Raw genomic sequence first — 56,976 nt, forward strand, 5'->3', positions numbered from 1 at the left:
CGGCCGCGCCCGCGCCGGCGCCCCCGGCGGCTCCGCGCACCCCCGTCCAGCAGCAGGCCCCGGCTCCGCAGCCGGCTCCCGCCCAGACTCAGGCGCCGACTCAACAGGCCCCGGCGCCGCGGCCGGCCCCCGCCCCGGCGCCCGACGACGACGACGACGATGACGACGACTTCGACGACGACTTCGATGACGACGACGACGGGGGTGACGACGATGACGACTGACACCGCACCCCGCATCATCGTTCCCGCCCGCTGGCGCATCGTCGGCTGGATCATGTTGACCGTCGTGGTCGTGCTGGTCGCGATGATCGCGCTGACCCGCAACCTGCTCTTGGTCGATGTCGACCGCACCGCCAATCTCAACGTCGCCCAGGAGATCGAGGAGTTCCGCACCTTCGCCGCCAACGGCGTCGACCCGACAACCTCGCAGCCGTTCACCTCGGTGGAGCGGATGCTCGAGATCTTCATCGACCGCCAACAGCCCGGCGAGAGCGAGCAACTGCTGGCGATCGTCGGCCAGCGCACCCACCGCGCGGTCGGGGAGATGTCCGACGGGGCCGCGGCGCAGGGCACCGTTCTGCCCGACAATGTCGAACTGCTCGACCGCATCCTGTCCTCGCCCAACAACTCCGGCATCGAGGACGTCGCCGGCGGCAAACTGCGCTGGGGCCGGGTCGAGGTGGTCGCCGGCGAGGGCGAGTCCGGCAACCTGCTGGTCGCCAATTACACCGCCGCCGGCCGGGAACGCGTCGGCGAGACGATCCGCACCATCGGCACGGTCGCCCTGATCGGCCTGGCGCTCACGGCCCTGATCGGCTGGTTGGTCTCCGGTCGGATCCTCGCCCCGATCCGCCAGGTACGGATGGTGGCCGAGGGGATCGGCGATAACGACCTGACCAGCCGGGTTCCCGCCCGCGGGCGCGACGATGTCGCCGCGCTGGCCCGCACGTTCAACGCGATGCTCGACCGCCTGGAGAACACCTGGGAGGTGCAGCGCCGCTTCGTCGACGACGCCGGTCACGAACTGCGCACCCCGATCACGGTGATCCGCGGCCACTTCGACCTGCTGAACCTCGGTGCGGTCGACGAGTCCGAGCGGGCCGACACGATGCGGCTGATCGACGACGAATTGAGCCGCATGGGCCGCATCGTCAACGACCTGCTGATCCTGGCCAAGGCGGAGCAGCCGAACTTCGTGCAGCCCACACCCGCCGACGTGCCGGCCCTGACCCTCGACATCGAGAGCAAGGCCCAGATGCTCGGCGACCGGGAATGGCAGCTGATGGAGGTCGCCGAGGGCACCGCCGAGGTCGACACCCAGCGGGTCACCCAGGCGGTCCTGCAGCTGGCCACCAATGCGGTCACCCACACCCAACCCGGCGACACCATCCAGCTCGGATCGTCCTATGTCGATACCGGCGGGCGCCGCATGCTGCGACTGTGGGTGCGCGATACCGGCCCCGGCGTCGCACCGGAGGACATCGAGCAGATCTTCGAGCGGTTCAACCGCGGCCACCACGTCGCGACCGAGAACCGCCCGGACCGGCCCGGCGCCGGATTGGGACTGTCGATCGTGCGGGCGATCGCCGACGCCCACCACGGCTCGGCGTGGGTGACCAGCGCATTCGGCGACGGTGCCACCTTCGGCATCGACCTGCCCGTCATCGGCCCGGCGGAAACGACACGAAGGGACGAATCACAATGAGTCGCATCCTGATTGCCGAAGACGATCCCGGCGTGACGTCCTTCCTCGAGAAGGGTCTGCGGTCGGTCGGCTACGCCACGGTGCACGCCTCGGACGGCGATACCGCGCTGATGTTGGCCCGCACCGGCGAATTCGAATTGGTGATCCTGGACATCGGGCTCCCCGGCATCGACGGATTCGAGGTGCTCTCTCGGCTGCGCGGTGAGGGCTCGCGGACCCCGGTGATCGTGCTGACCGCACGGGACGGCGTGCAGGACACCGTCGCCGGGCTCGAGGGCGGTGCCAACGACTACGTCTCGAAGCCATTCCACTTCGCCGAACTCCTCGCCCGGGTGCGGCTGCGCATCGGCGACGGGAGCACCTCCTCCTCCGAACCGTCCGTGGTCCTGCGCGAACGCGACCTCGAACTCGACCTGCGCACCCGCGCGGTGAAGGTCGACGGCAGGACGATCGACCTGACCGCGCGCGAGTTCGCCCTGCTCGAGGTCTTCATGCGCCACCCCGGCCACGTCCTGAGCCGCGAACAGATCCTCGGGCACGTCTGGGGGCTCGACTTCGACCCCGCGTCGAACGTCGTCGACGTCTACGTCCGCTCGCTGCGCGGCAAGGTCGGCGCCGAGCGCGTGGAAACCGTACGGGGAGCGGGGTATCGATTGCGATGACCACCATTCCTCTCGAGGCGGACACCGTACCGATACCGGTGGTGCCCGCGCACTACGCGACCACCCCGCCGCGCCGACGAGTTCCGCACCCGCCGACGCCGAGCAGACGCTGGCGGCCCAGCCGTCGCCGGCGGATCGACCTCGCCGTGCTCGCTCTGTTTCTGCTCGGCCTGATCATCGCCGCCATCGTCGACGACGGTCTGACCGCCGCCGGCGCGACCACCCTGGCGGTCTTCGCGCTCGCCGCATGGGCGTGGATGCGCAGCGACCTCGACGACACCTACGTGGCGCTGGCCGCCGCGGTCGCCCTGGTTCCGCTGGGCGGGCTGACCGCGGAGGCCTTCTACGCCGGCCTGGGCGAGGGATTGGTGTGGCTGCTGATCGCCGCGTTCATCCTCGCCGCCGTGATCACCGCCTCCGGCCTGGTCACCCGCTGCGCCGCCGTCGTCGTCGCCCGGGCGCGGACACCCCGCGGACTGGTCCATCTGATCACCGCCGCGCTGATCGCGACCGCCTTCGCGGTGCCGTCGACGTCGGGGCGCGCGGCGCTGGCCGTGCCGATCTTCGTGGTGCTCGCCCGGGCGCTGGCCGACCGGCCGCAGCTGGTTCGTGTTCTCGCGCTGCTGTTCCCGACGGTGATCCTGCTGTCGGCGGTCGCCTCGCTGCTCGGGGCGGGCGCCCATCTGATCACCTCCGCCGTGGTGGCCGAGGCCACCGGCAGCGGCTTCGGATTTGCCGGCTGGGCCGTGCTGGGCGTCCCCCTGGCGGTGCTGACCTCACATCTGGCCGCCGAACTGGTGCTGTGGCTGTTCGCCGATCGGGCCGAGCGCGACCGGCCGCTGCGGGTCGAACGCTCCGACTTCGGCGGCGCCGTCGACACCCCGGTGAGCGGACCGCTGTCGGCTCTCGAAAAGCGTTGTGTCCTGCTGCTTCTGGTGGTGATCGCGCTGTGGTGCACCGAGAGTCTGCACGGCGTCGACGCCGCGGTGGTCGCGGTCGGTGCGGCGCTGGTGGCCACCGCGCCCCGATTCGGCCCCACCAGATTGCGCACCGCGCTGGCAACGGTGCCGTGGTCGCTGCTGGTCTTCATGGCCGCAACCCTGGCCCTCGGACACGCCCTGGTCACCACCGGAGCCGCACAGTGGTTGGCGCACAAGACCTTCCTTCCGGTCTCCGCGCTCGGCGCCGCCGCCGGACCGGTCTTCGTCGTCCTCGCGATCGCGGTGTCCGCGGCCGCCCACCTGGTGATCCAGTCCCGCTCCGCCCGCTCGGCCGTGCTGATCCCGATCCTGGTGGCCCTGGCGCCCACCATGGGCGTCAACCCCGCCGCCGTGGCCTTCGCCTCCACCGCCGCTGCCGGATTCTGCCATACCCTGACCAGTTCGGCGAAGCCGGTGGCGATGTTCTCGACCCTCGATGACGTCGAGACCTACAGTCGCCGAGACCTTCTCCGGCTGTCCGCCTACCTCGGACCACCGTTCGTGCTGATCGTGGTGGTCTTCTCCCGGGGCGTCTGGCCCCTGCTGGGCCTGGACCTGTTCCTGCCCTGATCCGTTCCACCGCACCCCCGACGACCGTGGGTGAGCCGCCGCATGCCCGAAATCCCTCGGCCGGCGGGTAACTACGAAGATGGGAGAATGTGATGTCCGTTCGAGTTCCGCAACGAATTCTGGTCGCCCCCAGCGGGTTCAAGGAGAGCCTCGACGCGACCACCGTCGCCGAGGCGATCGCCTGCGGGGTCCGCCGCGAACTGCCCGGAGTGATCGTCGACGCCGTCCCGATCCCCGACGGGGGAGAGGGCACCGCGCAGATTCTGGCCGAGGCGACCGGTGGAGTCCTCGAGCCCGCCACCGTGACCGGACCGGTCGGCGAACCCGTCGAATCCCATTGGGCGCGTTTGGGTGACGAGATGGACGGTACCGCGGTGATCGAGATGGCCGCCGCGGCCGGTCTGTCGTTGGTGCCCCGGGATCGGCGCGATCCGGGAGCGACGACCACCCGCGGCGTCGGCGAGCTGATCGCGCTGGCCCTCGACCGGGGGATCCGGCGCATCATCGTCGGCTGCGGCGACTCCGGCACCTCCGACGGCGGCGCCGGTGCACTGGCCGCACTCGGCGCGCGCATCCTGGACGCCGACGGCAACCCGGTGCCCGACGGTGGCGCGAACCTCGCGCTGGTGGACCGCATCGATCTGTCCGGGCTGCATCCGGCGCTCGCCGAGACCCACATCGTGCTCGCCTGCAATATGTCGAACGTGCTGTGCGGTTCGCGGGGCGTCGCGCGGGTCTTCGGGCCGCAGAAGGGCGCCGACGAGCAGCAGGTCGAACAGTTGTCGCGGGCATTGGACACCTGGGCGCGGGTGCTGCGCCGCGACGGTGTGGCCCCGGATCTCGACGTGCGCCGCGGCCCGGGTACCGGGGCCTCCGGTGGTCTCGGCGCGGGGCTGGCCGCCGGTCTCGGCGCGCGGCTCGCCTCGCGCTTCGAGGTGCTGCTGGATCGGCGCTATACGGGCGTCGACCTCGACGGTCTGATCGACGTCGCGGACCTGGTGATCACCGCGGAGGGCAGCATCGACCGCCAGACGCCGCACGGCAAGGTCCCGGCGGAGATCGCCCGACGCGCCTCGCACGTCGGCGTGCCGGTACTGGCGCTGGCCGGGTCGCTCGGCAAGGGCGCCCCCGAGGTGCACGACATCGGCATCGGCGCGATGGCCTCGATCATCCCGATTCCGATGGAATTGTCCGAGGCGGTCGCCGACGGCCGGCGCCTGCTCGTCGAGGCCGCGTCGCGCACCATGCGCCTGGTCCTCCTCGGCGCCGCGGTCTCCGGCCGCAAGCGTGGGCGCAAGCGTGCCATCCACGCCGCCTGACCCTTCGATCGGTCAATCTGCCGCTTTCTATGACCGAAGCTAGAGTTCCGCAGATCTCCATGTGTTCGGCAACGATGCAGGTCACCGACGTGACCACCCGGGCGGGCCCGCCTATCGGCAAAATATTTTGAAATCTACAGCCACGTCTAGAAAGATGAATAGATAGCTAACAAGCGGTAGCCGTCAGGCTTGTATCGGGAGTATCCGAAACTGTTGGATAAACGCTAGATTCGGATAGATCTCCTGATAGGCGGCCGCGTCACGGGGATGCCGATGGCCAGAAGGGGTCGCTCAGCCAGTCGTCGGGGATTCCCATTCCCGCGAGCGGCACCGTTGGATGCTCCCGGAGAAGGTCTTCGACGCGCAGCGCCCATCGTGACGTCGGAGCTATCGTGTGGAGCATCGTTTGAAGCGAGACGAGCACCGGGAAGAGTCGTCGGCGCCGCCAACCGTCGCGGTGGAACAGGCTCCGATCATCCAGCCATCGAATAGCCGACGAGCGGGGAGTGGCGGGATAGACCCCGAGGCCGCGATTCCAGAGTCGTCCGTGGTGCGCGCAGATGTTTCGTACGCGCCGGTAGGTGAGGAGCCACGATTCAAGGATCGGGGCGCGCGTTCCCAGGCTCTCCGCGATCGCGTTCTTCGCCGCGGGGTCGGCGAGGGCGGCGTAGACGTTCCGGACAGTGCCGAGGTTGACCTCTTCGAACGCCGGCCAGCAGGGTGGACGCTCGGGAGTTCCGTATCGGGTGACGTAGTGCTCGAGCGCGGAGACGAACGTCTCCCGATCGGTTGGCTCGTGCGGCCGCCGACGTTGTTCGCCGACGAGCCGATCGATGTCGTTCAGTAGCCGCTCGTGGACCCGCGGTACGCGGAAGCGTTCGGGATCCTCGTACCAGTGTGGACCTGCTGTTAGTGACATCCGGTCGCAGATCGCCGCTCGCACGGCGATTTCGACACGTTCGAGCGGGTCGAGAACGGTCAGCCGCAGTTTGCGGTCGAAGATGTACAGACCGAGGACGTCGTCGAAGGATGTTCCCGGTCGCATCTGGTCACGTGTTCCGGCTTCGAAGCTGCGGACATACGCCGAGAGGCGGTAGTAGCCGATATGTCTGAGGTACCGGGCCGCTCGCTCTCGGTCTCCGAGGACGAGTCCCCGTTCGACCCAGCGATCCAAGAACTCGTGCTCGGGGAGTGCGGGCTTGGAGTAGATCTCCGTGCCCCGAGCCGGAGCCGATTGGTACTTGGGCAAAGAAAATCCCCCGGTTGCGCGTCGTTGAGAGGCTCGGGGGATGTGGTAACAAAAGGTTACCACGGGTAGGTCGAGCGATCCCCGGAGCCTTTCGCTATTCGTTCGTCTGGTTGCGCAGGTACTTGCCGAAGTGCGGGACGGTGAAACCGATCGAGCCGCGCTCGGCCGAGTAGATCAGCCCCTTCTTGATCAACCCGTCGCGGGCGGGGGAGAGGGATGCGGGCTTGCGGCCCAACTCGGCGGCGATCTTGCTGGTCTGGACCGGCCCCTCGTCCCCGGCGAGGTCGGCCATCGCTCGCATGTACTCGCGCTCGGCCGGCGTCGCCCGCTCGTAGCGGGACCCGAAGAACCCCACCGCCAACTCCTCCTCGGCGGTCGGCGCGGCCCGCAGCGCGTCCTCCCCGGTGATCGGCGACCCGGCGGCGAGATCCCAGGTGGCCTTGCCGTAGGCCTGCACGAAGTAGGGATAGCCGTCGGCCAGCCGGAAGAGGGTGTCGAGCGCTTCCTCGGTGAACTCGACGTCCTCGCGCTCGGCCGGGGCGATCAGCGCCCGGTCGGCGGATTCGCGGTCGAGCCGGTCGATGCGGTGATACCCGAAGAGTCGCTCCGAGTAGCTCTTCGACGCCGACAGCACCGCCGGCAGATGCGGCAGCCCGGCGCCGACGACGATCAGCGGCGCCGCGTCCTGGCTCAACTCGTGGCAGGCACCGCAGATCGCGGAGATATCGGGAGCGGACAGGTCCTGCATCTCGTCGATGAACAGGGCGATCCCGACGCCGACGTCGCGGGCCAATGATGCCGCGTCGACCAGCAATTCGACCAGATCGATCTCGATGTCACCGGAGTCGGCGCGGCCCTTGGCCGCGGGGGCGTCGATCCCGGGCTGCCACCGCTCGCGCATCCCCTTGTCGGCGGTCGCCCGCAGCGCAAAGGCTTTGAGCACGCCGAGGAAGTCCTCGACCCGGTCGGGATCCCGGTGGGTGGCGGCGATCTCGCGGACCGCCATGTGCAGCGCCGACGACAGCGGCCGGCGCAGATCCTGCTCCGGTCGCGCCTCGATCTTGCCGGTACCCCAACGCCGTCCGATCGCGGCCGAGCGGAGATGGTTGAGCAGCACCGTCTTGCCGACGCCGCGCAGACCGGTCAGCATGACGCTGCGCTCCGGGCGGCCGCGGGCGATGCGCTCGAGGACGACGTCGAAAGCGGTCAGTTGCTTGTCGCGGCCGGCCAGCTCGGGTGGACGCTGACCGGCACCGGGGGCGTACGGATTGCGCACGGGGTCCATCGGACGACGCTACCAAGATCGTTAGGTAATTCTGCGCTCATCTAGCGCGTGTCCTAGAACCCGCTCGACGTTCCTCGACGAAGGCCGCCGAGGAACGTCGATGCGGATGGGGCGGGTCGGCCTACCAGCGACCCGGCACGGTCGCCGAGATGATCGTGCCGTCGGCGCGCATGGTGCCGGCCGGATTGCGCGGCTTGCCCTCGAGCAGCGGGCCCTGATCCTTCAGCGCGACGGACACCGGCGAGTTCGGACCGACGGTGACCTTCTCACCGCGAACGGTGAAGGTGAGCGCCTGGTCGCCGTCCTCGACGGTGAACCTGATCGACGAACGCTCCAGGTCGACCCGCACCCGGGTGCCATGCAGTGTCACCCGGTAGGTCAACGCCTCCCACTCCTCGGGCAGACGCGGGTCGAACGACCACTGCTCGTCCCCGCGGTGGGTGCCGAAGTCGCGGAAGCCGCCGAAACCGGCCGCCAGCGCACTCCAACACGCGCCGACCGAGGCGACGTGCACCCCGTCGGCGGTATTGGCATGCCTATTGGCCAGGTCGACGTACACCGCCTCGCGGAAGTAGCTCAGCGCCAGATCCTGGTAGCCCACCTCGGCGGCGATGATCGACTGCGCGACCGCCGACAGCGACGAGTCACCGGTGGTGATCGGGTCGTAGTAGGAGAAATCGGCCAGCTTCTCCTCCAACGTGAACTCCTCGCCCTGCAGGAACAGCGCGAGCACCACGTCGGCCTGCTTGAGCACCTGGAACCGGTAGATCACCAGCGGGTGGTGGTGCAGCAGCAGCGGCCGCACGTCCAGCGGGGTGTGCTCGATGTCCCACATCTCGCGGTCGAGGAAGCGGGAATCCTGCGGATGGATGCCGACCTTCTCGTCGAACGGGATCGACATCCCCTCGGCGCAGGCCCGCCATTCGACGATCTCGTCGTCCTCGAGGCCGGTCCGGCGCACCAATTCGGCGTAGGCCTCGGGGTCCGCGGCGCGGGTCTCCTCGACCGCGTCGGCGGCTCGCCGCAGGTTGAACCGGGCCATCACGTTGGTGAACATATTGTCGTTGACGACGGTCGTGTACTCGTCGGGACCGGTGACCCCGTGAATATGGAAGGTGGAGTTGCCGTTCTGGCGCAGCCAGAAGCCCAGATCCGCCCACAGCCGCGCCGTCTCGACCAGGATATCGATGCCCTCGCGGTGGAGGAAATCGAGATCGCCTGTCGCGCCCACATATTGGCTCAGGCCGTAGGAGATGTCGGCGTCGATGTGGTACTGGGCGGTGCCGGCGGCGTAGTAGGCGGAGGCCTCGTTGCCGTCGATCGTCCGCCAGGGGAACAGGGCGCCGCGCTGGCTGAGCTCACCCGCGCGCTTGCGGGCGGCCGGCAGCAGCGAATGCCGGAAACGCAGCGCATTGCGTGCGAAATTGGGCGAGGTATACGTCAGGAACGGCAGGACGTAGATCTCGGTGTCCCAGAAGTAATGCCCGCTGTATCCCGAACCGGTGACACCCTTGGCCGGGATGCCCTGCTGCTCCGCGCGAGCCGCCGCCTGGATGATGGAGAACAGGTTCCAGCGGGTCGCCTGCTGGATATCGGGCGCGCCGCGCACCTCGACGTCCGACCGCTTCCAAAACTCCTCGAGCCATTCGATCTGCTCGTCGAACTGGTACTGGATGCCCTCCTCGTCGATCGCGCGGTCGAGGGTGCGCTCGCAGCGGTCGATCAATTCGCGTGCCGGCACCCGGGTGGCCGTGTGGAACGACGCGAGCTTCTCCAGGCGAATGGTCTGGCCGGCCTCCGCCTGCATGCGGAAGATGATCTTGCCCTCGTCGTCGGAGATGCTCGACTCCGTGACGATATCGGCGGGGCCCGAAATGTGGTGGTCGACAACCGTACCGATGGTCATCCGGCTCTCCGCCGCGCGGTAGCCGAGTCGGATGCGGCCCTTCTGCTCGTCGATCGAACTGACCTGGGGCACCAGAACCCGCCGGTGGAAGCCCTCCGCCTTGCGGGGGTCGGCGATGCCGCTCTCGGCCTGCACCTCCTCGGCCAACTCCCGGTCGCGATCCTGCCGATTGATCAGCTGGCTGGAGATCTGGACCGGGGCGCTGTCGTCGAGCAGGGTCACCTCGAGGGTCATCACCGCGAGATGCTTGTCCGCGAAGGACACCATCCGCTTGCTGACCACCCGCACCCGCTTGCCGCTCGGGGTGCGCCACAACAGATCCCGCGTGAGAACGCCGGTCTTGAAGTCGAGGCGGCGCTCGTACTCGAGCAGGTCGGCCGTCGACAGTTCGAGCGGCTCGTCGTCGACGTAGAGGCGAATCACCTTCGGATCCGGGACGTTCACGATGTTCTGTCCGACCCGCGCCAGGCCGTAGGCCTCCTCGGCATGCTGGATCGGCCAGATCTCGTGGAAGCCGTTGATGAACGTGCCGTCCTCGTAGGCGTCGCGGCTCTCCTCGTAATTGCCGCGCAGGCCCAGATAGCCGTTGCCGACGCTGAACAGCGTCTCGGTAACGCCGAGATCTTCCGGCTCGAAGCGCTTTTCAACCAGTGCCCAGTCATCGAGCGGGAAGCGGTTGCGGTCCAGGGGATCGCCGGCAATGGAGGTGAACGCGCTCACAGCAGCTCCTCGAGATCCGTGACGACCAGGCCCGCGCCGGCGTCGGTCAATGCATCGGCACCCACTCCGCGGTCGACCCCGATCACGAGGCCGAAACCGCCCGCGGCGCCCGCCTTCACACCGCTGATCGCGTCCTCGAGGACGACGGAGCCCTCGACGGGGACGCCCAGATCGGCTGCGGCGGCGATGAAGGTGTCCGGCGCCGGCTTACCCGGCAGGCCGCGCTTCTCGGCCAGCGCGCCGTGCATGATCACCGGGAAGAACTTGGTGACGCCCGCGGCGTCCAGAACGGCCGGAGCGTTGCGCGAGGACGAGACCACCGCCATGGGAATGCCTGCCTCGTGGAGCTTTTCGATCAAACGCAGCGAGCCGGGGTAGGCCTGCACCCCCTCCTCGGCGAGGACGCGGTTGAATGCGTCGTTCTTGCGGTTGCCCAACCCGGCGATCGTCGAGGCGTCGGCGGGATCGGACGTTTCGCCGCGCGGAAGTTCGATGCTGCGGGATTCCAGGAACGAGGCGACCCCGTCGTAGCGCGGCTTGCCGTCGACGTACGCGAAGTAGTCCTCGTCCGTATACGGAGCGGCGTCCGGATAGTCCTCGAGGAACTCGTTGAACATGACCGCCCACGCCCGCATGTGCACCTCGGCCGTCGGGGTGATCACCCCGTCCAGGTCGAACAGTGCCGCCGCATACTTATCCCAGTTCACATCAGGTGAGGATAGGGCGCGCGGATTGCCGGCGCATGACGTCGGGGAAAAGTGTCGACCCCCCTCATTGTTGTGATTGCCCGATAGTGCTAGCGTCTGCGCCATGCGCATCGCCCTTCTTGTAGTTCGCCGCCGTAGCGGGGTCTGATTCTCGGACCGACACCCCGCTCCGGGTTGTCGTACTACCTCGTCGGTCTCACCACCACCTCCTCGCAAGGAAGATCGACCGCATCCGATGAGCACCTTCACCTTTTCCCCTGCCCCCACCACCACCGGAACATCGCCGGAGCTGCCCCTGCCGCGCGGATTGCGCGCCGAGGCCGAGCAGATGACGATGACCGGCTTCTGGAACACCTACTCACCCACCTCCGGCCCGATCGAACTCGGTTCGTGGTCGGCGTCGGCCCCCCTGGCCGGTCGTCGGCGCTACGACTTCTCGGTCGACATCCGCGGTACCCGCCAGACCTCCACGGCACGCGCCTACGGACCGGTCGAAGCGATGACCGAGAGCCTGCACAAGGCGGGCCTGCCGATCGAGATCGGCGAGTTCCACCAGCAGCTCACCGAGGCCGGCTGGGCCTCCTACATCACCTGTCGCTACCACGACCGCACCGTCTGGGCGGCCGGCGTGGGCCGGGACGGCACCGAAGCCACCCTGCGCGCGATGATCGCGGGCGCCAACCGCCTGCACGGCAGCAGATTCTGACCCGACCCACCGTCCCATCCGGTGGCCACCGTCGGCCACCGCCGCATCACCCTTCGACCTCATGAACGGCCACCGCCGCGCGCATCGGCGGTGGCCGACGTCGTTGCGGGGCCGGTGACGCTATGGGGGGTCGGTGCGGTGCAGGGGTCGGTTCAGCCCAGGACGGTGAAGGCGATCCGTCGGGAGACCTCGATCGTGTGATCGCAGAATCGCTCGTGGAACCGCGAGAGCAGGGCCACATCGATCGCCTCCGGCACGGTCAGGCCGACCGACTCGTCCTTGACGATCTCGAGGACCCGGGCATGCAGCGCGTCGACACGGGCATCGGTGGCGATCAGTTCGTCGACGATGTCGATCTGCTGCTCGAGCGCCACGACCACCCGTCCGGACATCTCGATCGCCAGCCGCCCCATCTCGCGGAACAGCGGTGCGACCGGATCGGGAACGACCGGATCGGGGAAGCGGCGCCGGACCGATTCGGCCACGTGGATCGCCAGCTCGCCCATCCGAGCCAGCGCACCGGATATCCGCAGGGTGCTCACCTGGCGGCGCAGATCGGTCGCCACGGGCGCCTGCAGCGCGAGGATCAGGCCGGTGCGTCGATCGATCTCCGAGCGCAGCATGCCCAGTTCGTCCTCGAGGGTCATGACCTCCTCGGCGCGGATCACATCGCGGTCGGTCAGCGCCGATCCGGCGCCCTGCATGACGCGGCTGGACAATTCGGCGAGATCGACCAGCAGCCCGCTCAACTCGTCGACTTCCTGGCCGTAGGCGGTACGCATCGTGGCTCTCCCGTGGTTTCAGTCGACTCGCGTTGCTCTTTTCAACGTCGTTGGTGATCGGTCGATTCCGAAAACGGTACTCCTGCTCGAAAGTAGGGGGGACTATCGACGGTGTTGTTCACCTGCCGGACAGCGTCCGTACCGCTGGCCGACATTGCGATCCGGTCGAATGCAATTCTGGCCGTCCATGGGTCCTCGACCGCAGACTGGAACCCGTTGTCCGGGTCCGTCGAATCCCGGTTCGGCGCCGTCGAGCGCTGAACCCCATCGACTCTCGGTACAAACGAGGACTCTTCGGCGAAGGTAGGGAGGGATTGTCGTGACAGTGCTCGACGTCGAAACACGCTTCGGTGGCCGCACCGGAATCGATATCGCCGTGGGAATCCTGATGGTCCGTTGTGGACATGATCGTGGTGCCGCGTCGCGGGAGTTGATCCACCGCGCCCGAACGTCGTCGCGGGGCCTCGGCGCCACCGCCGCCGACATCATCGCCGAGGCGGAGCGCGCCGCCGTCGGCTGACGCGGCATGCTGGCCGGATGGGCGGACGGTCGGCGGGAATCGGCACGGTGTTGGCGATTCCGCTCGTCGCGGTCGCCGTCCTCGGCCTGGTCCTCGCCGGCCGCGGGGCACCGTTCCCGGTTGATCTGACGGTGCTCGACGCGGCGCTCGCCCGTCGCACCCCGGACCGGACGATCGTCGCGGAGCGGATCTCCGCGGTCTGCGGCTATCTCGGCATGACCGTGATCGCGCTGCTCGCCGGAGCCGTCGTATTCGTCCGCGATCGGAACCCGCGTACCGCGCTCGCACCGGTGGTGGCCCTCGTCGCCGCCATGGCGGTCACCGAGGTGGTCAAGATGCTCGTCGCCCGACCGCGCCCGCCGATCGCGAGCCGGTTGTCGCTGACCGAGCAGACCTTCTCCTACCCGTCCGGACACGCAGCGGGGGCGTCCGCCTGTCTGGTCGCCGTGGCGTTGGTGCTCACCCGGACCCGGCCGGCGCGGGTGGTGGCGGTGGCATGTGCCGCGGTCTGGGCGACGGTCGTGGCGGGAACCCGCGTCTACCTGGGGGTGCACTGGGCGAGCGATGTCGTCGCCGGGCTGGTCCTGGGATCGGCCCTGTCGGTGCTGGTGGTCACGCTGATGGTGCCGCGGCCCGGGCGGGTGCGGACGGCCGCCGTTTCGGATACCGCGTGCGGCCATCGGCAACCCGATCGGTAAGTATGTATGCCATGTCAGCTTCCGAGCCCGCCGCCGCGCCCCCGGTGGACCCGTCGGCGACCGTGCTGATCACCGGGGCGGGATCGGGCCTGGGCAACCGCCTGCTGACGACGGTGGCGGGCGACGGGCGCTGGGCGGTGATCGCCACCGCCCGCACCCCGGAGCGCGCGGAGGAACTCCGCGAGCAGATCGAGCGGTTCGGTCCGGTGGTCGCGGCGCGGATGCGCGTCGTGGTCTGCGATCAGGAGTCGCTGGTATCGGTGCGCGCCGCCGGTCGCGAGATCCTGCGGTTGCTCGACGGCCTGCCGCCGCTGCGATCGATCGTGCTCAACGCCGGCGCGCAGTTCATGTCGACCAACGAGACCTCGGTCGACGGCTTCGAGAAGACCTTCGCGGTCAACGTCATCGCCTCCCACGTGCTGGTTCGACTGCTCAGCGAACGCCTGACCGCCCCGGTCTCGGTCGTCCAGATCGGCTCGGGGACGCACTACGGCGACCTCAAGCACTCGTTCGGGCTGATCCCCGGACCCCGCTGGGACGATCCGCACGCGCTGGCGATGCCGCGCGAGGGCGACGGCGGCGTCGGTTACTCCACCAGCAAGCTCGCCGTCGTCTACTGGACCCACCATCTGGCCCGTCGGGCGCCGAGCGGGATCATCCCGATCTGTTTCGACCCCGGCATGATGCCCGGCACCGGCCTGGCCCGTGAGCGCAGTGCCTTCCAACGGTTCGGCTGGCGCTATCTGATGCCGGTGATGCGCAGCCTGCCCGGTGTCTCCGGACCGCGCCGCTCGGCGCGATACCTGTTCGAACTGATCAACGACGGTGGCCCGGTGCCGCTGTCCCAGGCTCGCGGTGGCTACGTGCTGGTCGATCGGTCGGAGTATTCGTCGTCGGAGTCCTACGACACCGTCCGCGAACGCAGCCTCGCCCACGCACTCGACGAGATGACCGGCCCGAACGACGAGGAGCAGGTCGCTTCCTGGTGGTGAGCGCCCGGTCGGGCCGTCGCGGTGGACGGCCCGACCGGTCAGCCGATCAGTAGTCGATGACGATCGGTCCGGGGGTATACCAACCCCACCGGTCCACCACGTCCACCCGCGGCTCGATCGAGTTCGCGGCCGTCGGGTCGATCGGGGTGAACCGCTGCAGGTCGCCCCAGTCGCGGTGCCAGTCGTCCTTCAGGAAGGTCGACATCGTGTCGACGCGCAGCAGCATGTCGGTCCAGCCGAGCGGGCCGCCGCCGAAGTGGTCCTGCCACGCATTGGTCGACCGGGCGCCGGGCCGGTCGGGCAGCACGCGATAGGCGGGCACCTCGGCGATCCCGTCGTGGTGGCCGAACGGCCGCTGGCAGGGGAAGTTCAACCCGACCGCCCAGTCGAGCAGGACCGGCTGGGTGCTGCCGACCAGCTCGTTGAGCGTCACGGTCTGCGGAATGCGCGGCGGGGTGACCGCCAACCAGTAGTCCGGGTCGACATTGCTGTCTTCGGCGACGATGCGCACCACATTGGCGCCCGCGGGCACCGAGGCGGCCGGGACCCGAACGTTCCGCCACGCCGGTCGCGGCCCGATGTCGATCGGAAGCACCGTGCCGAGCGATTCGACGGACGAGCCGGTATTGCGGCCGAACTCGAACTCCAGCGAGGTGCCGGGGGTGACCAGACCGTCCGAGTCGATCGACCGGATCCGGCCGGCGACCGCGGCGGTCACCAGGTCGTAGTCGGCCGGCAGCAGGTACCAGCCCGTGGTCAACGTCGCGGTGTCGGTCACACCGGTGGTGTAGGTGCCCAGGACGGGGGTGCGCAGTGGGTCGAGGCCATAGGGCAGCGCCACCGAGCTGCCGTTGATACCGGTGGAGCCCTCGCCGCTGGTCGTACCGACCGTCGCGCGCTGGTTGCCCGCGTCGTCGGTGTCGACGGTGTTCGCGGTGCCGGTCGCGGCCTCGGCGTTCTCGTCCGGGGTCAGGTCCCGGGCGACACCGTTGGGATCGAAGCCGACGTTGTTGGCGGCGAAGGTGCCCACGACGTTGCCGTTGAGCGGGGTCAACATGTCGTCGGTCGGATTCGGTTCGACCAGGACGTCGTTCGCCAGGCCACACGAATTGCCCATCAGCGCGTCGATATTCGATCGTCCGACCGAGTACGCCGGGTACTGCGAGACCATGCCCTTGGCCAACGAGGCGACCGCGAACAGCACGATCAGACCGGCGGCGACCGGCAGCGGCGGGATATTCCACACCCGCCGCATAGGGGTGCCCTTCTTCAGATAGGGCTCTCGCACATGCCAATAGGCGGCCAGCAACAGCGCCAGGATCGTCAGCGCCATCAGCACGGTCGCGCCCCTGAACCCGGAGATCGACGGCGGCTTGTCCCACCACGGCACACCGAAGACCGAGACGTACCACCAGCCGTTGCGCGAGTGGAAGCAGATCGTCAACAGGAACAGCACCGCGGCGGCGAACAATGCCCGATTGCGACGTGACCCGCGGGCGATGGTGACCGCGAGCGCGGCGGCCGCCAGTCCGGCGATCGCGCCGCCGATGCCCGCGTAGACGCCGAAGTGATGGGTCCACTTGGTCGGCGCGAACATCATCAGCAGCGGGGCGCCCATCACGGTGCCGATCAGCCGGCGCGGCGGTCCGAGCGAGGTGCCCGGGATGCGCCCGCCCTTGCGCAGCAGGACCAGCAGGCTCACACCGACCGACAGGAACATCGCGAACACCGCAAACTTGCGGGTCAGCGAGCCGTCGGGGGAGTCCATCATCAGGTACTGGTAGCGGATGTACTCGTTCCACCAGTCGACGTCGGGGCCGACGGAGTGCGCGTGCTGCATCGCCGGCAGCGACGCCAGCGGTTGATCGGCGAAGGCCAACAGCAGTGGGACGCTACCCGCCGCGAGGATCGGCAGCACCGAGGCCAGGATGCCGACGCCGCCGCGCCGGCGGACGATCTCCTGGATGACCGGCTTGGCGCCGGCGATCAGCGGGGCGAAGCAGATCAGTCCCAGCGGTGAGGCGTTCAGGGTGACGCCCGCGACCAGGACGGCGATCGCCGCCGGCAGCAGCCGGCGGGTGGCGATCGATCGTTCCATCGACGCCCAGGTCAGCAGGACGCCGACCGCGACGACCGGCTCCGGGCGCAGACCGTTGTTGAACACCAGCCAGAACGACAGGAACACCAGGCCGGAGGTCCACAGCACCACCGGCTCCCTGCGGACCCGTGCGCCGAGCCGCGGCAGGACCTCGCGGCTGATCACCCACCAGCAGATGATGCCGAGCAGTAGCGCCGGCAGTCGCATCCACACGCTGGCGGTCGAGACCTGGGTCATCACCCGCAGCAGGTCGTAGTAGGGGGCGCCGAAGGGGGCCTCGGTGACACCCCACCAGCGGAAGTAGTTCGACATATAGCCGGCCTGATCGGCGGTGCGGGCCATGCCGAGCAGGTAGCCGTCGTCGGCGGTGTTGGCGCCGATGATGTGCCAGAGGCCGAGCGTGCCGACGACGATCACGTCGTAGCGGGTGGGGCGCCACCATCCCGGCGGGAAGGTGCGTCGATCGCTGCGGCTGTCGCGTCGATCGAGGACGTGCAGAGCGCCCAGGGCGATGACCACCGAGGCGGCGCCGAGCAGCATGGCGACCAGCTTCAGCAGGCTCGGGCTGGAGGTGAAGCGCGCGTCGAGGTCGACCGTGACGCCGAAACCGGCCGGGGTGGGTCCGGTCAGTTGGGTGAACAGTCCGACGATCTGCGGGCGCTTGTCCTCGTCGAGGGTCTGCGTGATGTCGACGCCGGCGCCGGAGACGGTCGCGGTGGTCGCCTGGTCGTTCGAGGTCACCCGCAGCGAGCAGCCCGGGTTCAGGTCCGACAGCGGGGTCGACAGGATGAGATTGTCGCGCACCAGGACCTGGAGCGATCCCGGATCGAGCAGCTCACCGGTATCGGGGTCGGTCTGGGCTCCCTCGGTGCGCACGATCATTCCGTAGCGCTGCGCATTGGGGCCGCCGACCGGGGCGGTGGTGAACAGCGTGGTCCCCTGCGCGGAGTCGACAACTGCCGAGCACGGGATCGACACGTCGATGCTCAGCGGTGCGTACCCCACCAGCGGCATGTTGACCGACTGCAGGGTGCCGCCCTCGGGCCACGACACCGTCGGCTCGTCCATGCGGACCGGTAGGAAGGGGACCGACACGATCAACAGCAGTCCGGCGATGCCGGCGATGATCGCGATCAGCCGGGCCGTTCCGGTGCGGCGTTCGGGGGGAATGGGACCGCGGGTTGCCGCCGGAGGGGCCACGTCGGTGTCAAGCACTCCGGTACCCTACCGCCGGCCGGATGGCCGACTCGTCGGGCGGCTGCCGGTGGGCGGCGGACCCGGGAGTCGGCCGTGCGAGGGCCGGCAGCGTCGTCCGGTGTCGAACCGGGCGAACCCGCCGACCCTCGCGGGGGCGCGGTCGATCGATCAGGCGGCGAGCAGGTCGTCGATCTGGTTGATCGCCATCGAGGCGCCCTCGGTGACGCCCATGTCGAGGACCTGCTGCAGCCCCTCGGCCGTCTCGTAGGTCGCGATATAGGTGGCGATCGTGCTGTCGCCGTCCGCGGTGAAGGTGTAGACGTTGTGCGACACCGGCATGCCCTCCGCCGGGGTGAAGTCCTCGTTGGCGAAACCGTCGTCGAAGGCGAACGAGTGCGGCTCGTCGACCGCGGTGATCAGCCACCAGCCCGCGAACTTCTCGCCTTCGGGGCCGGTCATGTAGTAGAGCACCTTGGCGCCGACGGTCAACGAGTGTTCGACGACGGTCGCGGGGAAGGTCGGCGGGCCCCAGATCTTCTCGAGCTGCCGCGGATCGGCGTAGACCTGCCAGACGCGCTCGACGGGAGCGGCGAACTGCGCGGTGATCGTCAGGGTGCGGTTGTCCAGGTCGGGGGTGACGGTGGTGACCGGCATGGGTCAGCTCTCCTCGGGTTGTGGTGTGGCTGGGTGTGGTGTCGCTGGGGATGATCGGTGTGGCTTGGGGGATGTCGGGCCGGTGGGACCGGACGGCGGGTCGGCGGCGAGCAGCTCGTCGATACGGGAGATCCTTCCGCGCCAGATACTTTCGAGGTCCGAGAGCATCGACGCGACCGATCGGACCGCCGCGACGTCGCCGGTCGCCAGTTGCTCGCGACCACTGCGCCGTTTGGTGATCAACCCGGCCCGCTCCAGGACCGCGACGTGTTTCTGTACCGCCGCGAAGCTCATGTCGTAGTTGCGGGCCAGGGTCGATACCGAGTGTTCACCGGCCAGAACTCGGCGCAGGATGTCGCGCCGGGTGCGGTCGGCCAGGGCGTGAAAGAACGCGTCCGCTCGCGCTTCCGGATCCTTCGTTCCCATGGACCCAAACGTACAACCGATCGGTTGTACGTGCAAGAGGGGAGCGCCGAAAACCTCGAGCGCAAATTAGTTGAGCCATCAACAAGCGTGACCTAATCGTCAGTCCGCTCGGCAGGAAATCGGGACGTTGCAGGAGGAGAATGAAGGGGTACGGAATCTCGCAATGTAGGGAGAGGCAACGATGAAGGCATTGGTGTACCACGGTCCCGGCAAGAAGGCGTGGGAGGAGGTGCCCGACCCCGTCATCCTGCATCCGACCGACGCGATCGTGAAGATCGAGCAGACCACGATCTGTGGAACAGACCTGCACATCCTCAAGGGCGACGTCCCGGCGGTGACCGACGGCCGCATCCTCGGTCACGAGGGTGTTGGCGTCATCGCCGAAGTAGGTTCTGCGGTAACGGAACTCGCCGTCGGTGATCGCGTGATCATCTCCTGTGTGTCCGCGTGCGGCAAGTGTGTCTACTGCGTGCAGGGCATGTACTCGCATTGCCAGGCCGAAGAGGGTGCCCCCGGCATCGGCTGGATCCTCGGACATCTGATCGACGGCACCCAGGCCGAGTTCGTGCGGGTCCCCTACGCGGAGACCTCGCTGCATCCGCTTCCGGAGACCGTTCCGGCGGAGGAGGGTGTGCTGATCAGCGACATCCTGCCCACCGGTCACGAGATCGGCATCAAGTACGGCGCGGTCAAGGCCGGCGACGTCATCGCCGTGATCGGTACCGGCCCTGTGGGATTGGCGGCCATCGCGACCGCCGGCCTCTACGGCCCCAGCAAGGTGATCGCGGTCGATCTCGACCCGAACCGGGTGGAGCAGGCCAAGCGTTTCGGCGCCACCGACGGAGTGGTGTCCTCCGACGCGGACTGGAAGGAGCAGGTCCTCGCGCTGACCGACGGACTCGGCGTCGATGTGGCGATCGAGGCGGTCGGCATCCCCGCCACCTGGGATATGTCGCTCGAGGTCATCCGTCCCGGCGGCCACGTCGCGAACGTCGGCGTGCACGGCAAGTCGGTCGACTTCCCGCTGGACAAGCTCTGGATCGAAAACCTCACCATCACCACCGGTTTGGTCAATACCGATACCTCTCGCATGCTGATCAAGATGCTCGCCCAGCGCAAGCTGGATGTCGGCGGCTTCATCAGCCACCACTTCGACCTCGATGACATCGAGTCGGCCTACGACACCTTCGGCCGCGCCGCCGAGACCAAGGCGCTCAAGGTCATCATGACCGCGAGCTGACCTGCCATCGCGGGCCGCGCCGGCCCGCCGCACAGCGAAATGACCTACCCGGTAGGTGATTACGGGGGTCTACTCGATGCGTCGGCGGGTGGGCCGTCGGCCGGATGATGATAGGCGTTGACCCGGGGCCGCCCCGATGGATCCACATGATGTGGTGCGATCCATTGGGTGCGGCCTCCGGTATTTCTCCGGGTGCGCCACCGGCGGCCGTCGGTGCCGATCATGCGGTGATGGGTCGGGCAGACCAGCGTGAGGTTGTCGATATCGGTGGCTCCACCGTCGGACCATTCCCGAAGATGGTGGGTTTCACAGACGGTCGCGCCGGATGGGCAGCCCGGAAAGGTGCACCCGCGGTCGGCGGCGTGCAGGGCGATCCGCTGGTCGACGGACGCGAGCCGCCGGGCCCGCCCGAGGTGCAGGGGTCGCCCGCTGTGGTCGTCGAAGATCGCCAGATACGGCAGGCTGCGCCCGGCCAGCCGGATCAATTCGCGCATCGGTAGCAGCGAACCGCAGCCGGTGGTGGCGACCCCGGCATGGTCCTGTAGCTCGCGCACCGTCGCGGTCGCGATGACCGTCACCGGCAGGCCGCGATGCGAACCCAGTCGACCGGACGCGAGGGCGTCGCGGCACAGGACGGTCAGCGCGTCGTGTCGGCGTTGGCCGGGCGTGCGCGCGTCCCGGGAGACGGCATCCGGATCGGGAACGCCGGCGACGGTCGGTTCGGCGTCCTCCGGCAGGCACATGCCGGGCGCCGCGAGCGCAGCGAAGATCGTCTCCAGGTAGGCGCCGAGCTCCGGGTCGACGCAAAAGGAACCGGAGCGCATCATGTCGACGTCCTGCGGCTTCAGATGGAAGAACCGCTTGCGGGCGCGGTCTCGCTCGGAGAACGCGTCGTCGGGATTGAGGTGCGCGGCGATGCGCTGGGCGCAGCGCTTCACCTCGTCGGGGCGCATGCGGGTGGACAGGTCGACCAGGTGCTCCTCGGCCCGCGCCCGATCCGCCGGACCGACAGCGGCGGGTAGATGATGGGAGAAGTCGCGAATCACCTTCACGTGCCCGGGTCCGATATCGCCGCGCCGCTCGGCCGCCGCGGTATGCGGCAGGCGGATGGGCAGAGGTTCGCCGTTCAGCGCGGTCAGGGGCGTCAGATCGGCCGCCTCGTGCATGCGCCGGCCCGCGTCCGCGGGGGTGATGCGGAGGCGGTCGGCGAGGATCAGCCCGAGCCGCCCGCCCCCGAACGCCTCGGTGCCCAGCTCGCCGAGACGCGCGAGCGCCGCCCGCTCGGTCCCCGGCAGCAGCCGGGCGATGCGCGCGATCCCGGCGATCGTGTCGAGCAATTCCGGGGCAAGCATGGTGTCGACGGGCAGCTCGCCGAGCGCCGCGACCGCCGTTTCGGCTGCCGCGACCGCCTCTGCGATCCGCTCGCTGTTCATGGTCAAACCATAGCGGACACCACCGACATGTTCGATGAATAATGCTTTGCAGAAACGCAATTCGACGAGCTATTCCAAGAGGTCAGGCCAGGGAGCGCCGCGGTGGCCGCTTATCACATGATGTCCTCGGCGGTCTCACTGTAGAAACGTCCCAGTTCTGCGGCGACCTCGGCTGGAGTATCGATGTCCTGGCCCTCGCGGTAGAGAACCAGCCCGACGGCTCCGGCTGTCATGGAGGACATCTGGGTGATGTCTGCAGCGAACCCGATTGTTCGGGTAACGATGACCGGCCGAACCTCCCCGTGCCATATCAGTTGGAGATGCACCGGGAAGCCGAGGTCGACCTCCAAGGCATTTTTCGGTTGGTACATAGCTTCTCGCAACAACTCGAGATCGTCGCTGGGGAAGGCCTGCACTGCATGCGAATCGGCGCCGACCATGATGAGTAGCGGATCGTTCATCACGTAGCTGTGCATGTGATAGATCGTCGGCAGAACGATCAGAGTAGTTCCCTCGCGATTGAGGACGTCCAGATGGAGTGTTGGTGGTTCGACCCCGGATGCCCGGACGATGGTGTCCGCGAGAATGCGCCGGCCGGAATCCGACCAGCGCCGCACGGTACGAGTGGAGGGCGGTTCGGGGCCGCGCGGTCGTTGTTCGTGGTGTGCCGAGGCGAACGCATTGAGCCGATCTTCCGTATTGCCGGCGTAGCCGAACCCGCCCACATGGGCCAACGCCGCGGCAACATCCCGGCTCTCGTTCCGCCGCCGGATACCGTCCAGGACGAGGTATGCCTGCTCGGCGTCGCCGTGTGCGAGCAGCGCTGAGATGGTCGGGCAGTGCACCAAGTTATCTGCCGTGATGCCGCCCGGTCGGTCGATCAGCGTATCGAGTTCGTCGGCGACGTCTTCGACGATCCCCATCGGCCCCCCTGTGTCAATTCCGTGTCACGACTTCCCTCAGCGATCCCGGGAGCCTACGTGGTGCCGGATCGGATGCGAAGGAGTGGCGGGATGGGAAGACGGAAGAAAAAGGGGGCCCGCTCGGCTGGGGAAGGGCGTACGTCGTTCTGGGATGCGATCATTGCCGCGACTGCGGCGGGTTGGTCGGCGACGATGCGCCTACTTGTGTTGCTGACTGTGCTGTGTGCTGCGCTCGTTGTGATCGCTGTCCTCAACGCTCGATTCTTCACCGCATTTACGTATGTTCTTGGTCCCTGAGGGACTCGGGCGGCGAGGGTCAGCCGACGACAGGCCGCCCTGCCCGGTACACACTCCGCACCAATGGAACTCCGGGCCGGTACGCCAGGTGGATGTGGGTCGGCGCGTCCAGCACGATCGCGTCGGCGCGTAAGCCGGGGGAGAGCAACCCGACGTCGGTGCGGCGCAGCGCCTTCGCGCCGCCGGCGGTCGCCGCCCAGATCGCCTCGTCCGGGGTCATGTGCATCTCCCGCACCGCCAGGGCGATGCAGAACGGCAGATTGGTGGTGTAGCTGGTGCCGGGATTGCAGTCGGCGCCGAGGGCGACGGTCACGCCGGCGTCGATCAGCGCGCGGGCGTCCGGGAACGGATTGCGGGTACAGAAGTCCGCCCCCGGCAGCAGGGTCGCGACGGTATCACTGTCGGCCAGGGCGGCGATGTCGTCGGCGGTCACGTGGGTGACGTGATCGACCGAGGCGGCGCCCATCTCGACCGCGAGGGTGACGCCGGGACCCTCACCGAGCTGATTGCCGTGCACCCGCGGGATCAGCCCGTGGTCCACACCGGCGGCCAACACCGCGCGCGACTGCTCCCGGTTGAAAGCGCCCCGTTCGCAGAAGACGTCGATCCACCGCGCGTACGGTGCCGCCTCCGGGATCATCTTCTCGATCGCCATCGCCACGTACGCGTCGACATCGTCGGCGTACTCCGGCGGCGGCACGTGCGCGGCGAGCAGGGTCACCTCGTCGGTGAACTGCGCGGCGATCCGGGCGCTGCGCACCTCGTCGACGACGCTCTGTCCGTACCCGGTTTTGATCTCGACGGTGGTCGACCCCGAACGTGCCGACTCGTCGAGCAGCCGGCGCACATTGGCCGCCAGCTCGTCGTCGGACGCCGTGCGGGTCGCGGCGATCGTCGTACGAATTCCTCCGGCCGCGTACGGGGTTCCCGACATGCGCGCCGCGAACTCGAGCGCCCGGTCCCCGGCGAAGACCAGGTGCGAGTGACTCTCGACGAACCCCGGCAGCACCGCCCGTCCACCGACGTCGACGCCGGAGTCCGCGGCCGGCGCGGCCGCACTGCTACCGATCCACGCCACCGTCGGGCCGTCGAAGACCACGGCGGCATCGCGCAGCAGCCCGAGCGGACCCTCGCCGAGGTTCGGGTCATTGGTGACCAGGGTGCCGATATTGGTCAGTGCGGTCGTGCCCATCGCGGAGGTGCCCTTTCGGTCGGATGGATCGGTGGAGGGTGGTTCGGCGGAGCCGCCGGACCGATCAGGCCAGGATGCCGACGGCAGCCTGCGCCGCCCGCAGCAACGCCCCGGATTCGGCCAGTTCGACGGCCGCCTCGATGTCCGGGGCGAGGAAGCGGTCGGTACCGGGACCTTCGACCCGTTCCCGCAGCGCGGCGACGACCGCACCGGTTCCGGGTCCCGGCAACAAGGGTCCGCGCAGGTCGATACCGCGTGCGGCGGCCAGGATCTCGATCGCCACCACCCGGCGCAGCCCGTCGATCGCGCGTCGCAGCTTGCGCGCGGCCGACCAGCCCATCGAGACGTGGTCCTCCTGCATCGCCGACGACGGGATCGAGTCGACGCTCGCCGGATTGGCCAGCCGCTTGAGCTCGGAGACGATCGACGCCTGGGTGTACTGGGCGATCATCAGACCGCTGTCGACACCCGGGTCGTCCGCGAGGAATGGCGGCAGGCCGTGGTTGCGCGCCTTGTCGAGCAGCCGGTCGGTGCGCCGCTCGCTGATGCTTGCCACGTCGGCGACGACGATCGCGAGGAAGTCGAGGACGTAGGCGACCGGGGCGCCGTGGAAGTTGCCATTGGAGGCCACCCGGCCGTCCGGCGTCACCACCGGATTGTCGATGGCCGAGGCCAACTCCCGGCCGGCGATCAGCCGGGCATGGTCGACCGTATCGCGGGCGCCGCCGGCGACCTGCGGTGCGCAGCGCAGCGAGTACGCGTCCTGCACCTTGGTGTCCTCGGGACCGGCGTGACTGGCGACGATCGGCGAATCGGCCAGCATCCGAGCGATATTGGATGCCGACGCCGCCTGACCGAGCTGCGGCCGCAGGGCCTGCAGGTCGGCGGCGAAGACCGCATCGGTGCCCAGCAGCGCCTCGACGCTCATCGCCGCGGAGATATCGGCCAGGCGCAGCAATTCGTCGAGGTCGGTGATCGCCAGCGACAGCATGCCGAGCATGCCGTCGGTGCCGTTGATCAGCGCGAGGCCCTCCTTCTCCTCGAGGATCACCGGTGTCAGCCCGTGGGCGGCCATCGCCTCGGCGGCGGTGGACAGCGATCCGTCCGCGGTGCGCACCGGCCCCTCGCCGATCAGCGCCAACGCCGCGTGCGCGAGCGGGGCGAGGTCGCCGGAGCAGCCCAGGCTGCCGTATTCGTGGATCACCGGGGCGATGCCGGCGTTCAGCAGACCCGCGTAGGTGGTCGCCACCTCCGGGCGCACGCCGGTGCGGCCCGTCGCCAGGGTGGACAACCGCAGCAGCATCATCGCCCGCACCACCTCGCGTTCCACCTCCGGCCCGGAGCCGGCGGCGTGCGAACGGATCAAGCTGCGCTGCAACTGCACCCGCAGCTCGACCGGGATGTGGCGGGTAGCCAGGGCGCCGAATCCGGTCGAGACGCCGTAGACCGGGTTCGGGTCGGCCGCCAGGGCCTCGATCCGCGTGCGGGAGCGCGCGATCTCGGCCAGCGATTCGTCCGTCAGGCGGATGGCCCGCCCGTCGCGGGCCACCGCGACGACGTCGGCGATCGACACCGGGCCGATGCCGACCTCGACGGGGGATGTTTCGGTGGTTACGGTCACTGCTGCCCCGCCATCGGAATGCGCACTCCGCGTTCACGAGCGGTCTGCGCCGCATGCTCGTAGCCGGCGTCGACGTGCCGGATGACGCCCATGCCGGGGTCGTTGGTCAGCACCCGCTCGAGCTTCTGCGCGGCCAGGTCGGTGCCGTCGGCGATGCACACCTGTCCGGCGTGGATCGACCGGCCCATGCCGACGCCGCCGCCGTGGTGAATCGACACCCACGAGGCGCCGGAGGCGGTATTGACCAGGGCGTTGAGCAGCGGCCAGTCGGCGATCGCGTCGGAACCGTCGGCCATCGACTCGGTCTCCCGATACGGGGAGGCCACCGACCCGGAGTCGAGGTGGTCACGGCCGATCGCGAGCGGCGCCGAGAGCTCACCGCTGGCGACCATCTCGTTGAATTTCAGTCCGGCGCGGTGCCGTTCACCGTAGCCGAGCCAACAGATCCGGGCGGGCAGGCCCTCGAAGGCGACCTTCTCCCCGGCCATCGTGATCCAGCGGCGCAGGTGCTCGTTCTCGGGGAACAGTTCGAGGATCGCCTTGTCGGTCTTGGCGATGTCCTCCGGGTCGCCCGACAATGCGGCCCACCGGAACGGGCCGAGGCCCTCCTCGAACAATGGGCGGATGTAGGCGGGCACAAATCCCGGGAAGTCGAAGGCGCGGTCGTACCCGCCCTTGCGGGCCTCGTCGCGAATCGAGTTGCCGTAGTCGAAGACCTCGGCGCCGCGATCGAGGAAGCCGACCATCGCCTCGACGTGCTTGGCCATCGCCGCGCGGGCGTCCTCGGTGAACGTCGCGGGGTCCTTGTCGGCCAACGTCTTCATGTCCTCGATGGCGATACCGAGCGGCAGATAGCTCAACGGGTCGTGTGCGGAGGTCTGGTCGGTGACGATGTCGATCGGTGCGTTCATCTCCAGCAGCTTCGGAAAGAGCTCCGCCGCATTGCCTTCCACACCGATCGACAGGGGGCGCCGCGCATCGCGGGCCTCGATCGCCAACTCCAGGGCGTGATCGAGGCTGTCGGCCTGGGTATCCAGGTACTTGTGCGCGATGCGCCGCTCGATGCGGCTCGGATCGCAGTCGACGCAGATCGCGACGCCCTCGTTCATGGTGACGGCCAACGGCTGGGCGCCGCCCATGCCGCCGAGTCCGGCGGTCAGGGTGATCGTCCCGGCGAGCGTGCCGTTGAAGCGCTTGCGGGCGACCGCGCCGAAGGTCTCGTAGGTGCCCTGCAGGATGCCCTGGGTGCCGATGTAGATCCACGATCCGGCGGTCATCTGCCCGTACATGATCAGACCGAGCTGCTCGAGGCGGCGGAATTCCTCCCAATTCGCCCAGTCGCCCACCAGATTCGAGTTCGCGAGCAGGACGCGCGGGGCCCACACATTGGTGCGGAAGACGCCGACCGGCTTGCCGGACTGCACGAGCATCGTCTCGTCGTCGGCCAGGGTCTTCAGAGTCTCGACCATCGCGTCGAACGCCGCCCAGCTGCGCGCCGCGCGGCCGGTGCCGCCGTAGACCACCAGCTGGTCCGGGTACTCGGCGACCTCGGCGTCCAGGTTGTTCATCAACATCCGCAGGGCGCCCTCCTGCTGCCACCCGCGGGTATTGAGCTGGGTACCGCGGGGAGCGCGGACCGGGCGCGCCTCGTGACCGGGTGACGTGATGTCCATGAACTTCCTCCCTGCGTCGACTACCTGAACCTGCTTGTATGGTCCTGTATATACAGGTTGCTGTCAAGGCGAGAGCGGTGACTGTCCGGCGCCCCGACGAGCGGGAAGGCCAACCGGGCCGGGCGGGGGGGGGGATCGCGGCCCGGCGACTGCCGTCAGGACGTCGTTTCGCAGAAGCGCAGCACGTTCTGGAACGGATCGGTGATCGTCATCGTCGGTCCACCGGGTGCGGTGCGGTCGATGCCGGGTCGAAGATTGCCCACCGCATCCCGGCCGCGCAGTTCCCGATGCAGGTCGGTCAGGCCGGTCACGGCAATCCACACGACGCTGCCGGGTGTTCCGTCCCCGTGATGCTCGCTCAGATCGATCTCTATGTCACCGCGGGCGACACGCAGGTACAGCGGCAGGTCGGGCGCGAACCGGTGCTCGAACTGCACCTCGAAACCCAGGTAATCACAATAGAAATGCCGCGCGACAGACTCGTCGTAGCTGCGCAGGATCGGCACGGCCAGCAGTGGCCGAGGTGTCGTCAGCGTGGCGCTGTAGGTGTCCCAGTCGCGGTATCCGGCGGTATGGGGGAGCGTTTCGAGGGCTTGCTCATGCGTCGGATTCGCCAGGCCCGCACTCGACAACGATGCACGCAGGGCGCGGGCGGCTTGTTCGGCATCATCGACGGTCAGGGGAATCATGTCGGTCTCCTTCGTGGGAATGTCGAATCGCGCGGCCCGAGGCTCTCACGTGCGTGTGATGGTCAGTCCGCTTGCACCGGTGAGCGAACCGTCGACGGTGATCTGCGGGCCGCCGGGATACCGGGGCGGACCGGCCTTGTCCTTCAGACTCGACCACCGGCTGACGCGCAGCCCGTCGTATCGGATCCGCTGGTCCGCGCCCAGGCGCACCCTGACGGTGACCAGCCACACGTCGAGTTCGAGGTGAACACTCGGCGAGGTGAACGTGGCTTCGGCGAAGTCGAGGTCGATGCCACCCCCGACGCGGCCGGTGCACGTGATGTCGGCCGGTACCTGCCACTTGCCTCCGCGGCGAACAGCATTCCAGTCCGCGTCGAGTTCGAGACGTGGGGGAGTGGCGACGGCGGTGCCCGGAGAGGGCTGCGGCTGGTCGGGAAACAGCAGTGCGGCATTCGGCAGGTTGACCAACGTGCGGCGCAGTTCGCCTCGGTTGCGGGCGGCATACACCCGGCCGGAGCGCTCCTCGAACTCGGCGATCTGCAGGTAGCCGGTGGAGAGCGCGTCGTTGATCAACGCGATGGCCCGCTCTCGCTCGGGATTTCCCACCAGGATTTCGGCGTCGGGTTGATCCGCGGACATATCTGACACTCTAGGACAGTGGATGCAGGCCGATCGGCAGTGCTGATAGCCGCGGGGACCGTTGTCACCGGTTACGAAACGATCGACGGAGGCTGGGTCGATGTCGTCGACGGGCTGATCGCGGCGGTGGGATCCGGTCGGCCGGATCGACACGTCGATGTGGACCTCGGCGCCGATGCCGTCCTCGTCCCCGGGTTCGTCGACATGCACGTCCACGGCGGCGGCGGAGGTTCGTTTCCCGACGGCGCCGAAGCGGCCACCGCATCCGCGATCGACCTGCACCGCCGTCGCGGCACCACGACGATGGTGGCCTCGCTGGTGAGCGAAAGCAGCGAACGGTTGCGGACAACCATTGAATCACTCACCGGTACAGTTGAATCCGGCGAACTCGCCGGAGTTCACCTGGAGGGTCCTTGGCTGTCCGCCCAACGGTGCGGTGCCCACGACCCGCGGGCGCTGCGCGCGCCAACGGTCGAAGAGATCGACCGGATTCTGGAGTTCGACGCAGTTCGGATGGTAACGCTGGCGCCGGAAGTGCCGGGCGCACTCGAGGCGGTAGAGCGCCTGGTGGCAGCAGGTGTGGTGGTGGCGCTCGGTCACACCGATGCGACCTACGAGCAGACCCGTGCGGCGATCGACGCCGGAGCGACGGTGGGCACGCACTTGTTCAATGCGATGCGGCCGGTACACCACCGGGAGCCGGGGCCGGTGATCGCGCTGCTCGAGGATGACCGGGTCACCGTGGAGTTGATCGTCGACGGGGTACACCTGCACCCCGCGTTGTACCGCCACGTCACCCGCGTCGTCGGGCCGGATCGGGTTGCGCTGGTCACCGATGCGATGGCCGCGGCGGGGATGCCGGACGGTGACTACCAACTCGGTCCCCTCGACGTGACCGTCACCGGCGGCACCGCCCGCGTAGCCGGGCGTGGTAACACTGCCCGCCGCGCCGGGACCGACATCACCGCGCCGGTCGCCGGTACCGACGCGATCGCCGGCAGCACCGCGACGATGGACCGGGTCTTCCGCGCCGCGGTGAGCGGCAGCGGAATCCCGCGAGCGCAGGCCCTGCAGGTCGCGGTGCGGCAGACCTCGATGAATCCCGCACGGGCGCTCCGCTTGCCCGAACCCGCGCTTGTGCCCGGGGCAACAGCGGACCTGGTCGCGCTCGACGCGGATCTACGGGTGATCGGAGTGCTTCGTCGTGGACGGTGGATCGTGACACCGGGACTGTCGCCCCCGCGGAACTGAGGTCCCGCGCCGCCGGGAGCGGATCGGCGCTGCCCACAGCAGCGCCGGCCGGCCCGCACCCGGTCGGCGCGGCAGGCTGCGACGTATGGCTGAGACCACGGCATTGGCCGCCCAGAACTCCCTCGACCAGGACCTGCACCGGCGACTGTTCGAGCAGCGCACCATCTTCCTCGGTGAACCGCTCGAGGATCGCAACAGCAACCGGCTCTGCGCCGCGCTCATCTTGCTGTCGGCGGACGACCCGGACGCAGATATCCGCTTCCTGATCAACAGCCCGGGCGGATCGGTACCCGGCATGCTCGCGATCCGCGACTGCATCCGCACGATCCCCAACGATGTCAGCACGATCAACCTCGGCATGGCCTACAGCGCCGGCCAATTCCTATTGTCGTCCGGCACCCGAGGCAAGCGGTTCGCGATGCCCCAGTCCAAGGTGCTGCTGCACCAGGGATCCGCCGGGATCGGCGGAACGGCAATGGACATCGCCATACAGGCGGACGATCTGCGACATACCCGCGACGCGGTCCTCGGCTGCATCGCGCAGGATGTCGGCCGCAGCTACGACGAGGTGGAACGCGACTCGCGGCGCGATCGGTGGTTCACCGCCGCCGAAGCGCAACGGTACGGCTTCGTCGACGACATCATCACCTCCACCGAGCCGCTGATCGCGGCGCGCCGCCGCACCGGACTGGGAGAGAACCGTTGAGCACCTATACGATTCCGTACGTCACGACCAGGAATTCGCAGGGCGAGCGCACCGTCGACATCTACAGCCGGCTGCTCGACGACCGGGTGATCTATCTGGGCACGGGCATCGACGACGGTGTCGCGAACGCGGTGATCGCCCAGTTGCTGCACCTGCAGACCGATAGTGCGGACAGCCCGATTCAGCTCTATCTCAACTCACCGGGCGGGTCGATCACCGCCACCCTGGCGATCTACGACACGATGCAATACGTCAAGCCGCCGGTCCAGACCATCTGCGTCGGACAGGCATTGGCGTCGGCGACGATGCTGCTCGCGGGCGGCGCGAAGGGTAGCCGCATGATGCTGCCGCACGGCCGCATCGTGATTCACGCTCCCGCCGCCGAGGGGCGCGGCACGATCCCCGACCTCATCCTCGAGGCCGACGAGATCGAACGCGTTCGCGCCCTCCAGGAATCGATCCTCGCCGCGCATACCGGCCGATCCCCGGAGCAGGTGCGCACCGACACCGAGCGCGACCTGATCCTCACCGCCGAGCAGGCCGTCGACTACGGCATCGTCGATCTGATCGTGCGGTGATGCCGACCCTGTCGGTGAACGGCGGTCAGAACGGGTTGCCGGCCAGCAGGTTGACCAGACCGATGGCCAGGAAGGCGGCGACGTAGAGCGGACCGCGGATCGGGTCCCCCGCGCTCGCGCCCTCGTGCAGCCAGGTCAGCAGTTCGTAGGATCCCACCGATGCGCTCCTTTGCGATATGTGTTCGTGCAGTGGGGTGATCGGGATCCGCCGTGCCGGCGTTAACACGTCGGCACGGCGGGTCGGTCCGGATGTCGCTCCGGTGTGGGTTCAGACGAGCATGCCGCGAATGAATTCCGCCTGGCCGAGATGTTTGGCGCAGTCCTCGACCACGGAGACCAGGCGGACCCCTGCGGTGACCGGCGGCGTCCACCGTCGGTCGACCACCCGGTCGAAATCGTCGAGGGCGTCGATGACGCCGATCGTCATATCGGCGACCGCGTCCTGGTAGCCGATCAACAACTCCGGCTCCACCGGCGGGAAGGCTCCGACGTCGGCCGCGGACATCCCGTAGCCGGATGCGCGCGGTGAGTACGGCAACTTCAACCGGTCGACCCAACCGTCCTGCCAGACCGTCGTCAGGTTCCCGATCGCGGCGACCTGGTCGTCCTGTTGGCGACTGAGATGCCAAACGAGCCAAGCGATGTGGTTGGCCGACGGATCGGCACGCCAGAGAATCTGTTGCTCGGTCAGCCCGTCGAGCACCGCGGGGACCTCGGTGCGGATACGGCCGAAGCCGTCGCGCAGGAGGGCCTTCGCTTCCTCGAGCCCGGGCTGCGGGTCATCGGGTTCGCTCATGGTGACAGCATGCACGGTCGGATCGGCGGCCGACACCGGGCCGGCGTCGATCGAGGTCAGGCGGCCAGGCAGGTCGGTGTCGACGTCCCCGGGCGGAGTGTCGGCGCCGCGTGGACCACCCGATCGAGGCGGGACGCGGCGCGGCGGGCGAGGTCGACCGTGCGCAGGCCCAGCGCGCCGGCGACCGCCTCCATCACCTCGGACGAGGGGTCCTTGCGCCCGCGTTCGAGCTCGGAGAGGTACTGCGGCGAGATGCCCGCCCGGTCGGCGATGTCACTGATGCGCTCCCGGCGGTCCTGCCGCTCGCGGCGCATCTCACGGCCGACCGCCTCGCGCCACAACGGCACCCGGTCGGCGTCGGGTCGGGAGGCGCGATCGCCTGCGGCCGCATCGGTGGGGCGGGCGGACTCGGCGCTCGACTGCGACCGGCCGCGGGGGCGAAACGGGACGACGTCGCTCATGGAACCAGGGTAGCGGGGTGCGGATCGCGCGGTCGGCGATCAGGGGCGGCGCAACAGCGGCGGCAGATAGGCGGCGCCGGGACCACCGGCGCGGGCGGCGGCGATGTCGTTCGGATTGGCCATCGCGCAGGTGTCCAACGACAGGCAGCCGCACCCGATGCAGGAGTCGAGATTGTCGCGCAGCTTCTCGAGCGCCTCGATGCGCTCATTGAGCCGGCCCCGCCAGTGGTTCGAAATGTCCTGCCAGTCGGATCGTTTCGGTGCGTGACCGTGGGGGAGGCGGTCGAGCTCCTCGCGGATCTCGGTGATGGTCAGGCCCACATTGCTCGCCGCGCGGATGAACGCGAGGCGGCGCAGCACATTGCGTTCGTAGCGCCGCTGGTTCCCGCCGGACCGTTGGGCATCGATCAGGCCCTCGGACTCGTAATAGCGCAGCGCGGAGGCGGCGAACCCGCTGCGGGCCGCCACCTCGCTGATCGGTAACAGATCGGTCGTGCGCACGGTTCCTCCTCGGCCGGTCATCCGGGATGTGGATCGGCTGCTCACCCTTGAGATCAAGTTTACTTTAACTTGCACTATGACCGCATGAACCCACACGACAGCCACCGACGCCCCACCGCGCTGATCACCGGCGGCAGCTCCGGTCTGGGGCTGGCACTCGCCCGCGCGCTCGACGAGCGCGGCTGGACGGTTGTGGTCGACGGGCGCGACCCTGCCCGTTTGCTGCAGGCGACCATCGACACCGACATCATCGGCATCGCCGGCAATATCGCCGATCCCGGTCACCGCGCCGACCTGATCGCCGAGGTGCGGCGCCACGGGCCGCTCGACCTGCTGGTCAACAATGCGAGCACCCTCGGCCCCTTGCCGATGCGTCCCGCCGCCGCGCTCTACTCGGTCGACCTGCGCGGCATCTGGGCGGTCAACGTCGACGCTCCACACGAATTGGCCCGTCAGCTGATGCCCGCGCTGGTGATCGGCAACGGCATCCTGATCGCCGTCACCTCCGACGCCGCGGTGCATCACTACCCGAATTGGGGCGGCTACGGCGCGTCCAAGGCCGCGCTGGAGCACCTGACGTTGACCGCCGCCACCGAGGCCGACATCACCGGCTACGCGATCGATCCCGGAGATATGCGCACCCGCATGCACGCCGACGCCGCTCCGGGGGAGGACCTCTCGCAGCTCCCCGACCCCGCCGCCGTGGTGCCGTATCTGCTCGCGGTGCTCGACCAACGTCCGCCGTCGGGGCGGTATCGGCTGGCCGACGTCCCGACGGTGCTCGATCGCGCGGCTGGTGGCGCGTCGTGAGCCCGGCGACCACGGACCGGCCGATCGTGGTGTTCCCGTCGCCGGGTCCGGCGACGGCCGCCGCCCCCGCGGAACGGCGTGGGGTGGCCCGCGATCGGGTGCGCATGCTGGTCGCCCGACGACCGGACGCGGAAACGCTGCGCCACCGGGTCTTCGCCGACCTGGCCGCCGAGCTGGCCGCCGGAGACCTCGTGGTGGTCAACACGTCCGCGACGGTGGCCGCGCAACTCGATGGCCGCCGCGCAGGTGCGCCGGTTGTGGTGCATCTCGGCAGCGCCCTCGCCGACGGCGGTCGGGTCGTCGAGATCCGTACCGCGCCGGACGCCGCCGATCCGGTGCTCGACGCGGCCCCCGGCGACCGGATCGCCGCCGGGGATGTGCGATTCACCCTGCGCGAGCCCTACCGCACGAGCGACGCGCGCCGCGGGGTTCGGCTCTGGCGCACGGATATCGACGGCGATCTCGAACGGCGCCTGCAGACGCACGGCCGGCCGATCGCGTACGGCTACCTCGATGACCGCTACCCGCTGGAGGACTACCAGACCGTCTTCTCGCGGGATCCGGGAAGCTCCGAAATGCCTTCGGCGGCGCGGCCGTTCACGACCGACGTCGTTCTCGACCTGATCGCGGCCGGGGTGGTGTTCGCGCCGATCACCCTGCACACGGGGCTGTCCTCGCTCGAGGCCGGCGAGGTTCCCCAGGCCGAGTGGTTCCGGGTGTCGGACGCGACCGCGCGGGCGGTCAACGCGGCCCGGGCCGCCGGTCGGCGGGTGGTGGCCGTCGGCACGACCGTCGCCCGCGCGCTCGAATCCGCGGAGCGCGGCGGGCGGGCGATCGCCGCCGAGGGGTGGACCGACCGCGTCATCGGCCCCGACGCGCCGGCGCGACTGGTCGACGGATTGATCACCGGCTGGCACGAACCGGACGCCTCGCACCTGCTGCTGGTCGAGTCGATCGCCGGGTCCGACCTGACCCGGGCCGCGTACGCGGCGGCCGTCGACGCCGGATACCTCTGGCACGAGTTCGGTGACTCGTGCCTGTTGCTGCCCGATCGGCGGGGGTGACCGGCGGCGGAATCACCCTGCCCTATCCTGTATAGACAGGCGGCCGGTGTGGGCCGTGATTCGGGACGAGCGGGAGCGGCGGATGACAACCGGAGGGATCGTCCGCGCCGACGGCTCGCCCGTCGACACCCTCGGTGATCTCGTCGCCGCCTACGAGGGCTCCGCGGCCTCGCCGGCTCCCGCCTACGAGCGGATCAAGACCGCCGTCGTCGACCACATCCGCACCGGGCGCTGGTCGGAGGGGTACCAACTGCCCTCGGAGAACCAACTCGTCACCGCGCTCGGTCTGTCCCGGATGACGGTCAATCGGGCGCTGCGCGAGTTGGCCGCCGACGGGCGCATCGTGCGCACCATGGGGGTCGGATCGTTTGTGGCCGAGACCACCAAGGGCGCATCGCCGCTGCTCGAGGTGCGCGATATCGCCGAGGAGATCGCCGCCCGCGGGCACTCCCACCGCGCCGAGGTGATCACCCTGGCGCAGGCCGCTCCGGACGATCCGCTGCTCCGACGCGAATTCTCCGACCGGGCATACCATTCCGTCGTCGTCCACTTCGAGGACGAGACGCCGATCCAGGTGGAGGATCGCTGGGTGGCGCCCCGGGAGGTGCCCGGATATCTCGACCAGGACTTCACCCGGATCACTCCGCACGACTATCTGCAGCGCACCGCCCCGCTGGTGCGCGGCGAGCACGTCGTCGAATCGGTGGTGGCGTCGGCCGCCGACCGCGCCCTGCTGCGGATCGACCCGGGCGAGCCCTGTCTGCTGATCAGGCGGCGCACCTGGTCGGCGCGAGCGCTGGTCAGCGCGGCGCGGCTGATCCACCCCGGCTCGCGGATCACCCTGCGCGGCACCTTCGACGTCGGCCGGTAGGCCGCGACCGGCCATGGGCGTCGCCCGGGACCGGGGTGTTCCCCGATATCCTCGCGGCATCGGTGGGGGCACGATGGACAGCAGCCGGGACGTCGGTCGGCGCGGTGCGGCGTCTCCACACACCACACGAAGGGTTCCTTGATGGGCAAGCATGCGGAGTTGGACGACAACGCCTCGGGCGAGGGGGTCCCCGCGGCACGCGCGATCGAACTGTCGAAGATCTACGGCAGCGGCCAGACCAGTGTCGCCGCGCTCGACGATGTGACGGTCACCTTCGACCAGGGACGCTTCACGGCGATCATGGGCCCCTCCGGCAGCGGCAAATCCACGCTGATGCACTGCCTGGCGGGTCTCGATTCCGCAACGAGTGGAAGGGTTCTCGTCGGCGACACCGACCTGACGGCCCTGTCGGACAAGCAGATCACCGCCCTGCGACGCGACCGGATCGGCTTCGTCTTCCAGGCGTTCAACCTCGTCCCCACGCTCACCGCGCTGGAGAACATCACGCTGCCGATGGACATCGCCGGCCGCAAGCCCGACCAGGAATGGCTCGATACCGTCATCGACCGACTCGGCCTGCGCGACCGCATCGGCCACCGGCCCAGCGAGCTGTCCGGTGGTCAGCAGCAGCGTGTCGCCTGCGCCCGGGCGCTCGCCGGCCGGCCCGAGATCATCTTCGGCGACGAGCCGACCGGCAACCTCGACTCCCGCTCGACCGAGGAGGTCCTCGGCATCCTGCGCAGCGCGGTCGACGACTTCGGGCAGACCGTCGTGATGGTCACCCACGAACCGACCGCCGCCGCCTGGTCGGACCGGGTGATCTTCCTCGCCGACGGCAAGATCAGCGGCGAACTGCTCGACCCGACCGCCGACTCGGTCCTCGACCGGATGAAGGAACTGCAGGCCCCGGCGGCCCCCGAGCACGCCGCCGTGAACGCCGACACGCAGGCACGGGTCTGAACCGATGACCGCACCGCTGGCTTCCTCGGGTTCCGCCGCGCCTATGCGCCGCGTGTCCCTACGCAACCTGTCGGCCCACAAGGGCCGACTGCTGATGACCGTGCTGTCGGTGGTCCTCGGCACCGCCTTCCTCGCCGGATCGTTTGTCTTCACCGACACCCTCAAGGCCACCTTCGACGGCATCTTCGACGAGGTCGGTCAGGGCATCGACGTCGTCGTACAGCCCGCCGAGAACTCCCCGACCCTGGTGCCGGTCACCGCCGGTGACACCCTCTCGACGCTGCCCGACGTCGCCGCGTTCTCCCCGGTGGTCTCCGGCGCGGTGGTGCTCGTCGGCGCGGACGGCAATCCCGTGCAGAGCGGCGGCGCGCCGAGCGAGGGCTTCGGCTGGGTGGGCGACGGCGTCGGCCAGGCCGAGGAGATCGTCAGCGGCGTGGCCCCCGCCGGCGACAACCAGGTGGCCCTGAACGCCTCCGCGGCGGAGAAGGCCGGCCTCGATGTCGGCTCGACCACGCGGCTGCTGTTGCCCTCGGGCGGCAGCTTCGACATCACCATCACCGGCATCTACCAGGGCTCCGGCGATACCAGCGGCTACGTCGGCGTCGCCTTCTCGCAGGACCAGGCCCTGCAGATCTTCTCCGACGGCGAGCACGTCGCCCAGTACAACGTCGCCGCCGCCGCCGGGGTGACCCCGGAACAGCTGCGCGACGAGATCTCCACCGCGCTGCCCGACCTGCGGGTCGAGACCGGCCAGGAGTTCCGCGACAGCGTGCTGTCGCAGGTCAACCAGGCGCTGAGCTTCGTCAACTACATCCTGTTGGCCTTCGCCGCGATCGGCCTGGTCGTCGGCACGTTCATCATCTACAACACCTTCTCGATGCTCGTCGCCCAGCGACTGCAGGAGTTCGCCCTGCTGCGGGCGATCGGAGCGTCGAGCCGGCAGATCGGCAGCGCCGTCCTCTTCGAGGCCTTCGTGATCGGCCTGATCGGCAGCGTGGTCGGCCTGCTCGCCGGTATCGGCTTGGCCTTCGGGCTGCGCACCGTGCTCAACGCCTTCGATCTGGGACTCCCGAGCGGCGACCTGTCGGTGCAGCCGCGCACCATCATCGTGACGCTGCTCGTCGGCATCGTCGTGACGATGGTCAGCTCGTACGCCCCGGCCCAACGGGCGTCGAAGATCCCGCCGGTCGCCGCGATGCGGGAGCAGTACTCGTCCGCGACGTCGCTGCGCACCCGCACGATCATCGGGTCGGTCCTGGGCATCGGGGGCCTCGCCGCCGTGCTGATCGCCTCCTTCTCGACCGGGTCGCGCCCGGCGACGGTGGTCGGCATCGGTGCCGTCGCCGCGATCGTCGGACTGCTGCTGGTCTCGCCGGCGTTGTCGCGCGTCCTGGTCGACGGCCTCGGGCGGGTGATCGGCGCGCCGTTCGGCACCATCGGCCGACTGGCTCGCACCAATGCGATCCGGATGCCCAAGCGCACGGCGGCCACCGCCTTCGCGTTGTCCCTCGGTCTGCTGTTGGTCGCCCTGGTCGCGACGATCGGCGCCTCGGCGCGGTCGAGCGTCGATCAGCTGATCTCGCGCGGGGTGTCCGCCGACTTCGTGCTGACCGCCGCCCAGCCGACCTTCCCGATCCCGATCGGGGCGGCCGACGCAGCCGCGGACGTGCCGGGGGTTGCCTCGGTGGTCGTCGCCCACGGACTGTCGGTCAACCTCGACGGGCAGTCGGAGTTCATCTCCGGAATCACCGGTCCGATGACCGACGTGATGGACCCCGGCTTCACCTCCGGAAACCTGCCCGAGTCGGAGGCCGCGATCATCCTGAGCACCGGTGACGCCGCGGACCTCGGCAAGCAGGTCGGCGACTCGGTGACCGTCGTCGGCGCGAGCGGGCGTCCGGTCGAACTGCCGGTGACCGGCATCTACACCGACGAGGCCCTCCTCGGCTCCGCCTCGGTCTCCGGCCCGGCCTACAACGAGCTGACCACCGATACGACCCGCACGGATCTGCTGGCACTGATCACCCTGCAGCCGGGCGCCGATCCGGAGACCGTCCGGACCGGTCTCGAGCAGGCCACCGACCCGTACCTGCTCGTGCAGGTGCAGGACGAAGCCGAGTTCCGCGGTTCGCAGGCGGCGCAGATCGACTCGGTGATCGCGATCCTCTACGGATTGCTGGCGCTGACGGTGATCATCTCGATCCTCGGCATCGTCAACACCCTGGCGTTGTCGGTGACCGAACGTCGGCGCGAGATCGGCATGATGCGCGCGGTCGGCACCCAGCGGGCGCAGATCCGGCGCACGATCTATCTCGAGTCGGCGATGATCGCGGTCTACGGCGGCATCGTCGGTGTCGCCATGGGCCTGTTCTTCGGCTGGGGGCTGGTGCGCACCCTGCGTGACGACGGCCTCGAGGTGCTCTCGCTGCCGTGGGTGCAGGTGGTGTTGATGCTGGTGGCATCCGGTGTCGTCGGTGTGGTGGCTGCGCTGCTGCCGGCGATTCGCGCCGCCCGCACCAAACCGCTCGAGGCGATCGCCGTCGACTGACCCGAGGGTCGCGATGGTGTGATCCGACGTTCGTGGCGGGCGGTGGGTGTTCCGAAGCACGATACGGAGCCCGCCGCCCGCACGAATAGGCCCGGTATCCTGGGCTGAGCCGAGCCCGGCGCAGTGGACTTTCGGCGCGGTAACCCATGTAGAGAGCAGCTCAGGAGCAATCATGTCCGTGGTCATCTTGTACGGCACCGAAACCGGGACGGCCGAGGACGTGTCCGATGCGGTTGCGGACGTGCTTGCCGAACACACCGAGGTCGAGACGTTCGATATGACCGACTACGCCATCGAGGATCTCGACCCGGCGAACTTCTACGTCGTCATCTGCTCGACCTACGGCGACGGTGAACTGCCGTCGAGCGCGCTGCCGTTCTTCGACCTGCTCGACGAGGAGACCCCCGACCTGACCGGCCTGCGGTTCGCGGTCTTCGGTCTGGGCGACCAGGTCTACGAGGACACCTTCAACCGCGGCGGCGAGATCTGCGCGGAGAAGCTGTCGGCGCTCGGCGCGACCCAGGTCGGCACCCACGGCCGCCACGACGCGTCGTCGGCCGACAAGCCGAAGGACCTCGCCTCCGACTGGGCCGGCGAGATCATCGCCCTGGCCGCCCGAGACTGACTCTCGCACGCGTCCGACGGTGTCCGCCGGTCGGGTCCCCGGCTACCGGCCGGGTGGGCGCAGCGCGGAGTGCATCTCCCAGACCAGCACCTCGGCCGTAGCGTCCGTGCTCAGGCGCAGGCCGCCGATGTCGGTCAGCCGAACGGCGTCGCCCGCCTCCACACGGCCGACGCCCTCGAGCTCCGCGGCCCCGTCGACGACGTAGACGTGCAGAAACGGCGCCTCGGGCAGGGTGACCGCCCGGTCGGGCACCATCCGGGTCACGTGCATCGCGGCATCCGAGTTGCCGATGCGGATGGCGGAATGGTCGCGGTGGCGGGGCAGCCCCGAGACAACCGCTACCAGATCTCCGGACGCGAGGGCGTCGCCGACCTCGAGCTGTTCGTAGGCCGGATCACCGCCGGGGGCGTCGGGTATGACCCACATCTGTACGAAGCGGACCGGTTCGGTGGGCGCGTCGACGTTCGGGCCCAGGGCGGTGGTGTCGTTCTTCTCCGAGTGCAGCACCCCGCTGCCGGCGCTCATCCGTTGGGCGAGGCCCGGATAGATCGCCCCGGAGTGGCCGAGGGAGTCCTGATGCACCAGCGCCCCGGACAGCACCCAGGTGACGATCTCGACGTCGCGGTGCGGGTGGGTGTCGAAGCCGGTGACCGGAGCGACGATCTCCTCGTTGTTCGCGATCAGCAGCCCGTGGTGGGTATTTGCCGGGTCGTAGTGCGCGCCGAAGGAGAAGCAGGTGCGCGATTCGAGCCAGTCGATCGAGGTGGCGAAGCGCTGGTCGGCGCGGCGGACCTCGATGTGGCCGCCGGCCTCCGCGGAGGGGCTGGGCCGATACGACATCTCCACCCTCTCGGCCGGCGCCGGGCCGGTCGGTACAGCTCGACAACGATTGCGCCATTCGGCGGCAACGGCGGCTATTCTACTCGCCGCGGCCCTGCCGGCCGGTGGATCTCTCACCGCCGCGAGGTTCGAAAGGGTGTGCGTTCCCGTGCGCTCCGTGCAATTCGAGCGTATGATTGATCAGTCAACTACATGCGCCGGAGGGAGGTCCAGTGTCCGAGGTTCGTTGGCTCGACACGGTTGAACAGCGGGTATGGCGCGCCTACCTCGACAGCGGAAAGCTGGTCAACCGCGCGCTCGACCGGCAGATGCGTCGGGACAGCGGCATGTCGCTGACCGACTTCGAAATCCTGGTCACGCTGATGGAATCGCCGGATCGGCGCATCCGGATGGGAACGCTCGCCGAGGCGATGTCGACCACCCGCAGTGGCGCCACCCGGGCGATCGCCCGGATGGAAGGCCTGGGCTGGGTACGGCGCACCGAATGCCGCGAGGACGGGCGTGGCACCGTCGCGGAGCTCACCGAGGCCGGTGAACTGGCTCAGGTGGCCGCCGCGCCCGGACACGTGGCCGCGGTTCGGGCGGCGATCTTCGACGATCTCGCTCCCGAGGAGTTGGCCGTTCTCGATCGGGTGTTCACCGGCATTCGCAGCCGGCTCGGAGCGCAGGACGGCGCCGCCGTGGATCGGGCGGGCAACCCCATCGGTGCCGCGGTCGACGCGTCGGTATAGGCGGAACCGGCCGGGACGGAGCCGGTCTCACCGGGGATTCCCGGGAGACCTCGAGCGGCGTGTGTTGTTGTGTTCTGAACCACGTACCCGATATGGGGGTCGGAATGGCTCTGTTTGACGTCCTATGATCGGTTGTCCGCCGACGATGAACGGGATAGTTGCTGTCGAAACGCACCGTTTGCCGGGTTCGGATCGGAGTGGAGACGGTGACAACTAGGCGGGTCGAAACGGCCGGGGAAGCTGGAGAGGTGCCGGAAACCGAGACGCGGGAGTCCTCCCGCCGGCCACGTTGGCGACGTCCCGGGCGTCCGCGATTGCGATGGATCGCGCTCGGCATGGTGCTGGTCATCGGGATCGTCGGGGTCCTCGTGATCGATGTGATCAATCAGCAAGGTGGGCCGGAGTCGTCCGCGTCATCGGCCGCAGCAATCGGGGAGACCCCGCTGACACCCGTATCGGGCGACGTCGCGGAGGAGACCGAGCAGGCCGATCTGCCGGCCGACATCAACTTCCGGGTCGGGGTGGCCACGCAGGCCGCCGCCGAACGCGGGTCCGAGGTATCGATCCTCATCGTCGACCGCACCACCGGTGAAACGGTCACCAATGGTGATGACACCCAGGTCGCCTCGGCCTCGATTTCGAAGCTATTCATCGCGGACGATCTGCTGACCCGCGACGGCACCGACATCACCCTTTCCGACGACGACCGCGACATGCTCAACGTCATGCTCCAGTCGTCGGACGACTCGGCCGCCCAGGTGCTGTGGGATGCCTACGGCGGGACCGACATCATCGATCGGGTCGCGCAGCGGTACGGCCTGACCGGCACCTACATCGATCCGGGGCAGCCGTGGTGGATGACCATGGTCACCCCGAGCGATCTGGCCACCTTCTACGAGGAAGTGCTCGACGGTCGCGGCGGCCTGCCGGCGGACCAGGCGACGCTGCTGTTGTCGGATCTGGCGACGTACACCGATAACGGCACCGACGGATACGACCAGCGCTTCGGACTGCCCGACGGGCTGCCGAACGAGCACATGCTCGCGGTCAAGCAGGGCTGGATGTGCTGCGTCGACATGGAATGGCTGCACCTGTCGACCGGGCTCGCCGGCGTCGGTTTCCGCTACGTGATCATCCTGGTCTCGCGCGAGTCGGTCGCGGCGGCCGGCGGTGGCGGCGACGAGGGCGCCGAGCATGCCCGCGAGACGATCACCCGGGTCACCCAACTGCTCTTCCCCGGCGGCCGTACCGGCGCGTAGCTGCGCCGGTCAGCGGGCCGCCACGATGCCGGTCCGCCAGCCCGGCGCCCGACCGCCCGCCGGCGGCGCGATCCGGTCGGCGTCGATATCGGTGCAGGTCAACAGCCAGGAGACCACGGAATTCGAGTTCCACATGTCGCCGATCCGGTAGACATCCCGACCCCAGGTATGGCGGGGGACGGCGTCGATCCGGTCGAGCAGGGCGCGGCCCGATTCGGCCGCCGCGGCGATCGGCACCGGCGAGTCGACCGCGTAGGCCCGATCGGGCAGCACCCCGTTCGGAGCGCACCGGATCTCGTAGCGGAAGAGGCGGGAGCGGCCCAGGATCGCCAGCCCCACCGGGCCGGTCGCGACCACGGTCGGCGCCCCGGCACCCGGACCCCAGGCCGGCGCCATCTCGATCAGCCGCGGTACGCCGTCGACGATCACCTCGAGCGCCGCGTGGAAGAGCGGCTGCGGATCGCGGTGCTCCCGACGAGCGGTGATCAGCTCCCACCACCGGCTGGTGTGCACCACGACGTGTCCGCCCGCGCCGACCGGCAGCCACCACAGCCGAATCCCCGATTCCCCCGCCGACGCGTCGTCGGGAACCGGCTCGATCACCGCACCCCTAGTCGAAGTCTCCGGCCGACCGGCGCAGTTCGGTCAACGCCTCGATGAGGGCCGCCCGCGAATCGGGGGCCAGTCCGACGTCCGCGAAGACGCGGGCGTTGAGGTCCTCGGTGGCCGCGGCGACCACCTCGCGGCCGGCGGCGGTGATGTCGACCAGGGTTGTGCGCCGGTCGGTGGGATGGGGCAGACGCCGGGCCAGGCCCGCCGCCTCCAGCCGGTCGACCGCGTTGGTGACGCTGGTCGGGTGCACCTGCAGGCGCGCGCCGGCCTTCGCCATCGGCAGTCGACCCGAGCGGGTGAACGCCAGCAGGCGCAGCAGTTCGTAGCGGGCGAAGGTCAGCCCGTGCGGTTTGAGGACGTGCTCGACCCGCGAGAGCATGATCTGCTGGGCGCGCATGATCGCGGTGACCGCGGCCATGCCGTCGGCGACGTCACCCCAGCCGTGATCGATCCACTGGCGGTGCGCCTCGCCGATCGGGTCGGCGCGGTGTGGGTGATCGGCCGGCGACGCCCCGCCGCCACCGGGCGCGGAGGCACCGGTGGCGTCGGGGGTCGTGTCGTCGGAAATCACCGGATGGGACAGTACCGAACGTCCGGGGGATCGCGCCGGATGGCGGCCGGGCGACCGGGCCGGATGGCGGCCTGCGGGTGATCGACCTCTCACGTGGGCGATCAGGCCGACCGTTCGCGGATGTCGTTGATGATCGCCGAGAAGTCCTCGCCGGCTCCGCCGTTCTCGCGGAAGGCGTGGTACAGCTCCGCCGCCCGTCGACCGAGGGTCGCGTCGACCCCGTTGGCGTCGAGGGCCGAGACCGCCAGGCCGAGGTCCTTGTCCATCAACGCGGTCGCGAATCCCGGCTTGTAGTCGTTGTTCGCCGGGCTGGTCGGCACCGGCCCGGGGACCGGGCAGTTCGTCGACAGCGCCCAACACTGGCCGGAGGCGTTGGCGGCGACGTCGAAGAGCGCCTGATGGGTCAGGCCGAGCTTCTCGCCGAGCACAAAGGCCTCGCTGACCGCGATCATCGACACCGCGAGGATCATGTTGTTGCAGACCTTCGCGGCCTGACCGTTGCCGGTGCCACCGCAGTGGACCACCTTGCGACCCATCACCTCGAGGTACGGCGACGCCTCGGCGAAGGTCTCCTCGGTGCCGCCGACCATGAAGGCCAGGGTGCCGGCGGCCGCTCCGACCACGCCACCGGAGACCGGGGCGTCGATCGCGCGGTGCCCGGCGTCGACGGCGATCCCGTTGGCGGTGCGCGCATCCGCGACGTCGATGGTCGACGAGTCGATGAACAGCGTTCCCGGCGTGGCGATATCGACGATCTCACGGTAGAGATCGATCACGAACGACCCGTTGGGCAGCATCGTGATCACCACCTCGGCGCCCTTGACCGCCGCTGCCGGGGAGTCCGCCGGGGTGATGCCGGCGGCTTCCGCGGCGGCCAGCGCCGTCGCGGAGGGGTCGTAGCCGTGCACGGTGTGACCGGCGGCGGCCAGGTTCGCCGCCATCGGCCCGCCCATATTCCCCAGCCCGAGGAAGGCGATGGTGCTCATCGAGTACTCCTAGCGTCGGTGCTCATCGAGTGCTCCTACCGTCGAGCGGGCGGCGTGCGATGTCGCGACCGATGACCACCCGCATGATGTCGTTGGCTCCCTCCAGGATCTGGTGTACCCGCAGATCCCGGACGATTTTTTCGATTCCGTATTCCTCGAGGTAGCCGTAGCCACCGTGCAGCTGCAGGGCCTGGTTCGCGACGTTGAAGCCGGAGTCGGTGGCCACGAGCTTGGCCATCGCGCACAGCTCGACCTTGTCGCGGGCCCCGGCGTCCAGCGCCGCGGCCGCGCGCCACAGCAGGGTGCGCGCCGATTCGAGCGAGGTGCGCATATCGGCCAGCTGCGCCTGGACCACCGGATTGTCGAGCAGCGGTCCACCGAAGGCGCGGCGATCGGCCAGATAGCTCACCGTCCGGTCGAACGCCTCGGCGGCGCCGCCGACCGAGCAGGCGGCGATATTGATCCGGCCGCCGTTGAGCCCGTTCATCGCGATCTTGAAGCCGTTGCCCTCGCCGCCGAGCAGGTTCGCCGCGGGCACGCGAACCTGCTCGAGGATCACCTGCCGGGTGGGCTGGGCGTTCCAGCCCATCTTCGCCTCGTTGGTGCCGAAGGACAGCCCCTCGACGCCGGCGGGCACGATGAACGCCGAGACGCCGCCGGGTCCCGGACCGCCGCTGCGGGCCATCACCACGTAGACGTCGGTGCTGCCGGCGCCGGAGATGAACTGCTTGACCCCGGACAGGACCCACTCGTCGCCGTCGCGAACGGCCTTGGTGGACAACGCTCCCGCGTCCGAGCCGGCACCCGGCTCGGTCAGGCAGTAGCTGCCCAGCGCCTCCATGGAGGTCAGCTGGGGCAGCCATGCCTTGCGCTGCTCGTCGTCACCGTAGGAGTCGATCATCCAGGCGACCATGTTGTGGATCGAGATGTACGACGCGATCGCCGGGCATCCCCGAGCGAGCTGCTCGAAGATGCGCACCGCGTCCAGACGCTGCAGTTCCGACCCGCCGACATCCTCACGGATGTAGATGCCGCCCATTCCGAGCGCACCGGCCTTGCGCAGCACGTCGACCGGAAAGTGCTTGTCCCGGTCCCATTCCGCGGCGTGCGGCGCGAGATATTCGTCGGCGAAGTCGCGGGCCATCTCGGTGATGGCACGCTGGTCCTCGGATAATTCGAACATCGCGATCAGCTCATGGTGGGGATCACGAAGTGGTCGGTCGCCTCACCGGTCGCGGCCTCGCGCAGTCCGGCGGGCCACCGCTGGGTGACCGTCTTGGTCTTGGTGTAGAAGCGGAACGCGTCCGGGCCGTGCTGGTTGAGATCGCCGAAGCCGGAACGCTTCCAGCCGCCGAAGGTGTGGTACGCGATCGGCACCGGGATCGGCACGTTGACGCCGACCATGCCCACGTTGATGCGGTTGACGAAGTTGCGGGCGGTGTCGCCGTCGCGGGTGAAGATCGCCACACCGTTGCCGTACTCGTGCTCGTGCGGCAGCTTCAGCGCTGCCTCGTAGTCATCGGCGCGGGCGATCACCAGGACCGGTCCGAAGATCTCCTCGCGGTAGATCGACATGTCGGTGGTGACCTTGTCGAACAGCGAAGCGCCGGCGAAGAATCCGTCCTCGTGTCCGTCGAGCGCGAAGCCGCGTCCGTCGACGACCAGCTCGGCGCCCTCTTCCACGCCCTGGTTGATGTAGCGGTCGACCCGCTCGACACCATCGCGGCCGACCAGCGGGCCGAAGTCCGCGTTCGGATCATCGCTGGTGCCGATGCGCAGCTTGCCGATCCGCTCGATCAGCTTCTCGCGCAGGGCTTCGGCGGTCTTCTCGCCGACCGGGACGGCGACCGACAGCGCCATGCAGCGCTCGCCGGCGGAGCCGTAGGCGGCGCCGACCAGTGCATCGGCGGCGTCGTCGAGGTCGGCGTCCGGCATGATGATCGCGTGGTTCTTCGCGCCACCGAAGCACTGGGCGCGCTTGCCGTTCTTGGCGGCGGTCTCGTAGATGTACTGCGCGATCGGGGTGGAGCCGACGAATCCGACCGCCTTGATGCGGTCGTCGTTCAGCAGCGCGTCGACCACTTCCTTGTCACCGTTGATCACGTTGAAGACGCCGGCCGGCAGGCCCGCCTCGAGGAAGAGTTCGGCCAGGCGCAGCGGCACCGAGGGGTCGCGCTCGGAGGGCTTGAGGACGAAGGCGTTGCCGGCGGCGAGTGCGGGGCCGGCCTTCCACAGCGGGATCATCGCAGGGAAGTTGAACGGGGTGATGCCGGCCACGACGCCGAGCGGCTGGCGCATCGAGTAGACGTCGATGCCGGTGCCGGCGGAGTCGGTGAACTCGCCCTTGAGCAGATGCGGTGCGGCGATGCAGAACTCGATGACCTCGAGGCCGCGCTGGATGTCGCCCTTGGCGTCGGCGATCGTCTTGCCGTGCTCGGAGGACAGGAGGGCGGCGAGCGAGTCCATCTCGCCGGCGACCAGTTCGAGGAACTTCATCAGCACGCGGGCCCGCTTCTGCGGGTTGGTCGCCGCCCAGCCGATCTGCGCGGCCTCGGCGTCGGCGATCGCGGCGTCGACTTCGGCGACCGAGGCGAGTGGCACCTTCGCGGCGACCTCTCCGGTATTGGGGTTGTAGACGTCCCCGAACCGGCCCGAGGTACCCGGCAGGCGCTTGCCCGCGACGAAGTGTGTCAGTTCCTGTGCCATGTTTTCGCTCCGGATTCTCGCGACTCCTTCGGACGGGAGATCCGCCCGAGCAATTACTTGGACATCCTACAATCGGATATCAATGGGTGTAAAGAGTCGCCTCGACGATCGGCCGACCCATGCCCCTGTACCCACGTATTTCGCAGTCTCCGCCTCCCCAACCGGCCGTTGACCCGATTCCGCGAAAGCGGGCGATCGGATCTGGGTGGCCCGCAGCAACGACGGCTTCCACGCGCTCGACCTCGGCGTGCGGGACACGCCGCCCGCGAACCGGGTCACTACCATCGGCTCGTGATCATGCGCGCCCTGCCGGCGATCGGCGCCCTACTGGTCGGCGTCATGGTCCTGGCGATCGGTTACGTCCTGGGTATGGCCCGCGAGTCGGGCCGAGCAGCCGACGTACCGGTCCCGAGCGTGGTGGACATCGGCTTTGCGCAGGACATGTCGGAGCATCACGATCAGGCGATCCTGATGGCCCGGACCCTCGCTCCCGACGTCGCCCCCGAGGTGCGGGGGCTCGCCGACCGCATCGTGGTGGCGCAGACCGCCGAAACGGCGACCATGCGCGGCTGGCTGACGTGGTTCGGCGAACCGGCCGGCGCCGCCGAGCCGATGGCCTGGATGCACGTCGACGACGGATCCGGCGCCCACGACCACGAGACCGCGGCGGACGCCGACGGGGAGCACCCGCCGATGCCGGGCACCGCCTCCACCGAACAGATCCAGCGCCTGGCGGCCGCCCGCGGCGTCGACGCGGAGGTGCTGTTCCTGCAGCTGATGATCCGCCACCACGAGGGCGGGATCGAGATGGCGACCGTCGCCCGCGACGATCCGCGAACCGGGGAGGCCACCCGACAGCTCGCCGGGTCGATGATCGGGGAGCAGAACAGCGAGATCGGGCTGATGCGGGGGCTGCTGCTCGCCCGCGGCGGGCAGGAGCTCGCCGGCTGACGGCCGGCCTCCGGCGCCGCACCGACGAGACTCGGTCAGTCGTCGGCGCGGTTGTGCAGGCGCTTCTCGAACAACTTGTTCTGCTCCGGGGTGACGCCGGTGGCCTCCGCCCCCCACATCAACCAGCGCCGGTAGAGGCCGTCCTCGTCGCCGCCCGCAGCGACGTCGATCGGTTCCTCGAGATGCCGACCGAAAGCGAACCGCAGCAGGGTCGGCACGTCCATCTGTGGCCCGGACGTGTGTTCGAGCACCTCGGTGACCCATCGCCCGACCAGCGACGAGACCAGATCCTTGAGGTCGATCAGCACCTGCTGGTCGGCGTGGTCGTCCGCCGCCAGACGCGTATAGATCTCCAGCAGCGAGGTCAGCTGCCGCACCGACATCGGCACCTCGTTGGGGCCGACCACGGTGCGCGGGGCCTCGGCGGCAGGCGCCGATCGCGAGGGGGAGCTGTCCAGCGGGATCGGATCGCCCCCGGCCCACACCCGGGCCGCGCTGCCGGGCTGCCAGCGCAGCGGTCGGTCGAGCTTGTTGCGGGTGGTCACATTCGGAGGCGGACCTTCGGCGTTCTCCACCCGGGTCTGGGTGGTGTCCGATGGACCGCCGGCGGCGGTCACGTCGTCCTGGGTGAGGCCCAACTCCTCGCGCCGCGAACGGACGAGGTGTCCGAAACGAACGCGGTCAGTGGGTGTCATTCGGCCAGCCTAGCTACTGACCTGTCCGACCCGACGGATCAGCGAATGGGGATGTTTTGTCGTTCGTTCAGTGGACAATACCGGCCGTACCATGGCAAGCCATCCGGTACGCGTCGGATACCACGCATAGAATTCGGTACGAGGCAGTCGGGTGGTCGGGCGGGGAGGAGTGGGCATGGAGTCACTGTCGTTGTCCGAGAGAATTCGGATCCTGGTGGAGACCGCCGCGGCCGCGGGCCGGACCGAGACCGACGAATCGATCGCCGCCGCGGTCGCTCCGGTGGTCGGCCGCCCGATCGAGACCTCGCTGATCCGTGAGGCGATCGAGGGCGACGCCGTTCCCGCGGACGACGTGCTCGAGGCGATCGCCGCGCATTTTTCGGCGCCCCGGTCCTACCTGCTGGGCTCGCCGGAGGAGCAGGCGCGCTATCTGCACCAGCTCGAACTGTTCACCATGTTGTCGGGCGTCCCGGTATCGCTGATGGCCCTGCGCTCCGGACGGCCGGAGCTGTCCGCGGAGTCGGTGTCGGCCGTCGGCCGACTGATCGAGTCCACTCACGAACGGTACGGCGCACCCGATCCCTATCGATCGTCGTGACACCGCCGATCGACCGCGGTGGCGACGAGGCCGTCCGGAGGGTGGTGCAGACGCTGCCCTTCCGTCGGCCCTGGTCGATCGAGGGATTCCTCGGCGACGTGGGGATTCGGCTCGGCCGCCTCATCGTGGTGGAGCCGCTCCCGGAGGAGGTCGACCGGGAGATCACCGGGCTGTGGGTTCCGACCGCCACCCGTGACGTCATCTACGTCAGTTCCCGCGCCACCGGGCGCTATCGCGAGCACATCATCTGTCACGAGGTTGCGCATATCCTGCTGGCCCACCGGGCGGGTGGGCACGCCGAGTTCCTCGACTATCTGGCGGAGAACATCCGCCGGATCGCGCCCGACCTGCCCGACTACCTGATCCAGCGGCTCGCCCGCTCCCAGGTCTGCTTCGCGCGCAGCGGCTCGGCCCTGCATCCGGTCGAGGCGGAGGCCGAGCAGGTCGCGACGCTGATCATGACGCGGGCGGAGGATCTGCGGAAGCCGCTGTTCCCGCCCGACCTGCCGCCGCGGGATCGCGAATTCCTGGGCAAGATCGCCGGGCTCTTCGGCTGGCGGGTGTGACGGCTTGTGGATGTGGTCGTGGTGGTGCTCGCGGCGGTCGCGCTCGCCGCGATCGGCGTCGCCCGGCTGGCCTACTGGCGGTCCCGCCCGTCGAGTAGGCCGCTGACGATCGTCGTCTTCGCGATGGCGGTCAGCACGGTGATCCGCATGCCCGGTGTCGCCGACGACGTGATGGATCCCTGGTTCCACGGGCTGCTCGGTGTCCACAACGGCACCGAGCTGATCGCCGCGGTCGCCGGGGTCTTCGCCTTCATGACCGTCGTCGAACTGGTGGCGGTGACCGTCTCCGATCGGCCGGCGATCTGGCGGCGGGTCTTCCGCGTCGTCACCCCGGCGGTCGCGCTCGCCACGATCGCGGGCTTCCTGTCCTCTTCCGCCTCCTGGGCGCCGAGCGGCGCGATCTTCCGCGACTTCCCTCTCGACCGGGGTCTGTTGCTCTTCTGGGGGCTCTACGTCGGCACGATGATCGCCGCCTCCTGCGGGGCGATGTTCTACCTCGTGCGGATGGTGCGCCTGCCCGGCGTGCGGGATTCGCCGATCGGTCGGCCCCTGCTGTTGATGACCGCCGGCGCGATCGCGGGGCTGCTGCCGGCCTCCAATCTGCTCTTCCGGCTGCAGATGCACTCCGGGGGGACGCCGGACTGGTATCGGGCCCACGCGGAGCTGATCGGCTGGGCCGGGGCGCTGATCCCGTTGATCTTCATCGGCGCCGGCTCGCTGTTCTACTCGGCCACCGTCCTGCCCGATCGGGTGCGGCGATACCGCGCGATCCGCCGCTCCAGCGGCATGTATGCCGAGGTCCTGCGGTCGGGGGACGACGTGATGGTCCCCCGTGACGCCCGCACCTACTCGACGCGGCGGGCCGCCTGGTGGGGCAGCAGATCGCCGATGATCACCCATCAGATGATGGTCGTCCTGGCAGACGCAGCGGTCCGTTCCGGTGATTCGGGCCGGACAAAAGCTGCTAGTCTGTAACGCTTTCACCCAAATAAGCGAAATCTGAGCCATACTGGGTGGAGAAGCGAGGGGGATGGCCAATGCAAAGCGAATACCAAGCGAATCTGGGAACGTGCACGGCCGCGCGGGGGCGCGTCTGTGACTCGGTACTCGACGCGTTCGAGTCGGACAGTGTCTCCGCCCGGGCCGGTGCGGCACGGATGTGTGCGCAGTGCCCCTTCCTGTCGTCCTGCCTGCGGCAGACGCGCGAGGAGATCATCGACCGGCGTGGACCGGTCGGGGTGGTACGGGCCGGGGTGGTCTGGGACGACGACGGGCGTCCGCACGCGGGGGTTCACGCGACGGCGACCCTGCCGGACTGGATTCCGCACGAGATGTTCGCGGACTCGACGCCCGATGTCGACGAGTACCTGGTGGAACTGGCGATCTCCGATCCGGAGCGGGTCCGCGGGACATCGTTCACCGAGGAGGAGCGCGACGCGGTGATCCGCCGGGCCGCGGCCACCGGCCGATCGATGCACTGGATCCGCACCACCCTGTCGTTGCATCCGCGCAAGGTGTCGGCGGCGGTCAACCGGTTGGGGTTGCGGGACTGCTTCGCCGCCGCCCGGTAGCGGCGGCCCGGCGGGCCGTGCCGGTCGGCCGCAATTACGATCGCCGTGGTCGTAACCGGTGACGGCGGTTGGGGTGGGCCACCACCATGACCAGCATGTCGTCGCGCGGATCGTCGAACTCTCACAGCTTCGAGATGTGAGGGGGCCCGCCGATGCCGTACTTCACCACGACCCGCGGGCGGGTGTTCTACCGCCACTGGCCGACTCGGCGTCCGCGTGCGGCGCTGATCTTCGCTCACGGCTTCGGTGAGCACAGCGGCCTCTACCGCCGCTTCGCCGAGGAGATCGGCGCGCAGGGCGTCGACCTGTGGGCCCTGGACCTGCGGGGCCACGGATTCAGCGATGGGGGCCGGGGTGCCTTCGGATCGATCGAGGATCTCGCCGACGATCTGGGCCGCCTGGCCGCCATCGCCCGCGGCCACGCACCCGGTCTGCCGTTGGCCCTCGGTGGCCACTCGTTGGGCAGCCTGGTCGCGCTCTGGGCCGCCCTGGACGCCTCCGACGACTACGCGGCGCTCGCCATCAGCGGGGCGCCGCTGTCACCGCTGGACTGGCTCACCGATATCGACGCCGGTGGCGGGCTCGACCTCGACCCGGCGGACCTGTCGTCCGACCCGGCCTACCTCGAGCAGTTGGCCGGTGACCCGCAGGTGTTCACCAGCGCCGACAACGCCGACGATCTGGCCGCGGCGTTCGCGCCGGCCTGGCAACGACTCGAGGCCGGGGCCGATCGGCTGGAGGTTCCCGTGCTCGCCGTACACGGTGCCCGCGACCGGATCGCCCCCCTCGACGGGGTGACCCCGTGGGCGCAGCGACTGCCGGATTTGCGTATTGAGGTGGTCGACGGCGCCGGACACGATGTGCTCAACGAGGTCGACCACCGACGGGTCGCCGACCGGGTCGGACGGTTTGTGGCCGTGCGCGGCGATCTGCTGGCCCGCGCACCCTGAGACCTGTCACTGGGGGCGCGTGGGTGTCGACTCCCACCCGTTCCGCAGAACCGAATGGGCGCCGAGGCACGAAGCCTCGACGCCCATTCGGTTCTGCGGGGTGTTACGCGGGTGCGGACACCCGAATCAGATAGTCGAACGCGCTGAGGGCGGCGGTGGCGCCGGAGCCCGCGGCGGTGACGATCTGCTTGTACGGCGCGGTGGTGCAGTCGCCGGCGGCAAAGACGCCGGGGACCTCGGTACGTCCCGCACCGTCGATGACGATCTCGCCGCGCTTGTTCAGCTCGACGGTCCCCTCGAGCCAGTCGGTATTGGGCAGCAGACCGATCTGCACGAAGATGCCGTCCAGGTCGGTTTTCTCCTCGGTGCTGTTCGCCCGGTCGATCCAGCTGACCGCGGTGACCTTCGAGCCGTCGCCGGCCACCTGGTTCACCTGAGCGGAGGTGTGCACGGTGGTGTTGCCCATGCTGTGCAGCTTGCGCTGCAGCACCTCGTCGGCACGCAGCTGCGAGTCGAACTCGAAGAGGGTGACCTGCTCGCAGAGCCCGGCCAGATCGATCGCCGCCTCGACGCCGGAGTTGCCGCCGCCGATCACCGCGACCTTCTTGCCCTTGAACAGCGGGCCGTCGCAGTGCGGGCAGTAGGTGACACCCTTGTTGAGGTAGTCGTCCTCACCCGGCACCGACAGCGAACGCCAGCGGGCGCCGGTCGCCAGGATCACCGAGCGGGCGGTCAGCCGCGCACCGTTGTCGAACTCGATCTCGATAGGCGCACCGGGCTCCGCGCCGGGGTGCAGGGCGATCGCCTGCTGCCGGGAGATCACGTCGACGTCGTAGTCGCGCACATGCTGTTCGAGCGCGGCACCGAAGGCGGGGCCCTCGGTATGTAGGATCGAGGTGAAGTTCTCGATGCCGCCGGTGTCGAGCACCTGGCCGCCGAGCTTACGGGCGACCAGTCCGGTGCGAATTCCCTTGCGGGCAGCGTAGATCGCCGCGGTGGTGCCGGCGGGTCCGCCGCCGATGACCAGCACGTCGTAGGTTTCGCGCTCGTTCATCTGCTCGGTCTCGCGCTCGCCGACCGAGTCGTCGAGCTTGCCGACGATCTCGGCGAGGGTCATCCGACCCTGTCCGAAGACCTCACCGTTGACGTACACGGTCGGCACGCTCATCACCTGACGCTGCTCGACCTCGTCGGCGAAGGCGCCGCCCTCGATCGCGGTGTGGGTGATGTTCGGGTTCAGCGCGCTCATCAGGTTGAGCGCCTGGACCACGTCCGGGCAGTTCTGGCAGGTCAACGAGAAGTAGGTCTCGAAGTGCAGCGGACCGCTCAGGGCCGAAACCTGCTCCAGCAGAGCGGCTTCCTCCTTGGCCGGGTGGCCGCCGACGTGCAGCAGCGCCAGCACCAGCGAGGTGAACTCGTGGCCCATCGGGACGCCCGCGAAACGCACGCCCGAGTCCTCGCCCGGTCGGGTGATCAGGAACGACGGACGCCGCACATCCAGGGTGTTGTCCTCGCGGACGGTCACCCGGTCGCTGAGGGCGGCGATATCGTCGAGCAGATCGTTCATCTGCCGAATCGTCTTGGCGCGAGCCGGTTCCGCCGTGGACGGGTCGTCCGCGGTGATCACCAGTTCGATCGGATGCCGCAGATTGGTCAGGTAGGTCGACAACTGGTTCTTGAGAGTGGCGTCCAACATCAGATCTTGCCCACCAGTTCCAGCGACGGGGCCAGGGTGTCGTCGCCCTCGTCCCACTTGGCCGGGCAGACCTGGCCGGGGTGGGCGGCGATGTACTGGGCGGCGCGCACCTTGCGCAGCAGCTCCTGGGCGTCGCGGCCGATGCCGGTGTCGTGCACCTCGATGGTCTTGATGCGGCCTTCGGGGTCGACGACGAAGGTGCCGCGCAGCGCCTGGCCGGCGTCCTCGATCAGGACCTCGAAGTCGCGGGAGAGCTGGAAGGTCATGTCGGCGAGCATCGTGTACTGGACCTTGCCGACGGCCGGGGAGGTCTCGTGCCACGCCTTGTGCGCGAAGTGGCTGTCGGTCGACACCGAGTAGACGTCGACGCCGAGCGCCTGGAAGGCGTCGTAGTTCTCGGCGATGTCCTCGAGCTCGGTCGGGCAGACGAAGGTGAAGTCGCCCGGGTAGAAGACGAAGACCGACCAGCGGCCGAGCAGATCGTCGCTGGAGACCTCGAGGAACTTGCCCTGACGGTAGGCGTTGACCTTGAACGGCTTGATGGTGGTGTTGATCAGGGACACGGCAGAACCCTCCTGGAGAACGACGGGATATCGGCACAAGTGGTGCGATGCGGGGAACGACAACGTAACCCCCGTATCTGGATTTAATCCAGAAAAGATCGGAAACGCAAATTGACCTTCGCCACGATTTTCGAGGTTTGTGACGTTCCCCATCCGAGGCGTCCCGGAGGGTGGTGTGGCGCCCCGCTGCGGGGCCGCGCGGGGTTACACTCGGGCAGGCTCACGTGTCTGGTACGGCCCGGGATCGAAGTGGCCGAACCGATTTCGGAATTCCGCCGCTCGTCCCGGCCATAGCAGCACCTGCCGACCCGAACGCGGATCGACGTACCAGTTGCTGCACCCGCTGGTCCACACCCCGCTGCGCTCGGCTATCTCGGCGGCGTACGCCTCCTCCGCCTCGGCGGTCACCTCGAGCGGCCCGCGCCGCGTCCACGGCAGCGCGCCGGTGACGTAGTCGGCCTGCGCCTCGATCATCAACACCGCCGAGTTGTGCGGCAGCGTCGCGTTCGGTCCATCGAGCACGAAGAGATTCGGGAAGCCGTGCACCGCGGTCGACGCGTAGGCGCGCATCCCCTCGGACCAGTGCTGCTCGAGGGTGCGACCACCGCGGCCGCGGATCAGGGCGGCATAGGGCTGGCGGGTGCTGCGGAAGCCGGTCGCCAGGATCACCGCATCGACCTCGTGCCGTCCGCCGTCCGCGGTGTGCACCGCATTCGCCGAGTAGCTGTCCAGCGCCTGCGGGATCAGCCGCACGTGCGGCAGGTTGAGTGACTCGTAGTAGTCGTCGCTGAAAAGAACACGCTTGCAACCGAATTCGTGGTCCGGGCGCACTGCTTCGCGGACCACCGGATCGATCACCCGGTCGGCGAGGTGGGCCAGCGCCCGGGAGCGCGCGGCCTCGCGGCCCGCGCCGGCCCGCTCGTCGAAGACCGCCTCGGCCTCGTCGAACATCGTCGAGCGCAGGTCGCGCAGGACGGTGGGGCGCTGTTCGAACAGTTCGCGCTCGGCGGCCTCGTAGCCCCGGTCGCCCTTGGGCAGGATGTAGGGGGCGCTGCGCTGCAGCACGGTCACCGACGCGGCCTTCGCGGCCAGCTCGGGTAGCAATTGGACGGCGGTCGCGCCGGTGCCGACCAGCGCCACCCGGCGGCCGGACAGGTCGATGTCGTGATCCCAGCGCGCCGAATGCACGATGGGACCGGAGAATTCGCCCGGTACCGCGGGCAGGCTCGGCTCGGTCAGCCGGCCGCAGGCCAGGATCAGTACGTCCGCGATCACGGTCCGCGCATCCCCGGCGTCCGACACCTCGCCGGTGGTCGAGGTGCGCAGCGTCCACCGTCGACCGTCCCAGGAGGCGCCGTCGAGCGAGGTGCGCAGCCGCAGCCGATCGGCCACCGGCGCCGCCGCAGTTTCCAAGTATTCGCGAATCTCGGCCCCCGGGGCGAAGACTCGGCTGAAACCGGGGTTGGGGACGTCGGCAAAACAGTAGAGGTGGGCCGGCACATCGCAGGCGACGCCGGGGTAGGTGTTGTCGTACCACGTGCCGCCGACCCCGTCGCGCCGCTCCAGGATGACGAACGACTCCCCGGCCGCGGCGAGCCGTCGGCCCATCGCGATTCCGGCGAAGC

Annotated in this window: 56 protein-coding genes (1 of these 56 only partly in view); 27 read left to right on the plus strand and 29 right to left on the minus strand. The window is 69.1% G+C overall.

Features of this window, described 5'->3' with window-relative positions:
• The 5 genes from MB1_RS26100 to MB1_RS17170 all read left to right on the plus strand — a co-directional run.
• The coding region (locus MB1_RS26100; protein ID WP_176579558.1) for a hypothetical protein at positions 1-224 on the plus strand (224 nt) is incomplete at its 5' end.
• Entirely contained in the window at positions 214-1,707 is a 1,494-nt protein-coding gene (locus MB1_RS17155; protein ID WP_245650238.1) for a sensor histidine kinase, read from the plus strand. The genes MB1_RS26100 and MB1_RS17155, both read left to right, overlap by 11 nt.
• Entirely contained in the window at positions 1,704-2,369 is a 666-nt protein-coding gene (locus MB1_RS17160; protein WP_066910033.1) for a response regulator transcription factor, read from the plus strand. Before MB1_RS17155 ends, MB1_RS17160 begins: the two co-directional genes overlap by 4 nt.
• Positions 2,366-3,919, plus strand: coding sequence for an SLC13 family permease (locus MB1_RS17165; protein WP_066910036.1), 1,554 nt, complete (start codon positions 2,366-2,368; stop codon positions 3,917-3,919). Before MB1_RS17160 ends, MB1_RS17165 begins: the two co-directional genes overlap by 4 nt.
• 92 nt (positions 3,920-4,011) lie before the next feature.
• The gene (locus MB1_RS17170; protein WP_066910038.1) at positions 4,012-5,238 is read left to right on the plus strand and encodes a glycerate kinase family protein; all 1,227 of its coding nucleotides are present in this window, start codon (positions 4,012-4,014) and stop codon (positions 5,236-5,238) included.
• 259 nt (positions 5,239-5,497) lie between these two features.
• On the opposite strand, the gene MB1_RS17175 is transcribed toward MB1_RS17170, so the two are convergent.
• From MB1_RS17175 to MB1_RS17190, 4 genes are all read right to left on the minus strand, one after another.
• The gene (locus MB1_RS17175) at positions 5,498-6,550 is read right to left on the minus strand and encodes an Abi family protein (protein WP_245650239.1); all 1,053 of its coding nucleotides are present in this window, start codon (positions 6,548-6,550) and stop codon (positions 5,498-5,500) included.
• Between the two features lie 31 nt (positions 6,551-6,581).
• The gene (locus tag MB1_RS17180; protein ID WP_066910043.1) at positions 6,582-7,772 is read right to left on the minus strand and encodes a DUF8462 domain-containing protein; all 1,191 of its coding nucleotides are present in this window, start codon (positions 7,770-7,772) and stop codon (positions 6,582-6,584) included.
• Positions 7,773-7,893: 121 nt separating this feature from the next.
• Positions 7,894-10,398, minus strand: coding sequence for a glycoside hydrolase family 65 protein (locus tag MB1_RS17185; RefSeq protein ID WP_066910048.1), 2,505 nt, complete (start codon positions 10,396-10,398; stop codon positions 7,894-7,896).
• Positions 10,395-11,105: an HAD family hydrolase gene (locus MB1_RS17190; protein WP_066910050.1), complete on the minus strand. Its 711-nt coding sequence runs from the start codon at positions 11,103-11,105 to the stop codon at positions 10,395-10,397. Before MB1_RS17190 ends, MB1_RS17185 begins: the two co-directional genes overlap by 4 nt.
• A 235-nt stretch (positions 11,106-11,340) precedes the next feature.
• Here MB1_RS17190 and MB1_RS17195 point away from each other — a divergent pair, with 235 nt between their 5' ends.
• A complete protein-coding gene (locus MB1_RS17195) occupies positions 11,341-11,811 on the plus strand; it encodes an alpha-isopropylmalate synthase regulatory domain-containing protein (protein ID WP_066910052.1) in 471 nt (156 codons plus the stop codon).
• A gap of 152 nt (positions 11,812-11,963) precedes the next feature.
• Here the strand turns inward: MB1_RS17195 and MB1_RS17200 are convergent, their stop codons facing one another.
• The gene (locus tag MB1_RS17200) at positions 11,964-12,593 is read right to left on the minus strand and encodes a phosphate signaling complex PhoU family protein (RefSeq protein WP_066910054.1); all 630 of its coding nucleotides are present in this window, start codon (positions 12,591-12,593) and stop codon (positions 11,964-11,966) included.
• 319 nt (positions 12,594-12,912) lie between these two features.
• On the opposite strand from MB1_RS17200, the gene MB1_RS17205 reads away from it, so the two are divergent.
• The 3 genes from MB1_RS17205 to MB1_RS17215 are packed head-to-tail and all read left to right on the plus strand — an operon-like array spanning position 12,913 to position 14,803.
• Entirely contained in the window at positions 12,913-13,113 is a 201-nt protein-coding gene (locus tag MB1_RS17205; protein ID WP_157084135.1) for an ANTAR domain-containing protein, read from the plus strand.
• 17 nt (positions 13,114-13,130) lie between these two features.
• On the plus strand, positions 13,131-13,811 hold the full coding sequence (locus MB1_RS17210) for a phosphatase PAP2 family protein (protein ID WP_066910059.1): 681 nt from the start codon (positions 13,131-13,133) through the stop codon (positions 13,809-13,811).
• Positions 13,812-13,822: 11 nt separating this feature from the next.
• Positions 13,823-14,803, plus strand: coding sequence for an SDR family NAD(P)-dependent oxidoreductase (locus MB1_RS17215; protein ID WP_169801690.1), 981 nt, complete (start codon positions 13,823-13,825; stop codon positions 14,801-14,803).
• Positions 14,804-14,849: 46 nt separating this feature from the next.
• Here the strand turns inward: MB1_RS17215 and MB1_RS17220 are convergent, their stop codons facing one another.
• From MB1_RS17220 to MB1_RS17230, 3 genes are all read right to left on the minus strand, one after another.
• A complete protein-coding gene (locus MB1_RS17220; RefSeq protein ID WP_066910066.1) occupies positions 14,850-18,116 on the minus strand; it encodes an arabinosyltransferase domain-containing protein in 3,267 nt (1,088 codons plus the stop codon).
• A 150-nt stretch (positions 18,117-18,266) separates the two neighbouring features.
• Positions 18,267-18,752 carry an SRPBCC family protein gene (locus MB1_RS17225; RefSeq protein ID WP_066910069.1) on the minus strand — a complete coding sequence of 162 codons (486 nt, stop codon included), beginning with the start codon at positions 18,750-18,752 and terminating at the stop codon, positions 18,267-18,269.
• Between the two features lie 3 nt (positions 18,753-18,755).
• A complete protein-coding gene (locus tag MB1_RS17230) occupies positions 18,756-19,178 on the minus strand; it encodes an ArsR/SmtB family transcription factor (protein WP_066910071.1) in 423 nt (140 codons plus the stop codon).
• 181 nt (positions 19,179-19,359) lie between these two features.
• Between MB1_RS17230 and MB1_RS17235 the strand changes: the two genes are divergently transcribed.
• Positions 19,360-20,418, plus strand: a complete 1,059-nt coding sequence (locus MB1_RS17235) for a zinc-dependent alcohol dehydrogenase family protein (RefSeq protein ID WP_066910073.1) — start codon at positions 19,360-19,362, stop codon at positions 20,416-20,418.
• 59 nt (positions 20,419-20,477) lie between these two features.
• Here the strand turns inward: MB1_RS17235 and MB1_RS17240 are convergent, their stop codons facing one another.
• The 7 genes from MB1_RS17240 to MB1_RS17270 all read right to left on the minus strand — a co-directional run bounded on the left by MB1_RS17240 (position 20,478) and on the right by MB1_RS17270 (position 28,885).
• The gene (locus tag MB1_RS17240) at positions 20,478-21,851 is read right to left on the minus strand and encodes an HNH endonuclease signature motif containing protein (protein ID WP_066910076.1); all 1,374 of its coding nucleotides are present in this window, start codon (positions 21,849-21,851) and stop codon (positions 20,478-20,480) included.
• A 113-nt stretch (positions 21,852-21,964) separates the two neighbouring features.
• A complete protein-coding gene (locus MB1_RS17245) occupies positions 21,965-22,774 on the minus strand; it encodes a hypothetical protein (RefSeq protein ID WP_066910079.1) in 810 nt (269 codons plus the stop codon).
• Between the two features lie 316 nt (positions 22,775-23,090).
• Entirely contained in the window at positions 23,091-24,263 is a 1,173-nt protein-coding gene (gene hutI / locus MB1_RS17250; RefSeq protein WP_066910082.1) for an imidazolonepropionase, read from the minus strand.
• 64 nt (positions 24,264-24,327) lie between these two features.
• Complete coding sequence (gene hutH / locus MB1_RS17255; protein ID WP_066910085.1) at positions 24,328-25,884, minus strand: histidine ammonia-lyase; 1,557 nt, start codon at positions 25,882-25,884, stop codon at positions 24,328-24,330.
• Entirely contained in the window at positions 25,881-27,557 is a 1,677-nt protein-coding gene (gene hutU, locus MB1_RS17260; RefSeq protein ID WP_066910088.1) for a urocanate hydratase, read from the minus strand. The genes hutH and hutU overlap by 4 nt, the downstream gene beginning before the upstream one ends.
• 155 nt (positions 27,558-27,712) lie before the next feature.
• Positions 27,713-28,246, minus strand: a complete 534-nt coding sequence (locus tag MB1_RS17265; protein WP_066910091.1) for a glyoxalase superfamily protein — start codon at positions 28,244-28,246, stop codon at positions 27,713-27,715.
• A 45-nt stretch (positions 28,247-28,291) separates the two neighbouring features.
• On the minus strand, positions 28,292-28,885 hold the full coding sequence (locus MB1_RS17270) for a DUF1707 SHOCT-like domain-containing protein (protein WP_066910094.1): 594 nt from the start codon (positions 28,883-28,885) through the stop codon (positions 28,292-28,294).
• 39 nt (positions 28,886-28,924) lie between these two features.
• Here MB1_RS17270 and nagA point away from each other — a divergent pair, with 39 nt between their 5' ends.
• The 3 genes from nagA (at position 28,925) to MB1_RS17285 (ending at position 31,420) form a co-directional block, all read left to right on the plus strand.
• Positions 28,925-30,136 carry an N-acetylglucosamine-6-phosphate deacetylase gene (gene nagA / locus MB1_RS17275; protein WP_066910097.1) on the plus strand — a complete coding sequence of 404 codons (1,212 nt, stop codon included), beginning with the start codon at positions 28,925-28,927 and terminating at the stop codon, positions 30,134-30,136.
• Positions 30,137-30,221: 85 nt separating this feature from the next.
• Entirely contained in the window at positions 30,222-30,842 is a 621-nt protein-coding gene (locus MB1_RS17280) for a ClpP family protease (RefSeq protein ID WP_066910100.1), read from the plus strand.
• The gene (locus MB1_RS17285) at positions 30,839-31,420 is read left to right on the plus strand and encodes a ClpP family protease (RefSeq protein WP_066910103.1); all 582 of its coding nucleotides are present in this window, start codon (positions 30,839-30,841) and stop codon (positions 31,418-31,420) included. The genes MB1_RS17280 and MB1_RS17285 overlap by 4 nt, the downstream gene beginning before the upstream one ends.
• Positions 31,421-31,445: 25 nt before the next feature.
• Here the strand turns inward: MB1_RS17285 and MB1_RS26840 are convergent, their stop codons facing one another.
• From MB1_RS26840 to soxR, 4 genes are all read right to left on the minus strand, one after another.
• Positions 31,446-31,577, minus strand: coding sequence for a hypothetical protein (locus MB1_RS26840; RefSeq protein ID WP_281190188.1), 132 nt, complete (start codon positions 31,575-31,577; stop codon positions 31,446-31,448).
• 111 nt (positions 31,578-31,688) lie between these two features.
• Positions 31,689-32,216, minus strand: coding sequence for a mycothiol transferase (locus MB1_RS17290; RefSeq protein ID WP_066910449.1), 528 nt, complete (start codon positions 32,214-32,216; stop codon positions 31,689-31,691).
• Positions 32,217-32,272: 56 nt separating this feature from the next.
• Positions 32,273-32,677, minus strand: a complete 405-nt coding sequence (locus tag MB1_RS17295) for a helix-turn-helix domain-containing protein (RefSeq protein ID WP_084352055.1) — start codon at positions 32,675-32,677, stop codon at positions 32,273-32,275.
• 39 nt (positions 32,678-32,716) lie between these two features.
• A complete protein-coding gene (gene soxR / locus MB1_RS17300) occupies positions 32,717-33,199 on the minus strand; it encodes a redox-sensitive transcriptional activator SoxR (protein WP_218000261.1) in 483 nt (160 codons plus the stop codon).
• A gap of 63 nt (positions 33,200-33,262) precedes the next feature.
• Between soxR and MB1_RS17305 the strand changes: the two genes are divergently transcribed.
• The 6 genes from MB1_RS17305 (at position 33,263) to MB1_RS17330 (ending at position 40,056) form a co-directional block, all read left to right on the plus strand.
• Complete coding sequence (locus MB1_RS17305) at positions 33,263-33,988, plus strand: SDR family NAD(P)-dependent oxidoreductase (protein WP_066910455.1); 726 nt, start codon at positions 33,263-33,265, stop codon at positions 33,986-33,988.
• The gene (locus MB1_RS17310) at positions 33,985-35,052 is read left to right on the plus strand and encodes an S-adenosylmethionine:tRNA ribosyltransferase-isomerase (RefSeq protein WP_245650240.1); all 1,068 of its coding nucleotides are present in this window, start codon (positions 33,985-33,987) and stop codon (positions 35,050-35,052) included. The genes MB1_RS17305 and MB1_RS17310 overlap by 4 nt, the downstream gene beginning before the upstream one ends.
• A gap of 82 nt (positions 35,053-35,134) precedes the next feature.
• A complete protein-coding gene (gene hutC, locus MB1_RS17315; RefSeq protein WP_066910109.1) occupies positions 35,135-35,923 on the plus strand; it encodes a histidine utilization transcriptional repressor HutC in 789 nt (262 codons plus the stop codon).
• 141 nt (positions 35,924-36,064) lie between these two features.
• Positions 36,065-36,883: an ABC transporter ATP-binding protein gene (locus MB1_RS17320; RefSeq protein WP_066910112.1), complete on the plus strand. Its 819-nt coding sequence runs from the start codon at positions 36,065-36,067 to the stop codon at positions 36,881-36,883.
• A 43-nt stretch (positions 36,884-36,926) separates the two neighbouring features.
• Positions 36,927-39,431, plus strand: a complete 2,505-nt coding sequence (locus MB1_RS17325; RefSeq protein ID WP_066910461.1) for an ABC transporter permease — start codon at positions 36,927-36,929, stop codon at positions 39,429-39,431.
• A 172-nt stretch (positions 39,432-39,603) separates the two neighbouring features.
• Positions 39,604-40,056: a flavodoxin domain-containing protein gene (locus MB1_RS17330; protein ID WP_066910115.1), complete on the plus strand. Its 453-nt coding sequence runs from the start codon at positions 39,604-39,606 to the stop codon at positions 40,054-40,056.
• A 42-nt stretch (positions 40,057-40,098) separates the two neighbouring features.
• Here MB1_RS17330 and MB1_RS17335 read toward each other — a convergent pair whose 3' ends face one another.
• Positions 40,099-40,896 carry a pirin family protein gene (locus tag MB1_RS17335; protein WP_066910464.1) on the minus strand — a complete coding sequence of 266 codons (798 nt, stop codon included), beginning with the start codon at positions 40,894-40,896 and terminating at the stop codon, positions 40,099-40,101.
• 212 nt (positions 40,897-41,108) lie between these two features.
• On the opposite strand from MB1_RS17335, the gene MB1_RS17340 reads away from it, so the two are divergent.
• Positions 41,109-41,627 carry a MarR family winged helix-turn-helix transcriptional regulator gene (locus tag MB1_RS17340; RefSeq protein WP_084352057.1) on the plus strand — a complete coding sequence of 173 codons (519 nt, stop codon included), beginning with the start codon at positions 41,109-41,111 and terminating at the stop codon, positions 41,625-41,627.
• A gap of 335 nt (positions 41,628-41,962) precedes the next feature.
• On the plus strand, positions 41,963-42,886 hold the full coding sequence (locus MB1_RS17345) for a serine hydrolase (protein WP_084352096.1): 924 nt from the start codon (positions 41,963-41,965) through the stop codon (positions 42,884-42,886).
• Positions 42,887-42,895: 9 nt separating this feature from the next.
• On the opposite strand, the gene MB1_RS17350 is transcribed toward MB1_RS17345, so the two are convergent.
• From MB1_RS17350 to MB1_RS17370, 5 genes are all read right to left on the minus strand, one after another.
• A complete protein-coding gene (locus MB1_RS17350; RefSeq protein WP_218000262.1) occupies positions 42,896-43,489 on the minus strand; it encodes a hypothetical protein in 594 nt (197 codons plus the stop codon).
• Positions 43,490-43,496: 7 nt separating this feature from the next.
• Positions 43,497-43,973 carry a MarR family winged helix-turn-helix transcriptional regulator gene (locus MB1_RS17355; protein WP_066910470.1) on the minus strand — a complete coding sequence of 159 codons (477 nt, stop codon included), beginning with the start codon at positions 43,971-43,973 and terminating at the stop codon, positions 43,497-43,499.
• 197 nt (positions 43,974-44,170) lie between these two features.
• Positions 44,171-45,055 (minus strand): 3-hydroxyisobutyrate dehydrogenase, encoded by an 885-nt coding sequence (mmsB, locus tag MB1_RS17360; RefSeq protein WP_066910121.1) that lies wholly within the window; start codon positions 45,053-45,055, stop codon positions 44,171-44,173.
• 22 nt (positions 45,056-45,077) lie between these two features.
• The gene (locus MB1_RS17365; protein ID WP_066910124.1) at positions 45,078-46,238 is read right to left on the minus strand and encodes an acyl-CoA dehydrogenase family protein; all 1,161 of its coding nucleotides are present in this window, start codon (positions 46,236-46,238) and stop codon (positions 45,078-45,080) included.
• Positions 46,239-46,243: 5 nt separating this feature from the next.
• A complete protein-coding gene (locus MB1_RS17370) occupies positions 46,244-47,761 on the minus strand; it encodes a CoA-acylating methylmalonate-semialdehyde dehydrogenase (RefSeq protein WP_066910127.1) in 1,518 nt (505 codons plus the stop codon).
• A 297-nt stretch (positions 47,762-48,058) separates the two neighbouring features.
• Between MB1_RS17370 and MB1_RS17375 the strand changes: the two genes are divergently transcribed.
• The gene (locus tag MB1_RS17375; protein WP_066910473.1) at positions 48,059-48,712 is read left to right on the plus strand and encodes a DUF305 domain-containing protein; all 654 of its coding nucleotides are present in this window, start codon (positions 48,059-48,061) and stop codon (positions 48,710-48,712) included.
• Positions 48,713-48,747: 35 nt separating this feature from the next.
• Here the strand turns inward: MB1_RS17375 and MB1_RS17380 are convergent, their stop codons facing one another.
• A complete protein-coding gene (locus MB1_RS17380) occupies positions 48,748-49,407 on the minus strand; it encodes a helix-turn-helix domain-containing protein (RefSeq protein WP_084352059.1) in 660 nt (219 codons plus the stop codon).
• A 175-nt stretch (positions 49,408-49,582) separates the two neighbouring features.
• Here MB1_RS17380 and MB1_RS17385 point away from each other — a divergent pair, with 175 nt between their 5' ends.
• The 5 genes from MB1_RS17385 (at position 49,583) to MB1_RS17405 (ending at position 53,092) form a co-directional block, all read left to right on the plus strand.
• Positions 49,583-50,005, plus strand: a complete 423-nt coding sequence (locus tag MB1_RS17385) for a hypothetical protein (RefSeq protein ID WP_157084136.1) — start codon at positions 49,583-49,585, stop codon at positions 50,003-50,005.
• Complete coding sequence (locus MB1_RS17390) at positions 50,002-50,571, plus strand: hypothetical protein (RefSeq protein WP_066910135.1); 570 nt, start codon at positions 50,002-50,004, stop codon at positions 50,569-50,571. Before MB1_RS17385 ends, MB1_RS17390 begins: the two co-directional genes overlap by 4 nt.
• A gap of 18 nt (positions 50,572-50,589) precedes the next feature.
• Positions 50,590-51,546 (plus strand): hypothetical protein, encoded by a 957-nt coding sequence (locus tag MB1_RS17395; protein ID WP_157084137.1) that lies wholly within the window; start codon positions 50,590-50,592, stop codon positions 51,544-51,546.
• 182 nt (positions 51,547-51,728) lie between these two features.
• Positions 51,729-52,142, plus strand: coding sequence for a hypothetical protein (locus tag MB1_RS17400; RefSeq protein ID WP_066910142.1), 414 nt, complete (start codon positions 51,729-51,731; stop codon positions 52,140-52,142).
• Positions 52,143-52,294: 152 nt separating this feature from the next.
• Positions 52,295-53,092, plus strand: a complete 798-nt coding sequence (locus MB1_RS17405) for an alpha/beta hydrolase (RefSeq protein WP_066910145.1) — start codon at positions 52,295-52,297, stop codon at positions 53,090-53,092.
• Between the two features lie 103 nt (positions 53,093-53,195).
• On the opposite strand, the gene ahpF is transcribed toward MB1_RS17405, so the two are convergent.
• From ahpF to MB1_RS17420, 3 genes are all read right to left on the minus strand, one after another.
• Positions 53,196-54,788 carry an alkyl hydroperoxide reductase subunit F gene (gene ahpF / locus MB1_RS17410; RefSeq protein ID WP_066910148.1) on the minus strand — a complete coding sequence of 531 codons (1,593 nt, stop codon included), beginning with the start codon at positions 54,786-54,788 and terminating at the stop codon, positions 53,196-53,198.
• Entirely contained in the window at positions 54,788-55,351 is a 564-nt protein-coding gene (gene ahpC, locus MB1_RS17415) for an alkyl hydroperoxide reductase subunit C (RefSeq protein ID WP_066910151.1), read from the minus strand. Before ahpC ends, ahpF begins: the two co-directional genes overlap by 1 nt.
• A gap of 204 nt (positions 55,352-55,555) precedes the next feature.
• Positions 55,556-56,976, minus strand: partial view of a flavin-containing monooxygenase gene (locus tag MB1_RS17420; protein ID WP_066910154.1) — the 3' portion only. It continues 37 nt past the right edge of the window; the window shows 1,421 of its 1,458 coding nt (coding positions 38-1,458); its start codon lies off the right edge, out of view — the gene reads right to left on this strand; it ends in the stop codon at positions 55,556-55,558.

The sequence above is a fragment of the Millisia brevis NBRC 105863 genome (genome assembly GCF_001552615.1).
Classification (GTDB): domain Bacteria; phylum Actinomycetota; class Actinomycetes; order Mycobacteriales; family Mycobacteriaceae; genus Millisia; species Millisia brevis.

Excerpts from the sequence above, each read along its gene's own strand:
- MB1_RS17155 (WP_245650238.1), top strand. The coding sequence starts at position 214 with ATGACGACTGACACCGCACCCCGCATCATCGTTCCCGCCCGCTGGCGC.
- MB1_RS17160 (WP_066910033.1), top strand. The coding sequence starts at position 1,704 with ATGAGTCGCATCCTGATTGCCGAAGACGATCCCGGCGTGACGTCCTTC.
- MB1_RS17165 (WP_066910036.1), top strand. The coding sequence starts at position 2,366 with ATGACCACCATTCCTCTCGAGGCGGACACCGTACCGATACCGGTGGTG.
- MB1_RS17170 (WP_066910038.1), top strand. The coding sequence starts at position 4,012 with ATGTCCGTTCGAGTTCCGCAACGAATTCTGGTCGCCCCCAGCGGGTTC.
- MB1_RS17180 (WP_066910043.1), bottom strand. The coding sequence starts at position 7,772 with ATGGACCCCGTGCGCAATCCGTACGCCCCCGGTGCCGGTCAGCGTCCA.
- MB1_RS17195 (WP_066910052.1), top strand. The coding sequence starts at position 11,341 with ATGAGCACCTTCACCTTTTCCCCTGCCCCCACCACCACCGGAACATCG.
- MB1_RS17200 (WP_066910054.1), bottom strand. The coding sequence starts at position 12,593 with ATGCGTACCGCCTACGGCCAGGAAGTCGACGAGTTGAGCGGGCTGCTG.
- MB1_RS17210 (WP_066910059.1), top strand. The coding sequence starts at position 13,131 with ATGGGCGGACGGTCGGCGGGAATCGGCACGGTGTTGGCGATTCCGCTC.
- MB1_RS17215 (WP_169801690.1), top strand. The coding sequence starts at position 13,823 with ATGTCAGCTTCCGAGCCCGCCGCCGCGCCCCCGGTGGACCCGTCGGCG.
- MB1_RS17225 (WP_066910069.1), bottom strand. The coding sequence starts at position 18,752 with ATGCCGGTCACCACCGTCACCCCCGACCTGGACAACCGCACCCTGACG.
- MB1_RS17230 (WP_066910071.1), bottom strand. The coding sequence starts at position 19,178 with ATGGGAACGAAGGATCCGGAAGCGCGAGCGGACGCGTTCTTTCACGCC.
- MB1_RS17235 (WP_066910073.1), top strand. The coding sequence starts at position 19,360 with ATGAAGGCATTGGTGTACCACGGTCCCGGCAAGAAGGCGTGGGAGGAG.
- MB1_RS17240 (WP_066910076.1), bottom strand. The coding sequence starts at position 21,851 with ATGAACAGCGAGCGGATCGCAGAGGCGGTCGCGGCAGCCGAAACGGCG.
- MB1_RS17245 (WP_066910079.1), bottom strand. The coding sequence starts at position 22,774 with ATGGGGATCGTCGAAGACGTCGCCGACGAACTCGATACGCTGATCGAC.
- hutI (WP_066910082.1), bottom strand. The coding sequence starts at position 24,263 with ATGGGCACGACCGCACTGACCAATATCGGCACCCTGGTCACCAATGAC.
- hutU (WP_066910088.1), bottom strand. The coding sequence starts at position 27,557 with ATGGACATCACGTCACCCGGTCACGAGGCGCGCCCGGTCCGCGCTCCC.
- MB1_RS17265 (WP_066910091.1), bottom strand. The coding sequence starts at position 28,246 with ATGATTCCCCTGACCGTCGATGATGCCGAACAAGCCGCCCGCGCCCTG.
- MB1_RS17270 (WP_066910094.1), bottom strand. The coding sequence starts at position 28,885 with ATGTCCGCGGATCAACCCGACGCCGAAATCCTGGTGGGAAATCCCGAG.
- MB1_RS17280 (WP_066910100.1), top strand. The coding sequence starts at position 30,222 with ATGGCTGAGACCACGGCATTGGCCGCCCAGAACTCCCTCGACCAGGAC.
- MB1_RS17290 (WP_066910449.1), bottom strand. The coding sequence starts at position 32,216 with ATGAGCGAACCCGATGACCCGCAGCCCGGGCTCGAGGAAGCGAAGGCC.
- MB1_RS17295 (WP_084352055.1), bottom strand. The coding sequence starts at position 32,677 with ATGAGCGACGTCGTCCCGTTTCGCCCCCGCGGCCGGTCGCAGTCGAGC.
- soxR (WP_218000261.1), bottom strand. The coding sequence starts at position 33,199 with ATGACCGGCCGAGGAGGAACCGTGCGCACGACCGATCTGTTACCGATC.
- MB1_RS17305 (WP_066910455.1), top strand. The coding sequence starts at position 33,263 with ATGAACCCACACGACAGCCACCGACGCCCCACCGCGCTGATCACCGGC.
- hutC (WP_066910109.1), top strand. The coding sequence starts at position 35,135 with ATGACAACCGGAGGGATCGTCCGCGCCGACGGCTCGCCCGTCGACACC.
- MB1_RS17320 (WP_066910112.1), top strand. The coding sequence starts at position 36,065 with ATGGGCAAGCATGCGGAGTTGGACGACAACGCCTCGGGCGAGGGGGTC.
- MB1_RS17325 (WP_066910461.1), top strand. The coding sequence starts at position 36,927 with ATGCGCCGCGTGTCCCTACGCAACCTGTCGGCCCACAAGGGCCGACTG.
- MB1_RS17330 (WP_066910115.1), top strand. The coding sequence starts at position 39,604 with ATGTCCGTGGTCATCTTGTACGGCACCGAAACCGGGACGGCCGAGGAC.
- MB1_RS17335 (WP_066910464.1), bottom strand. The coding sequence starts at position 40,896 with ATGTCGTATCGGCCCAGCCCCTCCGCGGAGGCCGGCGGCCACATCGAG.
- MB1_RS17345 (WP_084352096.1), top strand. The coding sequence starts at position 41,963 with ATGGTGCTGGTCATCGGGATCGTCGGGGTCCTCGTGATCGATGTGATC.
- mmsB (WP_066910121.1), bottom strand. The coding sequence starts at position 45,055 with ATGAGCACCATCGCCTTCCTCGGGCTGGGGAATATGGGCGGGCCGATG.
- MB1_RS17365 (WP_066910124.1), bottom strand. The coding sequence starts at position 46,238 with ATGTTCGAATTATCCGAGGACCAGCGTGCCATCACCGAGATGGCCCGC.
- MB1_RS17370 (WP_066910127.1), bottom strand. The coding sequence starts at position 47,761 with ATGGCACAGGAACTGACACACTTCGTCGCGGGCAAGCGCCTGCCGGGT.
- MB1_RS17375 (WP_066910473.1), top strand. The coding sequence starts at position 48,059 with ATGCGCGCCCTGCCGGCGATCGGCGCCCTACTGGTCGGCGTCATGGTC.
- MB1_RS17380 (WP_084352059.1), bottom strand. The coding sequence starts at position 49,407 with ATGACACCCACTGACCGCGTTCGTTTCGGACACCTCGTCCGTTCGCGG.
- MB1_RS17385 (WP_157084136.1), top strand. The coding sequence starts at position 49,583 with ATGGAGTCACTGTCGTTGTCCGAGAGAATTCGGATCCTGGTGGAGACC.
- MB1_RS17400 (WP_066910142.1), top strand. The coding sequence starts at position 51,729 with ATGTGTGCGCAGTGCCCCTTCCTGTCGTCCTGCCTGCGGCAGACGCGC.
- MB1_RS17405 (WP_066910145.1), top strand. The coding sequence starts at position 52,295 with ATGCCGTACTTCACCACGACCCGCGGGCGGGTGTTCTACCGCCACTGG.
- ahpF (WP_066910148.1), bottom strand. The coding sequence starts at position 54,788 with ATGTTGGACGCCACTCTCAAGAACCAGTTGTCGACCTACCTGACCAAT.